Origin of the sequence: Pseudomonas sp. LH21 (genome assembly GCF_036549575.1) — a bacterium.
Taxonomy (GTDB): domain Bacteria; phylum Pseudomonadota; class Gammaproteobacteria; order Pseudomonadales; family Pseudomonadaceae; genus Aquipseudomonas; species Aquipseudomonas peradeniyensis.
Window position 1 is genome coordinate 4,354,974 of the sequence record NZ_CP144367.1, and the last position, 55,849, is coordinate 4,410,822.

The following is a 55,849-nucleotide window of genomic DNA, read 5'->3' on the forward strand; positions in this document are numbered from 1 at the left end:
TGCCCGGGCGGATCGCCAGCCCCTCGAGACGCGCCAGCGCTTCTTCGCTGACGGTGCTGCGCAGCACGTAGTACGGCTGGCCGCTGCGCTCGTCGATCAGTTGGTCGGCCGACACCAGTGCCACCTCCCCGGTCACCCGTGGCGTGCGGTTCTGGTTGAAGGCAGTGAACAGGATGTCCACCGGCAGCTGCGGCGCCACCTTGTCCACCAGGTTCACTGGCAGGCGCCCTTCCACTTCCAGCGCGGTGCCCTGGGGCACGATTTCCAGCAGGGTGTCGCCGGCCCGCACCACGGCGCCCTCGGTGTGCACGCCGAGGTTGACAGCCACGCCGTCGGCCGGCGCCAGGATCTCGCTGTGCTGCAACTCAAAGCTCGCGGAATTGAGCTGCTGCTCCAGGGTCGCGGCCTTGACCTGGGCGTCGGCCAGTTGCGTGCGCACTTCCTTCTGGTACTCCTCGCGGCGCTGCTGCAGGTTGAGTCGGGCTTCGACAATCACCTGCTCCAGGCGCGCGCTCTCGCCGGCGTTCTGCGCCAGGTCGCGCTGCACCTGCGACAGTTGGCGCTGGTACTCGAGGACACGGTTGCGCGGGATATAGCCGTCGCCGGCCAGCGGGCGCAGGCTGTCGAGCTGCTCGCGCAACGAATCGGCCTGGGCCTGCAGGTCGCTGCGCGCGCGGCGCATGCCGGTCAGCTGGGCCTGGGAGCCGTCGATGCTGGCGGCCAGGGCGCCCTGCTCGCGGGCCTGGGCCTGGCGGCGACTGTCGAACAGCTGGCGCTGGCCTTCGACAATCAGCGCCAGGCGGGCGTCGGAATCTTCCAGCAGCTCTGCGGGAAACTGCACCTGCCCCAGGTTGTCGCGCTCGCTCTGCCAGCGCGCCAGCGCGGCGCGAGTCATGCGGTACTGGGCCTGCAGCGCATCGACATCGGCCTGCACCTGGGTGCGGTCGAGGCGGAACAGCGGTTCGCCCTGGCGCACCAGCTGGCCTTCGCTAACCAGAATGCGGCTGACCACACCGGCGGCCATCGACTGCACGGCCTTGCGCTTGCCCGACACCACCACGGTGCCCTGCACCGGCACGCCCTGGTCGAGCGGGGCGAGGCTGGCCCAGGCCATGAAACCACCAAAACCGACCAGGGTCAGCAGCCACCCCAGGCGAACATGGAAACGTGCATCACGGGTGTGCTGGCTCATGCGCCACCTCCGGCTTGCAGCGGGCGTTGCGCCGGGGCCTGGCCCATGGCATGGAGGATGTCGCGGGCCGGGCCGAAGCCCTGCATACGCCCTTCGTTCATCACCAGCAGCTTGTCGGCCTGGGCCAGCGCCGCGCTGCGGTGGGTCACCAGGACCACGGTGCGACCCTGGGCCTTGAGCTGGACGATAGCGCTGGCCAGCGCGGCTTCGCCGTGGCTGTCGAGGTTGGAGTTGGGTTCGTCGAGCACGATCAGCCGGGCATCGCCGTACAGGGCGCGGGCCAGCGCGATACGCTGCTTCTGGCCACCGGAGAGGTCGACGCCCTCCTCGCCCAGGCGCGTGTCATAGCCCTGGGGCAGGCGCAGGATCAGTTCGTGCACGCCGGCCAAGCGGGCCGCCTCGACCACCTTGATGCCGTCCAGCTCGCCGAAGCGGGCGATGTTCTCGGCGATACTGCCGCGCAGCAGTTCGATGTTCTGCGGCAGGTAGCCGATGTGCGGGCCCAGGGCATCGCGGTCCCACTGACTGAGCTCGGCGCCGTCGAGGCGCACATGGCCGCTCATCGTCGGCCACACGCCGACCAGTACCTTGGCCAGGGTCGACTTGCCCGAGCCCGAGGCGCCCAGCACGCCGAGCAGTTCCCCCGGCGCCAGGGCGAAGTTCACCTGCTGCAGGGTGGCCAGGTTGCGCCCGGGCGGGCCGGCGCTGACCTGCTCCACCGCCAGTTGCCCGGTGGGCACCGGCAGGGGCATCGGCGTCGGCGGCTCGGGGTGCTCGCGCAGCAGGACGTCCAGGCGCTGGTAGGCCAGCTGCGCGCCGCTCCACTGCTTCCACACTGCGATCAGCTGGTCGATCGGGGCGAGTACCCGGCCCATCAGGATGGAACCGGCGATCATCATGCCCGGGGTCATCTGGCCCTCGATCACCAGCAGTGCGCCCAGCCCCAGCACCAGCGATTGCAGGCACAGGCGCAGGCCCTTGCTGGTGGCGGTGATTACCGCCGAGGTGTCGCTGGCCTTGTTCTGCAGGTCGAGGAAGCGTCCGTGCAGGGTGTACCAGCGCTGGCGCAGGGCGCCGAGCATGCCCATGGCCTGGATGCTCTCGGCACTCTGCAGCTGGCTACCGGCCAGTTGCGTCGACTGCTGCTGGAAGCCACTGGCCTCGGCCAGGGTGGCGTGGGTGAGGCGTTCGTTGAGGATCGCCAGGGCGATCAGCAGCAGCGCGCCGACCGTGGCCATCACCCCCAGCCAGACGTTGAAGGCGAAGATCACCGCCAGGTAGATGGGGAACCAGGGCGCATCGAAGAAGGCGAACAGCGCGGGGCCGGTGATGAACTGGCGCAGCTGGGTCAGATCACCCAGGGCCTGCCCGGCGGCGCCGTCACGCTGGCGCAAGTTGCGCTCGAAGGCGGCGCGGTAGACCTTCAAGTTGAAACTTTTCTCCAACTGGTTGCCCACGCGGATGACAATGAAACTGCGGACTGCTTCAAGCCCACCTATATAAACGAAGAAGCCGACCACCATCAGGGTAAGCACCCACAAAGTTGTGGTGCTCTGCGAACTCAGTACACGGTCGTACACTTGAAGCATATAAATCGACGGCACCAGCATGAGCAAGTTGATCAATGCCGTGAAACAGCCCACGCTGATCAAGGTCGACTTATGTTCGCCGAGTGCCGCCCACAAAGGCGCCCCGGGCTTTTTGCTCGGTAGTTTCATGTTTCGCCCTGGCTCGCCCGGAACTTTTTAGTTCCAGGTGGGAATTATTTGTCGAGGCGCTCGAGCACCAGTTGCTTGCCGTCCGGGGTGGTCCAGGCGTAGCGCTGGGCGCCTTCGCGGCTGAAATGCACCACGCTGCTGCCGTCACCGCCCACCAGGGCCAGGGTGTCGGGGGTCACCAGCCAGCTCCCGGGGCGCAGGCCTATCAGCCCTTTGGCACACTCCAGATCACCTTCGATTTCGCCTTCCGTGGCGCCAAGACGCAGGTCGCAGGCCTGCGCTTGCTGCTGTTCGGGGTAAAGCTGCCAACGGCCGGCCAGTTGCGCGGCGTTGGGGAGTAACAGGCTGCTCGCCATGACTACCTCGGTCATCGACATCATGGGGATCGCGGCCAGCGCGATCGTTCTCAGGATTGCTTTCATTGCTTCGCCTCACCGGCAAAAGGGGCGACGCGCGAGCGCCGCCCCCTGTTGCATCAGACCACGATGTCGGTGACAGCGGCCTGGCCAACGGTGGTCACCAGGAAGTCAGCCGAGCTGTTTCCGGTGAAGTCGATGGACAGGCTGCCCAGGTTGGTGGCCTGGTCGTAGGTCAGCAGCGCCTCGCCGGCATGACCGGTAAAGGCGTTGACGAACTGCAGCGGCAGCTTGTTCACGGCGAACGCGGAGATGGCCGACAGGTCGATCTTGTCCACGCCCGAAGTGAAGTCCATGATGCGATCCGGCGCCGCCTTGGTGGAATCGCTGACGGCCGCGAACACGAAGGTGTCCGAGCCGGTGCCGCCCCACAGCTGGTCGGCACCGCCACCACCGTAGATGATGTCGTTGCCGGCACCACCCTTGAGCACGTTGGCCAGCGCGTTGCCGATCAGCAGGTCGTTGCCCGAGCCGCCGAAGGCGTTTTCGATGGTCACGCCCTTGGCGATGGAAACGTTACCGACCATGCCGCCGACGTCGGAGAACGACGCTTCGTTGAGGTTGATCTTCTGGTTCTGGGTGAACCCGGAGAAGTCGAAGGTGTCGTTGCCGCCACCGTCCCACACCGAGAACACCAGCTTCGACGAGGCCGAGGTGGCCGAGTAGAAGTCGCGATCAGCGGTGGAGTTGAAGCCGTAGGTGGTGTCGTTGGCACGGGTGGCGTAGTTGGCGCCGTAGAGCTTCTGGATCGCCAGGATGTCGTCCATCAGCGGGGCCGAGGCGTAGTACTGACCGCCGCCCTTGACGAAGTTCTGCCCGTTGTTGCTCTCGCTCCAGTAGCTCATGACGCTGTAGCCACGGGTGTCCTGGGCGTAGTCGGCGTCTTTGTAGGTCGGGTTGCCCTCGCCGGCGTTGTAGTCGCCAGGGTGGGACAGGCCCAGTACGTGGCCGATCTCGTGGGTCAGGGTCTGACGACCGTAGTTACCGGTACCTGGGTTGATGTTGACCTGGTAGCCGCTGTTGATCAGGTACCAGGACTCCCCTTTGTGCGAGCCAGGCCCGTCGAACGGCAGGTAGGCGAATGCCGCGCCGCCGTTGCTGGCGCTGAAGTTGCCGAAGGTCATGTGACCGTCGCCGCCCGATGCCGCCTCGGTGAAGGTGACCTTGGCCACGTCAGCCCAGGACTGCATGGACAGCTTGGCTTGTTGCTTCTGCAGGTCGCTGAACTGGCTGAAAGTGCCCAGTCCGCGGCTGTAGAAGTCCGCCGGTGCCTTGGTCAGGAAGGTGTAGGTGAGGCTGATCGTGCCGTCCTTGTTCAGGTCTTTCCAGGAAGCGCCGTCACGCAGGATGTGATCGGCGGCCTGGTCGGCCGTGAAGGACTTCTTGCCATTGATGTTCGCGCCGCCGCGGTCGTACTGGTGGGCAAAGCTGTCGATCAGGCCGAAGGAAGAACTTGGGCCCTTCGGTTGCAGTGCGGAAACGGCGGAAACAATGGCGTTTTCTTTGACTTTCGACATGCAGATTACTTCCTTGTGTACAAAAAAGCAGTTGATGTCCGACAGGGTTCTCCCACCGGGCGAGAACTTCCTGTCACTCGCCTTTATGAGGCGCAAAAAAACTGACACACATTGAAACTTGATGTCCAGCGTTTTTTGACGCCATTTTTTCGTTTTCGAAAACTAAACTGCGCCGCACTAATTTGCGCAAACTGCGATGGATCAAAGGCGCCAGCGACAAGCATTAGTTACAGTCATGCCCCATGGCAGTTATAGACAACAGTTCGAAGTTTACTTTCGAAAATGCGACTTTCACTTGTTGAGCGCCGCCGCTCGCTCGTCTATGCGCTTTACTGCGCGACAACCCGCCACACGACCCTCCGTCGCCTGCTCGTTGACTTGCCAGCGTGGCAAGCGCTCAGTAGGCGTTGGTCAACGACCCCTTCCTGACAGGACGACACAATGACAAGACTCACGGTGCAATCCGGCGATTTCTTGCAAGGTGAAGGCGAGTATCGCAATGGAGCGCTCACACTCAAGACCCCGCGCAGCCCCTCGCCCGGCGAGCGCATTTCGCTGGCGCGGATCGAGGATCTGAAGCTGGCCAACCTCGAATCGACCCGCAGCCTCGGTAGCGCCCTTGGTTGGGGCGTGGCCGGTGCCCTGGTGGCCGGTCCGGTCGGCCTGCTGGCCGGTCTGCTGCTGGGCGGCAAGGAGGAGGAAGTCACCTTCCTCGCCACCTTCAAGGATGGCCGCAAGCTGCTGGCCATCACCGACGGCAAGACCTGGTCGAAGATCGACGACAACTGGCGCCGACACCAGAGGCCGGCCGCGGCCTGAATCCACGGCTGCTTCGTTCGTTCTGACATTACAGGCCTGATTGCCGGCAAGCCGGCTCCCACAGGGGCAGATGCATCTGTAGGAGCCGGCTTGCCCCACGAACCCCGGCGCAGCCGGTGCCATGCAACGCACCAAGGCAATCGCGGGGCAAGCCCGCTCCCACAGGGCATGCATCAGCCATACGAACGTTTCCCCTGAAACATCGAATCCCCCCTTGGCAGCCTGCTACCATGGCGCCCTTTTGCCTGCCCGACAGCTGCCGAGCGATAACGGCGCGTCCACTTTTCAAGGAGCCTTGCATGACCCCGCTTCGCCCCCGCCTGCCCCTTGGCCTGCTCGGCCTGGGCCTGGCCCTGCACAGTGGCCAGGGCCTGGCCGAGGACAGCGTGACCCTCGCCCCGGTGCGCATCTCCGAGGTTCAGGACAACAGCGGCTACCAGGCACGCGAAGCCCAGGTCGGCGGCCTGCACAGCGCGCCGCTGCTCGACACCCCGGCCTCGGTCAGCGTGTTCAGCCGCCAGCTGCTGGACGACCGCCAGGTGCGCAAGCTGAGCGAGGTGCTGCAAAGCGATGCCTCGGTGGGCGAAAGCTACGCGCCGATCGGCTACTACGAGAACTTCAACGTGCGCGGCTTCGAGCTCAATGCCGCCAGCAGCTACCGGATCAACGGCCAGACCATCGCCGGAGAACAGAACGTGGCGCTGGAAAACAAGCAGCAGGTGGAGCTGCTCAAGGGGCTGTCGGGGCTGCAGAGCGGCGTGTCGGAGCCCGGCGGGCTGGTCAACTACGTGACCAAGCGCGCCGAGGACGTGCGCTCGGTCACGGTCTCGACCAACGAACAGGGCGAACGCTACCTGGCCACCGACCTGGGTGGCTGGTTCGGCGCCGAGCGCCAGTTCGGCCTGCGGGTGAACCTGGCCCACGAGGACATCCGTTCCTATGTCGACCACGCTGACGGCAAGCGGGACTTCGCCTCCCTGGCGCTCGACTGGCAGATCAACCCGAATGCCGTGCTGGAACTGGACGCCGAGTACCAGCACCGCGAGCAATACTCGGTACCGGGCTATCAACTGCTCGGCGGCAAGCAGCTGCCCCACAGCGTCGACCCCAAGGACCATCTGGCCTGGCAGTCCTGGGCCAAGCCGGTGCAGAACGACTCGCTGAACCTGGGCGGGCGCTTCAAGTACCAGTTCAACGACAACTGGAACGGCACTTTGAGCGCTTCGCGCAGCAAGGTGGTGATCGATGACTACAGTGCGTTTGCCTGGGGCAGCAACGGGGGCTGGTCCTCGCATTTCAGCCCCGAAGGCAACTACGACATCTATGATTTCCGCAGCCCCGACGACACCCGCCGCATCGACGAGGCCCAAGCCATGCTCGACGGGCGCTTCGACGCCCTCGGTGTAGGTCACGAACTGACCCTGGGCAGCAGCGCCCAGCGCCGTACGCTCGACCAGCGCCCCAGCTTCAACGAGCTACTCGATCCGCTAAACCCCGGCAACATCTACACCGGCATCCCCACGCTGGATCCTTCCGACAAACCGCTCGGCCATAGCGAGCGCCGCCTCGACAGCCGCCAGTACGGCCTGTTCGTCAGCGACCGCATAACATTCAACGAACACTGGCAGACGGTGATCGGTGCCCGGGAAGTACGCCTGGATGAGAAAACCTGGGACCAGAACGGTGTCGCCACGCGACATACCCAGCAGTACCAATTACTGCCCAACGCCGCGTTGATCTATAAACCTCAACCGGACACCACACTCTACGCCAGCTATTCGAAGGGGCTTTCAGCAGGCGGCACGGCACCTTGGTTCGCCAGCAACCAGTTCGAAATCCTCGCCCCCACCCTGTCGCGCCAGCTCGAAGTCGGCATCAAGCGCGATTGGCAGGGCATGAGCTTCAGCGCGGCGCTGTTCCAGATCCGCCAGGCCTACCAATTTGCCCGCCCCGACGACACCCCGGCGCCGACCTACGTGCAGTCGGGCCAGCAGAAGAACACCGGTCTCGAACTCGGCGCCAGCGGCTGGGTGACCTCCAACCTGCAGATCCAGGCCAGCGCCGCGGCGATCCGCGCCCGCGTGCAGAACAGCGACACCGACGCCTACGAAGGCCACCAGGCGATCAACGTCCCGCGCCTGCGCGCGGCGCTGCAGGCCGACTACGCCCTGCCCGTGCCCGGCCTGGCCCTGCTCGGCGGCGCTCGCTACAGCGCCAGCAAATACGCCAGCCACACGGGCGACGCAGAAGTCGGCGGCTATACCGTGTTCGACGTCGGCAGCCGCTACCGCACGACCATCGGCGGCTACGACACGGTGCTGCGCCTGACCGTGGACAACGTCTTCGACAAGCGCTACTGGCGCGACGTGGGCGATTACTTGGGCGACAACTACCTGTTCCAGGGGGCGCCGCGCACGGCACGCCTGTCGGCTTCCGTCAGTTTCTGACAGCGCCATCGCGGGGCAAGCCCGCTCCCACGCCAAAGGGAGCGGACTTGCCCCGCGATCAGGGCCTCAACAAAAACGCGAGACAAACAAAAAGCCCCCGAACCTTTCGATTCGGGGGCTTTTCGTAGAATGTGGCGGTGAAGAAGGGATTTGAACCCTTGATACGATTTCTCGTATACACACTTTCCAGGCGTGCTCCTTCGACCACTCGGACACTTCACCGTTTTCTCTTCAAGCTATTCAGCCTGTCGAGGCGCGCTAATTTAGTAGAAGCCTTTTCCTTTGGCAAGCATTTTTTTCAGAATTTTCATGCGCTTAAGCCAATCGACCGAAAAACCGGGGCAATCAGGGCAATGCTGCCATTGTGCCCAGCGCTTTTCCCGCCCCTCGTGCCCCCGCCCCGGTGGAACAGGGCACAAGGACGCGACACTGACTGATCAGTCAGTCTTGGCGCTTTACCTGGCCGGTGCCGCTGGGTAACGTCATCGCCACGCCCTCCAAAGGACTCTGCCATGAGCGAGCTGATTACCTACCATGCCGAAGACGGCATCGCCACCCTGACCCTGAACAACGGCAAGGTCAACGCCATCTCCCCGGATGTCATCAAAGCCTTCAACGCCGCGCTCGACCGCGCCATCGAGGAGCGCGCGGTGGTGATCATCACCGGCCAGCCGGGCATTCTTTCCGGCGGCTACGACCTCAAGGTGATGACCGCCGGCCCCAAGGAGGCCGTCGGCCTGGTCACCGCCGGTTCCACCCTGGCCCGCCGCCTGCTGTCGCACCCGTTCCCGGTGATCGTCGCCTGCCCCGGCAATGCCGTGGCCAAGGGCGCCTTCCTGCTGCTGTCGGGTGACTACCGGATCGGGGTCGAAGGCCCCTTCAAGATTTGCCTGAACGAAGTGCAGATCGGCATGACCATGCACCACGCCGGTATCGAGCTGGCCCGCGACCGTTTGGGCCGCGCGGCGTTCCAGCGTTCGGTGAACAACGCCGAGGTGTTCGACCCCCAGGGCGCCCGTGAAGCCGGCTTCCTCGACAAGGTGGTGCCCGCCGAGCAGCTGCAGGAAACCGCCCTGGCTGCGGCCCGTGAATTCAAGAAACTGAACATGCTGGCGCACAAGAACACCAAGCTGAAGGTACGCAAGGCGCTGCTGGAGGCGCTGGACGAAGCGATCCTGGCGGATCAGAACCACCTGGGATGATCCCGTCCACAAGCGTTTCCCTACGAACTTTGTGGGAGCGGGCTTGCCCCGCGATGGCGTCCGCCCTGACGAGCGCATCGCGGGGCAAGCCCGCTCCCACGAGGCCCAAACCCCATTCGCTATAGCAACGTTTGCCCCTGACAGTGCACACCCGTACACTGCGCCGCGACTGTCCGGTGTGAGTCGTACCATGCTTTATATGCTTCGCATGCTCCTGTTGGCGCTGCACTTCCTGCTCGTGGGTGTCGTCGGTCTGGTGATCGGCCTGCTGCGCCCGTTCAATCCCGACAACAGCCGCCTGTTCGCCCGCCTGTACAGCGTGCCGGCCGCCTGGCTCATGCGCATCAAGGTCAAGGCCGAGGTCGGTCCGTTGTGGGACCAGCCCCCCGGCTGCGTGATCATCGCCAACCACCAGTCCAACTATGACCTGTTCATCCTCGGCCAGGTCGTGCCGCGCCGCACCGTGGCCATCGGCAAGAAGAGCCTGGGCTGGATTCCGCTGTTCGGCCAGCTGTTCTGGTTGGGCGGCAATGTGCTGGTCGACCGCAAGAACGCCTACCAGGCGCGCAAGGCCATGCAGACCACCACCCGGACCCTGCGCGACGACACCTCGATCTGGATCTTCCCGGAAGGCACGCGCAACCCCGGCGAGCAATTGCTGGCGTTCAAGAAGGGCGCTTTCCACATGGCCATCGAGGCCGGTGTGCCGATCGTGCCGGTGTGCGTCAGCCGCTACACCCAGCGCCTGGGCCTGAACAGCTGGCGCCAGCGCACCGTGATCATCCGCTCGCTGGCACCGATCGCCACCGCGGGCCTGACCCAGCAGGACTTGCCCGCACTGATCGAGCAATGCCGCAGCCAGATGCAACACTGCATCGACCATATGGAAAGCGAAGTCACCACGCCCTGACCTGCGTGCGGACTTGCCCCGCACCGCTACACAGCCCAAGCTGTGTAGCGTGTTCAATCGGATAAGCGGACAACCATGGGTCGAGTCGTCGCATCGGCGGTGTACAGCGCCGGCAGGAAGGTCACCAATATCAGCCTCGACGAGGGCGCTGAATGGGCGCGCAAGCCCGGGCACTTCGTCTGGATCGGCCTGGAAGAGCCCAACGCCGAGGAACTGGCCAACCTGCAGCGCCAGTTCGGCCTGCACGAGCTGGCCATCGAGGACGCCCTGGAAAAACACAGCCGGCCAAAGCTCGAGACCTTCGGCGACGCGCTGTTCATCGTCACCTACTCGCCGGTACGCCACGAGGGAAAGCTCGAGTTCATCGAGACCCATATCTTCGCCGGCAACGGCTACATCATCACCTGCCGCAACGGCCACTCGAAATCCTACGCCCTGGTGCGCCAGCGCTGCGAGGCGCGCCCGCTGCTGCTCGAGCATGGCGAGGACTTCGTGCTCTACGCCCTGCTGGATTTCGTCACCGAGAACTACCAGCCGGTGAGCGAGGCCATCCACGGCGAGATCGAAGAGCTGGAACAGAGCGTGCTGAGCAATTCGCTCAAGGAAGAAGACATCCAGCGCCTGCACAGCCTGCGCCGCGACATCCTGCGCCTGCGCCGCTACGTGGCGCCGATGGTGGAGATCAGCGAGGAGCTGCAGCGCCTGAGCTTCCCGTTCATCGACAAGAACATGCGCCCGTACTTTCGCGATGTGCAGATCCATGTCACGCGGCAGATGGAAGACCTGGCCGGGATCCGCGACATCGCCAGCCAGACCATCGAGATCGGCATGCTGCTTGAGTCGTCACGACAAAGCATCACCCAGCGCAAGTTCGCGGCCTGGGCGGCGATCCTGGCGTTTCCCACGGCAGTCGCCGGCATCTACGGGATGAACTTCGAGAACATGCCGGAGCTTGCATGGCGCTACGGTTACTTCGGCGTGCTGGGGGTGATCGCTCTGGGCTGTTCGGGGTTGTACTACAGCTTCAAGCGTTCGGGCTGGCTGTAACGCCAATCGCGGGCGAGCCCGCGATTGGCGTCGATGCGGATCTCAGGTCGCGCGAGTGCCGGACTGCTGGACGAAGCGCAGCATCCACTCGCCCACCAGATCCCCCTGGTGCTCGGTGGCAAGGCTGGCCACCGCCTTCTCATAGACTTCATTACCCAGCGACGCCTGTCGGGCGTCGAGCAATGCCCGAGAGTAGTCATGGACGAACTCCGGGTGCCCCTGGAAGCACAGCACCTGGTCACGGATGTGGTAGGCGGCGTTCGGACAGAAGTCACTGGAGGCGATCACCGTGGCCCCTTCGGGCAGCTCGGTGACCTGGTCCTGGTGGCTGATCAACAAGGTCAGCTCGGACACCTGCGGGTCCATCCACGGCGCATGGGCCGCCAGGCTGTAGCGGTGAACCCCCACGCCCCAGCCCTTGTCGGCGCGCTCGGCCTTGCCGCCGAGGGTCAGCGCCAGCAGCTGGTGACCGAAACACACGCCCAGCAGCTTCTCGCCACGTTCGTAGAGCTCGAGCAGGTAGGCCTTGAGCGTCTGGATCCACGGATCGTCGCCGAACGAGTCAGCCTTGCTGCCGGTCACCAGGTACGCATCGAAGCGTTCGCCGTCCGGGGGGTAGTCGCCGTTCATCACGTTGTACACATCGAATTCGGCCGCGATCGGCTGACGCGAGAACAGCTGCTCGAACATCCTGCCGTAGCCCTGGTACTGCGCGATCAACTCCGGTCGCAGGACATCGGTTTCAAGGATGCAGATGCGTAACGACATAGGGGTAGTCCTGAACGACATGTGGGTGGGATTTGCTGTAGAGACTGACGCGAAAGGGCCGTACAAGCAAGTAGGATGTCCGGACGAACGGTAGGCCCTGTAACCCTTGGTAACCCCTGCCGCGCACTCGTCTAGCCTGAGCGTGCCAGCGGGGTGGCCAGTGGCCTTAAAGCCATGAGGAATCGACATGATAAATCTTAGAACAAAGGGTTCTGAAACAGGGATGACGCGGGCCCTACTGTTGGTTGTATATCCAGATACACGCGGCAAGCAGGAACGGCGTGGCATCACGCCGCTGCGATCGACCCGACGCTAGACAAGGAAGCCAAGGGTTATTCAGGAATAACAACAAGAAGGCGGTCCGCCATGTTCAGACAATCCAAGGTACGCCAAGCCGGCCTCATACTCTTCGCCACGACGCTGCTACTGATCCTGCCGAACCTCACCCGGCTGTTCGGCTGAACGCGGCGGTGGCCTTTTCCAAGCACGCGTGGGTACTCTGCCGACCTTGATGGTTGGAGATCGCCCATGCGCCTGTGTCTTGCCCTGCTCTGCCTGCTGCTCGCTCCGACATTGTCGGCGGCGCAGCTGAACCTCGAACTGGGTGGCGACAGCCGGCCCTGGAGCAGTGAACAGCTACTTGCCCATCCGCAGGCGCGGAACATCACCATCGAACAGGACGTGGCCTACAAGCGCACCTTGCATTACCGCGCCGTGCCCCTGGCGGTGCTGCTGCAGGGCGTGAACCCGAGCGATCACCTGCAGGCCGTGGCCCTCGATGGCTTCGCCGCCGAGATGCCCGCCGGGCCGCTGTTGCAGGCGGGCCCCGCGCAGGCCTGGCTGGCCATCGAAGACCCCAGCCACCCTTGGCCCGCGCTGAGCAAAGGCAAGCCAGGCGCAGGGCCGTTCTACCTGGTATGGACCCAACCCCAGGCCAGCGGTATTCGCCCGGAACAATGGCCGTATCAGATCGCCAGCATCCGCCGCCTGCCCCCGGTCGAGACGCGCTTCCCCGCCCTGCTGCCCGACCCCGCCGTGGCCGAGAACGACCCGGTGCGCCAGGGTTTTGCCCTGTTCCAGCAGAACTGCCTGGCCTGTCATCGCCTCAATGGCGCCGGCGACGCGCACCTGGGCCCGGACCTGAACCTGCCGCACAACCCCACCGAGTATTTCCAGCCGGCCTTCCTACGCCAGTACATTCGCGACCCGCAGAGCCTGCGGCACTGGCCGCAGGCAAAGATGCCCGGGTTTCCCACCCAGGTGCTGGACGAGCCGGAACTCGATGCCGTGCTGGCGTACCTGAAGCATATGGCGGGGCGCAAAGCGCACTGACGCCCTGACAGGGCCTAGGCGATCGGCCTTTCCTGCTTGACGCCCCAGCCCTCGACTTCGCCGCCGTAGGGCGAGACGACCTGTTCAAAGGCCTGTTCGAAGGCGCCGATACCGCCATGGGTGGCGTACATCACCTTGCTCAACTCCAGGTGCCAGGCGCCGTCGTCGCGCTCGCTCACCTGGGCGTTGAGCGATTCGCCACGAAACTGCCCCGCCGCCCGGCGCGCACCAGCCTCGCTGGGAAACACGGCGTAGAACTCGATGGGGTGGATGCGGGTGAAATCAAAACCGCCAGCTTTCATCTGGCGCAGGACACTGCTGCTGATGTCGTCGTTCTGGCTGCTCATGAAACGTCCTCCTGCAAAGCAATGGATAGACTTTCCGTGCACAACGCACCTGCCTGGCACACAAGGAATGCCTGACAATACGAGCGGATTGCAAGACGCGATGAAAACGGCGGCGGCCCGCAGAGAAGGCCGGCGCCTGACTTGAGCGTAGCGCCTGGGTTGGCGCTACGCCAGAGACACCCGATTCAGGGCGCTTCGCGAATGGTGGTGATGGTCACGCCGCTCTGTTCCTTGAGCCAACGTGCCGTGGGGGAAAAGCTGCGGTCCTGGAAGTCGTTGAGGTCCAGTTCGTCCATGAGCGGAAACAGCCGCGAACGGATCGCGCGGGCGGCATCCTCCTCGCTGGGGCATTGCTCGGCATTGAGCAGCAGCGTCTGCGGCTCGCCCTTCTGGTCGGCAAAGCTGACTTCCCATGCTTTCATCGATCAACCCTCGCTGACGCAACGGTGAATGGAACGGCGTACTCACTTGACCATGGCCCAGGGATGAATGTTCAGCCATGCACATGAAACCGCATGAAAAAAGCCCGCCGGTTCGGGCGGGCTTCATGAGGCTGACGGCGGCCTTACTTCGGCGTGCCGTGGACGACACCGGCGGTGTTGTCCAGCAGGCTCTTGGTCGCGGTCTGGATATAGGCCTCGAGTTTCTTGAGCATTTCCGGCTGGTCCGGGCTTTCGATCAGCTCGGCCTTGAACTCGCGGCCCAGCTGGTAGCGGTACATCCGCGGGGTCATGTCCTTGGACTCGATGAGGATGCGGTCGCCCTGCACCAGGCCGACGATCTGCTCGCTGCCCGACGGTTTGATCATGCCCACGCCCTGGTCGCCCTCAGGCAGGTTGAGCAGGTCGCGGCCCCAGCACTGGTGACGGGCCTGGCCACCGAGACGGCCCATGATGGTCGGCACGATGTCGACCTGGGTACCCACGGTGTGGTTGACCGCGCCGAACTTCTCCTGGATGCCCGGGGCGATCAGCAGCAGCGGCACGTTGAAGCGGCCCAGGTCCAGCTCGGTGACCTGCTGGTGGTTGCCGAAGCCATGGTCGCCGACAATGACGAACAGGGTGTCCTTGAAGTACGGCTCCTTGCGGGCCTTCTCGAAGAACTGGCCCAGCGCCCAGTCGGAATAGCGCATGGCGGTCAGGTGCTCGTCCAGGCGGCCTTGCCCGGTGACCTTCTCCACCGGCAGGTCCTTGGGCAAGGCGTACGGCGTGTGGTTGGAGAGGGTCTGCAGCAGCGCGTAGATCGGCTTCTTGCCATCGTGCTTGGCCAGCTCTTCGTTGCCCCGGTTGAACATGTCCTGGTCGGACACGCCCCAGGTCGGGTCGGAGAACACCGGGTCGACGAAGTCGTTGCGGCCGATGAAGGTGGTCATGCCCTGGTTGCCGAAGAACCCGGACTGGTTGTCCCAGGCGAAGTCACCGTTGTAGACGTAGACATCGTCATAGTCGCGGGCACTGAGCAGCGCCGGCAGGCCGGACAGCTTGTGGCCGCCTTCCGGGGTCTGCATCAGGTACTCGAAGCCCGGCAGGTTGGGGAAGCAGGCCATGGTGGCGAACATGCCCTGGTGGGTATGGGTGCCGTTGGAGAAGAAGCGGTCGAACAGCAGACCCTCCTTGGCCAGCTTGTCGAAGTACGGGGTGATGTTGTTCGGGCTGCCCAGGGCGCCCACCGAGTGACCGGCGAAGCTTTCCATGAGGATGACCACGACGTTCTTGACCGGCAGCGTGTTCGCCACAGGCGGCACGAAGTCACGACGGATCGCCGCCTCGTCGGCATCGACCAGGGTGTCGTTGGCGGTCAGAAGCTGCTCGCGCACGGTCTGGGTGGCCAGCGGCTGCTCGAGTACCGGCTTCCAGATGTTGGCGCGGTCCTCGCCGAAGCGGCTCTTGGCGGCGTCGATCAGGGTCAGCGTGCCGTTCAGGCCCAGCTGGTTGACGAAGTTCGAGTCGGTGGTGAAGGCATCGCCCCAGCGCATCGGCGGGCCTTGGCGCAGGGTGCCGCGGGCGGCGACCACGGCCACCAGCAGCACGACCATGAACACTGCCAGGCGGCCATACCATGGCGCGAGTTTGCGGCTGCCGGCGGGCTGGAGGCGTTGCTCGCCACGGGTCAGGCGATCGATGCCCTTGAACAGCAGGCTCAGCAGCCAGGTGCCGACCAGCCAGGCCAGCAGGTAGCGGACCACCGGGAAGCCGTACCAGAGCATGCTCATGACGGTCTTGGGGTCTTCCTTGATGTACTGGAACACCAGGCCGTTCAGGCGCTGGTGGAACTCGCGGTAGAAGTCCATCTCCATCAGGCCGAGGAACATCACCACGCTCGAGGCGATGGTCAGCCAGAAGCGGAAGAAGCCACGGCGGGCCATCAGCCAGGGACTGAGCAACGCCAGCAGCAACGGGATGCTGATGTACACCACCACCCGCAGGTCGAAGCGCAGGCCGTTGAAGAAGCCTTCGGCGACGGTCGAGTTCGGCGTGTCGCCGATCATGTCGCTGTTGTAGACCAGCAGCGCCAGGCGCACCAGGCTGAGCATCAGCATGATCACCAGGCCACTGAGCAATGTGTAGGCCAGGTGGGATTTCAGGGTCGGCGAGAACGAGCCTCGCACGCCCTGTTGCTTCAAGGCGTCCGTGTTAGCCATGAATGGAGAGGTCCTAGGATTGCGGTTTGCGGGAAGGCGAAGTCGCCGACAGCCTGGTGGTCGGCCCTCGAACGCGAGGCGAGACCAAGGCCGCATTGTGCGGCGCGGATTTTCAAAAATCGAGTGTGAAAATTTTGTCGAGAGCAACTATCGCTTACATAACCTGTAGGAGATCGCGCAACCTTTCGGGCTGCGCTGTCGCGCAGGGAACTGGGTTGCCAGCATCACCAGCGTGGGAGCGGCGGTGCGCCGATGCGACTTGCCCCGCGATGCGGTGTATGGCACTGGCATAGCCGGTGATCGCGGGGCAAGCCCGCTCCCACGCTGCTCCAGTTAAATCAACAGGCAAAGCCGGTGCCATGCCCCAAATAGTCAGATCCGCACATTGCCCCGCGGCCCGGCGATTGCCCAGATGATCAGCCCCAGCACCGGCAGCAGCAGGATCAGCAGGATCCACAGCACCTTGATGCCGACCTGCGCGCCGCTCTTGAGCACATTGAGAATGGCCCAGATATCCAGGGCCAGGATGATCAGGCCGACCAGGCTGTTGAAGGTGGACCCCATGGTGGCGCTCCCGCACGGTAAATGTGTTCAAGAGCATAGCTGGCTATGGCCCCGATAGAAGGGAATCCTTGGCCTGGCGCACAGGTCAGTGGATAGACTGCTGTCATTCACTGCTCCGAGGTTCGCATGCCCCCTGCCCACACCCAAAACGCCGCCCCCGACTCACTGTTCAACGCCTGGCGGCAACAGGCCCAGGAAACGCCCTGGCTCAGCGCCGGCCTGGCCCTGAGCCTGCTGGCCGTCGCCGCGCTGTTGCTGGCGAGCCTGTGGAACGCGGTCAACGGCGACCACGCCGACAACCTGCACCTGGCCCTGCTCGGCGGGTTGTCGGGCTTCGGCGCCACCGCCCTGGGCGCCGTGCTGGCGGTGATCCTGCGCGACGTCAACGCCCGCACCCAGGACGTGATGCTGGGCTTTGCCGCCGGCATGATGCTCGCCGCCAGTTCGTTCTCGCTGATCCTGCCGGGCCTGGACGCCGCCCGCGAGATCACCGGCAACGGCCCGGCGGCGGCCTTCACCGTGGTCCTGGGCATGGGCCTCGGGGTGCTGCTGATGCTGGGCCTGGACCGCTTCACCCCGCACGAGCATGAAAGCACCGGGCCTTGTGGCCCGCAGGCCGAGCGGGTCAACCGGGTGTGGCTGTTCGTGCTGGCCATCACCCTGCACAACCTGCCCGAGGGCATGGCCATCGGCGTGAGCTTCGCCAACGGCGACATGAACATCGGCCTGCCGCTGACCAGCGCCATCGCCATCCAGGACATCCCCGAAGGCCTGGCCGTGGCCCTGGCCCTGCGCGCCACGGGGCTGTCGAACTTCAAGGCGATGATGGTGGCGATCGGCTCGGGCCTGATGGAGCCGCTGGGCGCGGTGATCGGCCTGGGCATTTCCACCGGTTTCGCCCTGGCCTATCCGATCAGCATGGGCCTGGCGGCGGGGGCGATGATCTTCGTGGTGTCCCACGAGGTGATCCCGGAGACCCACCGCAATGGGCACCAGACCGCGGCGACGCTGGGGCTGATGGGCGGCTTCGCGGTGATGATGTTTCTCGATACCGCGTTGGGTTGAGCGGCCAATGCGCAATCCCTGTAGGAGCGGCCTTGTGCCGCGAAAGGGGTGCGAAGCGCCCCAGGATTCGTGTATCAAGCTGATATCGCCGGGGCCGCTTTGCAGCCCTTTCGCGGCACAAGGCCGCTCCTACAAGGGAATCGTTGCTTAGACGTGCACCGCCACCTTCAGCGCCTCCAGCGCCGGCTCCACCTTGATCCCAACGGCCTCGCCCAACTCCAGCACACGGGCCAGGTCGTTCTGCCCCACCATCACCATCTGCAGCTCGTCATCGAGCAGCTGGCTGAAGTTCAGCAGCACGTAGCCACCGGCTTCCTTGTTCAGCGCGCCCATCTGCACCTGGATGCGGTTGAGCGCGGTCAGCGCCTCGGTGCGCGCCAGCTGCTTGGGCTTGAGGGTGAACGGCACGCTCTTGTCGAACGAGTCGCTGATCCGCTGGAACAGGTCCTGGTAGCTGTCGGCCTGGAACAGCACGGTATCGGGCAGGCTGCCGACCACCACCCATTCGCCCAGCGGGAACGGGAAGGTGTCGTCGTAGTTGATGTCCGGGTTGGCGGCGAGGAAGGCGGCGGGGTCGGCGTAGGCCTGGGCGGCCTCGTCGGCGATGCGCTCGATATCCTCATCGCGCATGCAGCCGGCGCCGATGAGGCTGATGAATTCGAGCAACTGGTCTTTCATGGGGGGCCCTGCGGGTTGGCGTGAAAGGCGCCAAGGATAGCCGCAAACGCCCCCGAAGGGTTAGCCGGCCTTCGCCTCCAGGCGTGCGGCGGCATCCACCGCGCCCATGGTGCGCGCAGCCGTCAGCGCGGTGGCGCCGGCCGCGTCACGCCGTGCCGGATCGGCCCCCTGGGCCAGCAGGTAGTCGATGATCTCCAGGCGGTTGAACATCGCCGCCAGCATCAGCGCGGTGCGACCGTCCGCAGCGGTGGCATCCACCGGCACGCCGTGCTCGAGCAGCAGGCGGATCATCGCCAGATCGCCCTTGAAGGCAGCGCCGGCAATCGGCAACTGGCCGTTGTCATTGGCAATCAACGGATCGGCGCCATGGGCCAGCAGCACCCGCACGGCGTCGTGGTGGCCGTGGTAGCTGGCCAGCATCAGCAAGGTGTCGCCCTTGTGGTTGCGCAGGTCGGCGGGCAGGCCACCGTCGAGCAGGCGACCGAGCATGGTCGCGTCGCCGCGGCGGGCGCGCTCGAAGACCTCCTCGGCGAAGGCCGCGGTTTCTTCGGCGGTCATGGTGGCGGGCTGGTGATCGGACATCGGGAACCTCCTGGCATCTGGCAATAGGCCAAGTGTCCATCAGGCAGCGGCGAGCGGTCCAAGGTTCAGATTCTATCGGCGGCAGAGAGCCAGGCTATGACCGTGCAAAATGCACTGTGCAAAATGCACGGGCGTGCAGATTGCAATGCACGACCTTATAAAATCAAATTTAAGCCATTGAATTTAAAGGATTTTCTTAAAATCAAAGGCTGGCACGGTCGCTGCAATCATCAACTCAAGTCTGCCAGTACAACAGTCAGGAGTTGATATGGACCTCATCCAGGAAAAATTCGCCTCGGTCTTCGCCGCCTACCAGGTCACCACCCAACCGCGTCCGGACGGTGGTGTCCTGCTGACCCTGCGCGCCAGCGACGGCGTGGTGACCCGCCGCGTGCTGACCTATGCGCAGCTGCACAGTGCCGAGCAACTGTCCTGGGCGATCAGCGCCATCCGCCGCGACCTGGCCGGGCAACCGAGCGAGCTGCCGGTGATTTCGATGCTGCAGAGCCAGCAACGCTTCGCCCTGCCGACCTACCGCTGATTGCGCAACCCTCTTCGCGGGGCACGCCTGCGCTCACCCACGGACGGCGTGAGCAGAGGCGGCCCCGCGAGCCAATTTCCTCAGAGTTCGTCGAGTCCGGCAAATTGCCGGGCCGTGGCATCGCCGGTGAACCGCGGCTGCACCGCCTGCTCGCTGGCGAACAGGCGCAGGGCCAGGCAGAACGGCGTGTCGCCCAGGTCCAGCCAGCGGCGCATGCCGGCCGGCACCACCAGCACATCGTCCTTCTCGCACAACACGGCGTACACCGCGCCCTCCATACGCAGGCTGACCTGACCGCGTCCGCTGATCAGCGCGAACACTTCCTCGCCGTCATGCACATGCTCGTCGCGCAGGTCAGCCTGGCTCGGGTCGACGCCATCGCGGCTGAGCACGCCGAACACCTGGCTGCCATGGGCAGTCATCAACTGGTCGAGCGGCCCACGGCACGCGGCGACCACCTCATCCTGGCTGCTGCCGGGGCGCAGGCGCGCGCCGGACTGCCAGCGGCCGAAGCGCACGCCCTGCTCGGCCAGGGTCGCGGCGATGTCGTCGTGGTGGGTCAGCACCTTGTGCGGCAGTTCCGGGCTGGACGGGTCGAAAACGCTGAGGATGCTCATCAGGGGTGGTTCCTGCTGTCTTTGAGTCGGAAGGCAATGATAACGGCTGCCGCGAGCGCCGCGACGCTGGCCATACCAAAGGTGAAGTGCGGGCCCAGCAGTTTCCAGCTGTAGCCCGAGTACAAGGCGCCCAGCGCGCCGCCGGTGCCCGAGAGCGCCGCATACAGCGCCTGGCCCTGGCCCTGCTGGCGGGCGCCGAAACTGGCCTGGACGAAGGCGATGGCTGCGGCGTGGAAGCAGCCGAACGTGGCCGCGTGCAGCACCTGGGCGAACACCAGCACTGCAGGAATATCAGCCAGGTTGCCCAGCAGCAGCCAGCGCACGGCGGCCAGCAGGAAGCTCGCCAGCAGCACCTTGCGCACGGAAAAACGGCCGAAGATCCGGCTCATGCCCATGAACACCAGCACCTCGGCCACCACCCCGAGCGCCCACAGCAGGCCGATGGCGCCGCGGCTGTAGCCCAGGTGCTCCAGGTGCAGGGTGAGGAAGGTGTAATACGGCCCGTGGCTGAGCTGCATGAGGGCCACGCACACGTAGAAGGCCAGCACGCCCGGCGCCCGTACCTGCGCGAGGAAGCCCCCTGGCCCGCGTCGTTCGGTCTGCTCCACGGGTTGCGCGTTGGGCACCCAGAGGCTGGCGGCGACGATCCCGGCCATGATCGCCACCAGCGCCACAGGATAAATGTCCAGGCTCAGCCATTCGAACAGGCGCCCGAGCCCGACCACGGCGAGGATGAAACCGATCGAGCCCCACAGCCGCACCTGGCTGTAGCGCGCGGTCTGGCCATGCAGGTGGGCCAGGGTGATCACCTCGAACTGCGGCAGCACCGCGTGCCAGAAGAACGCGTGCAGGGCCATGACCATCGCCAGCCAGGCATAGCTCTTGCCGAAGAAGATCAGCGAGAAGGTCGCCAGGGTCGACAGCGCGCCCAGGCGCACGATCAGCAGGCGCTGGCCGCTGCGGTCGCCCAGCCAGCCCCACAGGTTGGGGGCGACGCAGCGCATCAGCATGGGGATGGCCACCAGCTCGCCGATGCGCGCCGGGGAGAAGCCCAGGTGATCAAAATACAGGGCCAGGAACGGCGCGGTGGAGCCGAGCAGGGCGAAGTAGAAGAGGTAGAAGCTGGAGAGGCGCCAGTAGGGGACCGGGGGCATAGGAAGTCCGTTCAGAAGCTTGCGGCCCTATCGCGGGGCAAGTCCGCTCCCACGCTGGAATTCGTGGGAGCGGGCTTGCCCCGCGATAGGGCCGGGACTGTCAGAGCTGGTCCAGCACCGGGGTGTTGACCCTCACGTCGGCATTCTGCGCCCGGTGGCGCAGCAGGTGGTCCATCAAGGCGATGGCCATCATCGCCTCGGCGATCGGCGTGGCGCGGATGCCGACACACGGGTCGTGACGGCCCTTGGTGATGACCTCGACCGGATTGCCGTCGACGTCGATCGAACGGCCCGGGGTGGTGATGCTCGAGGTCGGCTTGAGCGCCAGGTGGGCGACGATCGGCTGGCCCGAGGAGATACCGCCGAGGATGCCGCCGGCATTGTTGCCGAGGAAGCCCTCGGGGGTCAGTTCGTCACGGTGCTCGGTGCCACGCTGGGCAACGCTGGCAAAGCCGGCGCCGATTTCCACGCCCTTGACCGCGTTGATGCTCATCAGCGCATGGGCAAGCTCGGCGTCGAGACGATCGAAGATCGGCTCGCCCAGGCCCGGCATCACGCCTTCGGCGACCACGGTGATCTTCGCCCCCACCGAGTCCTGATCGCGGCGCAGCTGGTCCATGTAGGCCTCGAGCTCCGGCACCTTGTCCGGGTCGGGGCTGAAGAAGGCGTTCTGCTCGACCGAGTCCCAGGTCTTGAACGGGATCTCGATCGGGCCGAGCTGGCTCATGTAGCCGCGCACGCGAATACCCTGGGTGGCCAGGTACTTCTTGGCGATGGCGCCGGCCGCCACGCGCATGGCGGTCTCGCGTGCCGAGCTGCGGCCACCGCCACGGTAGTCGCGGATGCCGTACTTGTGGTGGTAGGTGTAGTCGGCGTGGGCCGGGCGGAACAGGTCCTTGATCGCCGAGTAGTCCTTGGACTTCTGGTCGGTGTTGCGGATCAAGAGGCCAATCGAGCAACCGGTGGTACGCCCTTCGAACACACCGGAGAGGATCTCCACTTCATCCGGCTCCTGGCGCTGGGTGGTATGCCGGCTGGTGCCGGGCTTGCGCCGGTCGAGGTCGTGCTGCAGGTCGGCGAGGGAGATTTCCAGGCCTGGCGGGCAGCCGTCGACAATGGCGACCAACGCCGGGCCATGGCTCTCGCCAGCGGTGGTGACAGTGAACAGCTTGCCGTAGGTATTGCCGGACATGGACGCTCCGCGAATCTGCCTGAGGTGATCGAAAGCGGCAGTATACGGAAAACGCTACAGGATGGGTTGCCCATGCCGGCCTCTTCGCGGGTAAACCCGCTCCCACAGGGATCGCGCCAGATTCTAAAAATTGAGCAAGACAGTTGCTCCCACAGGCCGGCCCATCTCACTGTGGGAGCGGGTTTACCCGCGAAGAGGCCGGCACGGCAAGCGAGCCATGCGAACCTTCATCGCCCTGCAATGTCTCAATGACACCTAGCCATGTAGTACCCCTCCATGAAGTCGCGCCTCGCCGCCCTGCTCCTGCTGTTCTGCGCCAGCCTCGCCCAGGCTGCCCCCACCGTGCTGCAGCGCCCCATCGACCTGGACACCGGCCAAGGCGTGCTGCATGGCAGCCTGCTGCTGCCGCAACAAGCCACCCCGCCGCCGGTGGTGTTGATCATTGCCGGCTCCGGCCCTACCGACCGCGATGGCAACAATCCCGCCTCCGGACGCATCGACAACCTCAAGCGCCTGGCCCTGCTGCTGGCCGGCGAGCACATCGCCAGCGTGCGCTTCGACAAGCGCGGCGTGGCCGCCAGCCAGCCGGCCACTCCCGACGAACGCGACCTCAGCGTCGAACGCTATGTCGCCGATGTGGTGGCCTGGGGCCGCGCGCTACGCCAGGACCCGCGCTTCGGCCCGCTGATTCTGGTCGGCCACAGCGAAGGCGCGCTGATTGCCAGCCTCGCCGCCGAACAGGCCGGCGCCAGCGCAGTGATCACCTTGGCCGGCAGCGGCCGGCCGGTGGCCGACGTGCTGCGCGAACAACTGGCCCAGCGCCTGCCCCCGGCGCAACTGGCCGGTGGCATGGCGCTGATCGACCGTTTGCAGGCCGGGCAGACCAGCCTCGACGTGCCCGCCCCGCTGCGCCAGGTGTTTCGCCCCAGCGTGCAGCCGTACCTGATCACCCTGCTGCATCAGGACCCGGCGGCCGCATTCGCCCGGCTCACGGTGCCCGCGCTGATCGTCCAGGGCCGCAACGATATCCAGGTGGAGGTGGCCGACGCCGAGCGCCTCAAGGCCGCCAAGCCCGACGCCCAGCTGGCGCTGATCGACGGCATGAACCACATGCTGCGCATCAGCCCGCGGGAGATGGACCTGCAGCGGGACAGCTACCGCAATCCCGAGCTGCCGTTGGCCCGTGAGCTGGGGGAGCGCATCGTCCTGTTCATCCACGGGCTGCCGCAGGCCTGAAAGTGCCCTCAGGTATTGGCCAGGCCTGCCGATAACGCGGCTAAGAAGGCAGTGATCCGGGGGCATGCGCGCCCTGATCGCGGGCTAGCCCACATCTGCGATGTCCTTGCAGGTACCGGCACCCGGCCGCCGTGCACCTGAGGATTCCCTGATGACCGATGCCCCCGCCGCCGAGGCGACCGAAGAACAAGCCCCGGACAGCGCCCCGCTGCCCTGGGCGGACCTTGCCGCCGAGCACTTCCAGTTGCTGCGCCTGGCGCCGCTGCCGACCGACCGCAACAGCGGCGCCCGCCCGCTGCGTTTCGTCCAGTTCGGCTACGCCGAGCGCCACGACAAGGCCCACAGCCTGCTGCGCATGGAAATCCGCCTGCCGGGGCAGAAGGTGCGCAAGGAACAGAACCAGCTGGATATCCGCGTCGACCACGAAGCGCGCACGGTACGTATCGGCGACGCGGCTGGCCTGCAGCTGGAGCCGCTGAACCGTGGCCTTGGCCGCTACCTGCTGGCGCAGGCGGTGCAGTGGCTGCAGCAGCGTTGCTCGCACTACCGGGTCGAGGGCATGAGCCTGCCGAACAAGGACGCCCTGAACGAAGACACCCGCCTGCGCCGCGACCATGTGCTGGGCAGTGTCGGCCTGGCGGTGGAGTACACCGACGGCCAGTTGCTCAAAGGCCGCGTGGTGGAAACCCCGGTGGGCCAGCTCAAGGGCGGCTGGAACACCGAGAAGGTGCAGCGCGTGGACAACCTCGAGGCCGCCGGCATGCTGCAGCAGGCCGAGCAGAACCTGATGGAGAAGGAAGCCCAGCTGCGCGAGCGTGACGAGCGGGTGGCCAAGTACCGCCGCGAAGACAGCGGCCTGCGCTTCACCATCACCTGCCTGGTGGCGTTCGCGGTGTTCCAGGCCGGGCTGCTGATCTGGATCGCCACCCGCTGACCTGCCCTACGCGATCCCTGTAGGAGCGGCCTTGTGCCGCGAAAGGGCTGCGCAGCAGCCCCAGATGCAAAGATCACTGGGGCCGCTTTGCGGCCCTTTCGCGGCACGAGGCCGCTCCTACAGGGGCGCGGTGTGAATCCTTCAGACCCGCGCCTTGAACAGCTCCTGATGCTGCCGGCACTGCTCGGCGGTCAGCATGAATACCCCGTGGCCACCGCGCTCGAATTCCAGCCAGGCGAAGTCCACCTCGGGATAGAGCGACTCGACGTGCACCTGGCTGTTGCCCACCTCGACGATCATCAGGCCCTTGTCGGTCAAGTGGTCGGCCGCCTCGGCCAGCATGCGCCGCACCAGGTCCAGGCCATCGTTGCCGCAGGCCAGGCCCAGCTCGGGCTCGTGGTGGTACTCGGCCGGCATGTCGCCGAAGTCCTCGGCATCGACGTACGGCGGGTTGGACAGGATCAGGTCGAAGCGCTGCCCCGGCAGGCCAGCGAAACCATCGCCCTGCACGGTGTACACCCGCTCATCCAGGCCATGGCGCTCGATGTTCTGGTTGGCCACCTCCAGCGCGTCGAAGGACAGGTCGGCCAGCACCACCTCGGCGTCCTGGAACACCTCGGCGGCGACGATGCCGATGCAGCCTGAGCCGGTGCACAGGTCGAGGATGCGCGCAGGCTCCGCGGCCAGCCACGGCTCGAAGCGTTTCTCGATCAGTTCGCCAATGGGCGAGCGCGGCACCAGCACCCGCTCGTCGACGATGAACGACATGCCGCAGAACCAGGCCTCGCCCAGCAGGTAGGCGGTAGGCACGCGCTCTTCGATGCGGCGCTTGAGCAGGTGCTGCAGGCGTACCGTTTCGTCATCCTCCAGCGCGCAGTCCAGGTAGCTGTCGGCCACCTCCCAGGGCAGGTGCACCGCGCCGAGCACCAGCAGGCGGGCTTCGTCCCAGGCGTTGTCGGCACCGTGGCCGAAGAACAGCTCGTGTTCATGGAAGCGGCTGACCGCCCAGCGGATATGGTCGCGCAGGGTGCGCAGGCGGGATGTGATCACGGGGTACTCCTTTTCAGACAGGACAAAAGTCTAACAGCCCACACCGCACATTTGTTTCCTCCGATAGCCAAACCGATAGCCACAAGCCAGCAACCACGCTGTCTGCGCTGTCAACCATTCACATTGACGTCAAGGCAAGGGAGAATAGGTATACAAAAGCCCTACCCAAGGAGCCCTTGATGTCCGTTCCAACCACGATGTTCCGCCTCACTGGCCGCGACTACCCGCCGGCCAAGCTGGGCCAAGCCAGCCTGATCGTCATCGACGCGCAGAAGGAGTACCTGAGCGGTCCGCTGGCGCTGTCGGGCATGGACGAGGCCGTGGCGAACATTGCCAGGTTGCTCGATGCCGCCCGCAAGGCCGGCCGCCCGATCATCCACGTGCGCCACCTCGGCACCGTCGGCGGTCGCTTCGACCCCCAGGGCCCGGCGGGCGAGTTCATCCCTGGCCTGGAGCCACTGGCCGGTGAAACCATCATCGACAAGCGCATGCCCAACGCCTTCAAGAACACCAAGCTGCACGAGACGCTGCAGGCCTTCGGCCCGCTGGACCTGATCGTCTGCGGTTTCATGAGCCACTCCAGCGTCAGCACCACCGTGCGCCGCGCCAAGGACTATGGTTATCGCTGCACCTTGGTGGAGGACGCCTCGGCGACCCGTGACCTGGCCCTGAAGGACACCGTGATCCCTGCCGCGCAGATCCACCAGTGCGAAATGGCCGTGATGGCCGACAACTTCGCCTGCGTCGCCCCCACCGCCAGCCTGGTCTGAGCCACGACCGCCCGGCGGACGGGCGGAACCCCAAGGTGACCCGCAGGTCGAAATCCGGATCAGCTCCACCAGATCCTGAGGAATTCGAATGAAGCTCAAAGGCAGTTTCGATGCCAAGCGCCTGCGCCAGCGCGAGCCGAGCAACTGGGGCGCGCGGGTTGCCGCCGCCCTTTCCGTGCTGCTGGCCACCCTGGGCATACTGCTCGCCATGGCCGGATTCGCTGGCCTGCTGGGCAATTACGCCGCGCTGGCCGAGCTCAATGCCAACCGCCCGCTGGCGGCGATTCTCGTCGTGGTCGGATTGTTGCTGCTGTGGATCGGCGTGCGCGTCTGGCGACGCAGCCGCATCCGCCTGCGCCGTGGCCGCGAACTGAACCTGTCGCCGCACCTGATGAAGAAGCACGACTGACAGACTTACACGTCCCCGTGTAGGAGCGGCCTTGTGCCGCGAAAGGGGTGCGAAGCAGCCCCAGGATTTGCGCTTCGATGCATAGATCGCCGGGGCCGCGTTGCGGCCCTTTCGCGGCACGAGGCCGCTCCTACACAAAACCGCGCGCAGCTCAGGGCTTCACTCCGACGCACAGTCGCGTAAACTACGCCGCCCACGTGGAGGCACCATGCAAGACGACGACTTTTCCCTCTTCCGCAGCCAAGTGCAGGGCGTCAAGCCGATCAAGCACGACCGCGCCGAAGTCGGCAAACCCAAGGCCGACCGCAAGCAACTGGCCGGCCTGCGCCAGGCGGCGACCGTCCGCAGCGACCAGCCGCTGGTGATCGACGGCCTGTCCGACCAGTTCGTCCTCGACGTCGGCGCCGAGGACGAACTGATGTGGCGCCGTGACGGCGTCCAGGAAACCCAGATCCGCAAGCTCAAGCTCGGCCAGATCGCCTTCGAGGGCAGCCTCGACCTGCACGGCATGAGCGTCGAGAAGGCCCGCGAGACACTGTGGGCCTTCATCGCCGAAGCGACCAAGCTCGAAGTACGCTGCGTGCGCGTCACTCACGGCAAGGCCGCGCGCCTGGACGGCAAGCGCCCGATGATCAAGAGCCACGTCAACACCTGGCTGCGCCAGCACCCGCAGGTGCTCGGTTTCGCCTCGTGCCAGGCCCGCCACGGCGGTACCGGCGCGGTGTACGTGATGCTCAAGCGAACCATGCTCGAAGGCCGCGACGAGTGACATCGCGCTTGCAGCGCCGCCGTCGTCGCCGTACCCTTCGTCTTTGCGAAATTTTCCACAGGTAGATCCATGTCCCTGGAACAGAACTACACCGCGATCCTCAGCCAGATCGGCGAGGACGTCTCCCGCGAGGGCCTGCTCGACACGCCCAAGCGGGCCGCAAAGGCCATGAAGTACCTTTGCCGCGGTTATGAGCAAACCCTGGAAGAAGTGACCAACGGCGCGTTGTTCACCTCCGACAACAGCGAAATGGTGCTGGTCCGGGATATCGAGCTGTACTCGATGTGCGAACACCACATGCTGCCGTTCATCGGCAAGGCCCATGTGGCCTACCTGCCCAAGGGCAAGGTGCTGGGCCTGTCCAAGGTGGCGCGGATCGTCGACATGTACGCCCGTCGCCTGCAGATCCAGGAAAACCTCAGCCGCCAGATCGCCGAGGCCGTGCAGCAGGTCACCGGCGCCGCGGGCGTGGCGGTGGTCATCGAGGCCAAGCACATGTGCATGATGATGCGCGGTGTCGAAAAGCAGAACTCGACCATGCTCACCTCGGTGATGCTCGGCGAGTTCCGCGACAACGCCGCCACCCGCAGCGAGTTCCTCAGCCTGATCAAGTGATCGGCCTGTGTCCCGAGCCGACCCCATGGGGTCGGCTTTTTCATTTCAGGAGTTGCCCATGATCGTCAAAGCCCTGCGGGTCGGCCTCGGCCAGCTAATCGTGTTCGGCGACTGGATCAGCCGCCCGGCGAAAAAGCAGCGCGATGCCGCGGCCCAGGCCCAGGTCGAGCAGCAGGCCAAGGGCCTGGCGCTGTACCAGTTCCACGCCTGCCCGTTCTGCGTGAAGACCCGTCGTACCCTGCACCGCCTGAACGTGCCGGTGGCACTGCGCGATGCCAAGAACGATGCCCAGCACCGCCAGGCGCTGCTCGAAGGCGGCGGCCGGGTGAAGGTGCCGTGCCTGCGGATCGAGGAGGACGGCAAGGTGAGCTGGATGTACGAGTCCAAGGACATCATTGCCTATCTGGACAAGCGCTTCGCGGCGGTCTGACAACACGTACGCCCCACACTGCAGGAGCGGCCTTGTGCCGCGAAAGGGTTGCAAAGCAGCCCCAGGATCTTCGCGTTGACGCATGGGCCGCCGGGGCCGCTTTGCGGCCCTTTCGCGGCACAAGGCCGCTCCTACAGGGGTGGGGCAGCAGCGAGTCAATCCACCATCGGCACATGCCGTGGATGACTGGCCACCCGCGCCAGCCAGGCTTTCACCGCCGGATATTCAGTCAGGTCAAAGCCGCCCTGATGCGCCACATGGGTATAGGCATACAACGCCACATCGGCAATCGAATATTGCTCACCGACCAGGTAGGGCGTCATTTCCAGCTGCTTGTTCATCACCTTGAGCGCCTTGTAGCCGCCCTTGTGCAGCCCCTTGTATTCCTCCAGCCGGTCCTGCGGCAACCCCAGGTAGAACTGGATGAAGCGCGCCACCGCAATGTACGGCTCGTGGCTGTACTGCTCGAAGAACTGCCACTGCAGCACCTGGGTGCGCAGGCGTGGTTCGCTGGGCAGGAACTCGCTGCCATCGGCCAGGTAGTTGAGAATCGCGTTGGACTCCCACAGGCAGGTGCCGTCCTCGAGCTTGAGCACCGGCACCTTGCCGTTGGGGTTCATGGCCAGGAACTCGGGGGTTTCGGTCTCGCCCTTGAGAATATCCACCGGGTGCCACTCATACGGACGGTCGAGCAGGCTCAGCATCAGCTTGACCTTGTAGCAGTTGCCCGACTGGTAATCCCCATACACCTTGTACATCGCCCCTCCCCTTTTTACGCAGTTGCGCAGTAATACCCCATAGTTGGCGACTGTACGGCTAAATGCAATGCCTGCTGTATGGCAAGGATCACGCCATTGCACGGTAGCCTGAAAAAACTGCTTACACCTGTACAAGGAATTCCCCATGACCGATGCCACCTCCGCGCGCCTGCGGCCGCTGGCGGACAGCTCCCCGTCGGCGGTCGTCGCCGGCTTCATCGCCATGCTCACCGGCTATACCAGCTCACTGGTGCTGATGTTCCAGGCCGGCCAGGCCGCCGGCCTCACCAGCGCGCAGATCTCGTCGTGGATCTGGGCCCTGTCGATCGGCATGGCGGTGTGCAGCATCGGCCTGTCGCTGCGCTACCGTACCCCGGTCACCGTGGCCTGGTCGACACCCGGCGCGGCACTGCTGATCACCAGCCTCGGCGGCGTCACCTACGGCGAGGCCATCGGTGCCTATATCACCTGCGCCGTGCTGGTGCTGATATGCGGCCTGACCGGCAGCTTCGAGCGCCTGGTGCGGCGCATCCCCGCCTCGCTCGCCTCGGCCCTGCTGGCCGGCATCCTTTTCAAGATCGGCAGCGAGATCTTCGTCGCCGCCCAGCATCGCACGGTGCTGGTGCTGGGCATGTTCTTCAGCTACCTGCTGGTCAAGCGCCTGTCACCGCGCTACTGCGTGCTGGCTGCGCTGCTGGTCGGCACGGCGCTGTCCGGCGCCTTGGGGCTGCTGGACTTCAGCGGCTTCCAGCTGGAGATCGCCACCCCGGTGTGGACCATGCCGAGCTTCTCGCTGGCGGCGACGATCAGCATCGGCATCCCGCTGTTCGTGGTGGCCATGACCTCGCAGAACATGCCCGGCGTCGCCGTGCTGCGCGCCGACGGCTACCAGGTGCCGGCCTCGCCGCTGATCTCGGCCACCGGGTTCGCCTCGCTGCTGCTGGCGCCGTTCGGCTCCCACGGCATCAACCTGGCGGCGATCAGCGCGGCGATCTGCACCGGGCCGCATGCCCATGAAGACCCGGCCAAGCGCTACACGGCGGCGGTCTGGTGCGGGATCTTCTACGGTATCGCCGGCACCTTCGGCGCGACCCTGGCGGCGCTGTTCGGCGCCCTGCCCAAGGAACTGGTGCTGTCGATCGCCGCCCTGGCGCTGTTCGGCTCGATCATGAACGGCCTGAGCGTGGCCATGGGCGAGGCGCGCGAGCGCGAGGCGGCGCTGATCACCTTCATGGTCACGGCGTCGGGGTTCACCCTGTTCTCGATCGGTTCGGCGTTCTGGGGGATCGTGGCGGGAGTGCTGACCTTGCTGATCCTGAAGCCCACCGCACGTCCGTTGTAGGAGCGGCCTTGTGCCGCGAAAGGGCCGTGCAACGGCCCCGGGGATTCAGTATTGACGCAAAGATCGCCGGGGCTGCTGCGCAGCCCTTTCGCGGCACAAGGCCGCTCCTACAGGGTCCTTCACAGCCTGAAGTGGCCAACCATGCTCTTGAGGTCGATCCCCAACTGCGCCAACTCGACGCTTGAGCGGGCATTGTCCTGCATCGCCAGCGCCGCCTGGTCGGCACTGCCGCGAATCTGCGTGACGCTACGGCTGATCTCCTCGGCCACCGAGCTCTGCTGCTCGGCCGCCGCGGCGATCTGCTGGTTCATCTGCTGGATCAACGACACCGCCGCGGCGATGCTGCCCAGGGCGCTCTCGGTCTGCAGCGTGTCGGCCACCGCAAGGCGCACCAGCTCGGTGCTGCCGCGAATCTGCGTCACCGACTGCTGGGCGTTGCCGCGCAGGCTGGCGACCAGGCGCTCGATCTCCTCGGTGGACTGCCGGGTGCGCCGGGCCAGGGCGCGCACCTCGTCGGCCACCACGGCGAAGCCACGGCCCTGCTCGCCGGCGCGGGCCGCCTCGATCGCCGCGTTGAGCGCCAGCAGGTTGGTCTGTTCGGCCACGCTCTTGATCACCTCGAGCACGTCACCGATGGTATGGATCTCGGCGCTGAGGCTGTCGATACCGCTGCTGGCGGTCTCGGCCGCCACCGCCAGCTGCTCGATGCGCTGCATGCTCTGGCGTACCACCTGCTGCCCCGACTCGACCTTGTCATCGGCATCCTGGGCCGCCTGGGCCGCCTGCTCGGCGTTGCGCGCCACATCGTGAACCGTCGCGGTCATCTGCTGCATGGCGGTGGCCACCTGCTCGGTCTCGTCCTTCTGGCTACCGACTTCGCGGTTGGTCTGCTCGGTGACTGCCGACAAGGCCTGGGCGCTGCCGGCCAGCTGATCGATGCCCTGTTGCAGGCCACTGACGATACCGGACAGCCCCTCGGCCATCTGCTGCATGGCCTGCAGCAGCTGACCGACCTCGTCGGCACGCGGCGGCTCGGCCTCGATACCCAGTTCACCCGCGGCAATACGCCGGGCACGGCTGATCACCCGCTTGAGCGGCGCGACCACGGCATGGGTGATCAACCAGGCCGCCAGCACGCCCACCAGCAGTGCCAGGGCCGTGGCCACGGCGATGGCCACAGTGTTGCGCGCAAGCTCCGCCTGCATGGCCTGCTCCTGGACGACGTAGGCCTGGTCGACCCGCGTGGTGACTTGCTCGGCCCGGGCCTGCAGCTGGTCCTTGATCCCCCGTTCCTGGCCCAGCAGGTCGGTGTATTCGTTGAGCTTCTCGGAGAAACTGGCGATATGCCCGGCCACTTCGCCCAGCACGCTCTGGTAGCCGGCGTCGGTCACCGCCGACTTGAGCTGCTCCACCAGGCTGGCCGCCTCCACTGTCTGGGCGATGCGCCCCTCGGCAACGGCCTCGCCGCCCTTGCGGCTCTGCTCCAGGCGCACCCGGGCCTCGTCCATCGCCTGCAGCATCAGCCGCGACACCTGCGCCACCTGCCCGGCCTGCTCGAGGAACTCGCTGCCTTGCTGGCCCTGGGACTGCTTGAGGGTATAGGTGCCGTCATCGGTCAGGCCGGCCTGCAGCACATCGAGGTTGTTGGCCACGCTCGACACCGACCAACTGGCCATGTCCAGCGCCAGCTCCTTGGCCTGCACCGCCTGGACGAACTGGTCGAAAGCCTGCCCGTAGGCGTTAAGGTCGGCCTCGGCCCAAGACAGCGCCGGCACCGCGCGGGCCCGCTCCACCAGCCCCTGCAGGCCAGTACGCAGGGCATCGGCCTCCTTGACGTCCGAACGCAGGGCGAAGGCCTGCTCGTGCTGGCGCAGCTTCAACAGGTCGGTATTGAACTGAGCCATCTGCCGCAACCCCTCGAAGCGCTGGCCGACGTTGGCCAGGGCGTACACACCGATGGCGGCCACCACCAGGGTGAGCAGCAACACCAGGGCAAAACCCAGGCCCAGCTTGCGCGCCATGCCCAGGTTGGCCAATACACCGTGCTTGGTCGCCGTCATCACCGCCCTCCTCGCCTTTGGCCCTCTGCCAACGGCAAGAGTGACAATGGCGCCGACCTCGTCACAAGGGCCGCGTGCGCGAATGGTGTCATTTAGCTATGAGCGTGTCGCTTTCAGACCGCCAAAGGTCGCCCCGCATGCCGAAAGAACGCCTGGGCCCGGGAATCCTGCCCATAGGCGACATTGATGCGCAGCCAGTCACTGGCCCGCCCCTGAGGATCGAAGGCGCTGCCCGGGGTAAGCAGCACCGCATGATCCAGCGCCAACCGCTCCAGCTCGGTAAAGTCGCGCCCGGGCACCCGGGCCCAGACGAACATGCCGCCGACCGGCTCGCAGAACACCTCCCAGCCGCAGGCCTCCAATTGCCCCAGCGTCCTGGCCCGGTGCTGCCCCAGGCGCAGCCGCAGGCGCTGCACACTCTTGCGGTAGCCGCCATTGGCGAGCATCTGCCCGACCACCTGCTCGGCGAAGCGCGAGGTGCCGATGCCGGCCACCATCTTCAGTTCGGCCAGGCGGGCGATCAACGGCGGGTCGGCCACCAGGTAGCCGACGCGCAACGAACTGCTGAGGGTCTTGGAGAAGCTGCCCAGGTAGATCACCCGCTGCTCGCTGTCGAGGGTCGCCAGGCGCGTGGCCGGGCCGTCCTGGAAGTCCGCGTAGAGATCGTCCTCGACGATCCGCAGGTCATGCTCGCGGGCCAGTTCCAGCAGGCGGTAGGCGACCTTCGGCGTCAGGCAGGTGCCGGTCGGGTTCTGGTACAGGCTGTTGATGAACAGGCAACGGGGCTGGTGCTCGGCCAGCAACTGCTCGAGCACCACCAGGTCCGGGCCAGTGGCGGTGCGCGGCACCTCGAGCATGCGCACACCGTGCAGGCGCAACAAGTTGTACAGGTTGTAGTAGCCGGGGCGCTCCACCAGCACCGTGTCGCCCGGTTTCAGCAAGGTCCGCACCAGCAGGTCGAGGGCATGGCTGGCGCCCTGGGTGGTGAGGATCCTCTCCGGCTCGGCGGCGATGTCCAGCCGCGCCAGCCCCTTGTGCAGTTGCAGGCGCAGGCTGGCCAGGCCCTGGGGCGGGCAGTAGTCGAACAGCGCCTCGGGCACGCCGCGGCTGACCTGGCGGATGGCCTGGGCCAGCTCGGCTTCGGCGCGCCAGGCCACCGGCAGCCAACCGCAGCCGAGCTTGAGCAATTGTTCATGCCCTTCGCGAAACTGCCGCCAACTGCCGTCGATCGCCTCGCCCCAGGGCTCGCCGGGGTCGGGCCGCAGGCCCGGCTTGCGCTCGGCGACGAAGAAACCCGCACCATGTCGCGCCTCCAGCCAGCCGTTGGCCGCCAGGCGGTCGTAGGCCTCGATCACGCAGGAGGCGCTTACCGACTGGGCCTTGGCCAGCGCGCGGATCGACGGCAGGCGTGCACCGGGACGCAGGCGCTGCTGTTCGATCCAGGCCTGCAGGTGCTCGGTCAGTTGCTGGACCAAGGGGATGGGAAGATCGCGATCAAGATGAAAATGCATGGCAAGTGTTCGCTGTTTTCAGGCAAACAGTTAAGCATAAATGCCCCGCGAGTGTGCCTTGGCGAGCACCGCTGCCAAGGCCGATGCTGCCAGTCACTGTCACTGCCTTGCGGATCCGTCCCGATGCCCACTCGTAATGCCCCTGCCCTGCTGGCTTTCGCCCTGTGCCTGATCACCCTCGCGGTGAACCTGCAGGCCCCGCTGTACATCACCTACGCCGACCTGTCCGGGCAAGGCGCGGCGGCGACCGCCGTGGCCTTCTCCGGCTATGTGCTCGGCGTGCTGCCGGTGCTGCTGGCCCTCGGCGGCCTGGCCGACCGGGTAGGTCGGCGCCCGCTGATCCTGGTCGCGCTAGCCCTGTCGATGGCCGCCACGCTGCTCATGCTGCTGGCGCCGAGCCTGCAGATGCTGGGCCTGGCGCGCCTGTTCCTGGGGCTGGGCACAGGCCTTGCCTCGGCCACCGCCACCGCCTACATGAGCGAACTGATGGCGCCGGATGCCGGTGGCCGCGCCGCCACCTGGGTCACCGCCAGCACGTCGCTCGGTTTCGGCCTGGGCGCGGCACTGACCAGCCTGTTCCTGCTGAGCGGGCCGACCCTCACCCCCGGCAGCTTCCACCTGCAGCTGGCGCTGGCCGCCGTGGCCCTGCTGCTGGTCTGGCGCCTGCCCGACCCTCGCCCGGCGCAGCGCAGCGCCATGCTGCGCCTGCCCTGCTACCCCGCCGGCAGCCTGGCCTATGGCCTGGCGATCCTGCTGGCCTGGGCCTGTGTCGGGCTGGTGATCGCCCTGCTGCCAGGGATCCTGCGCCAGCACGGGCTGAGCGCCTGGTCGGGGTTCTCGACCTTCTGCGTGATCAGCTGCGGCTTGCTGTTCCAGCCACTGGTCCGGCGCATGGCCAGTGCCCGGGCGACCTTGCTGGGGTTGCTGATCCTGCCGTGCAGTTACGCGCTGCTGGCCTGGGGGGCTGACAGCGGCAATCTGCTGGGTGTGCTGTTGGGCGCCATGGCCGCGAGCAGCGCCTGCTATGGCTTCATCTACCTGGGCGGCTTGGCGGCGGTGAATCAGTTGGCCGGGAGCGAGAAGACCCGGGCCAGTGCCGGGTTCTTCCTACTCGCCTACCTGGGGTTCAGCCTGCCGGTGATCTTTACCGGGCTGCTCAGTGATCGGCTTGGCTCGCGCACGGCGCTGGAAGTGTTCGGCGGCGTCCTGCTGGTGGGCTGTGCCGCCGTGGCATTGGGCCTGTGGAAAACCTCGCGGGCCTCTTCGCGGGTGAACCCGCTCCCACAGGGACCGCGCTGATGCCAAAAATACTGCTCAAATCGCCAACGCGCCGCCATCGACGGTCAGGCTGTGCCCCGTCGTGAACGCTGCGCCATCGCTGCACAGGTACAGCACCGCACTGGCGATCTCCTCGACCTTGCCGATGCGCCCGACCGGATGCATCGCCGCGGCGAACTCGGCCTTGCGCGGATCGGCCTCGTAGGCGCGGCGGAACATGTCGGTGTCGATCACCGCCGGGCACACCGCGTTGACCCGGATGCCCTTCTTCGCATACTCGATGGCCGCCGACTTGGTCAGGCCGATCACCGCATGCTTGGACGCCGCATAGATGCTCATCTTTGGCGCCGCCGACAGGCCGGCTACCGAGGCGGTGTTGACGATGGCGCCGCCGCCCTGGGCCAACAGCAGGGGCAGTTGGTACTTCATGCACAGCCACACACCCTTGACGTTGACCCCCATGATCGCGTCGAACTCCGCCTCGCTACCCTCCGCCAGGCGCCCCTTCTCGATCTCGATACCGGCGTTGTTGAAGGCATAGTCGAGCCGGCCATAGGCCGTGATGACCTGCTCATGCAGCTGACGCACGTCGTCGTCGCGGGTGACATCGCAGGCGACGAACAGCACCTCGCCGCCAGCCTGGCGAATCAGCGCCACGGTGGCTTCACCGCCGGTCGCGTCACGGTCGGCCACCACCACCTTGAGCCCTTCGGCGGCGAATGCCTGGGCCGTCGCCCGGCCGATACCCGCCGCGCCACCGGTGACCAGGGCAACCTGGCCGGAGAAAGTCATGCTCATCACTGGCTCCTGCAAAAGGATGGGAAGTCGTGGCTGAGTCTAGTCAGGGCACCGCCGGGCTGGGCAGCATCATCAAGGGCACGGTTGGACTACTATCGTTCGCGGTGATCTTGCGTGACGCGGCCCATTCAACCCGCCGATCATCACCCCTCACACTCGTTCAGGAGAACTCGCCATGCCCCACACCAACCGCCGCTTCCTGCTGACCCGCCGCCCGGTCGGCGCCGTGCGTCGTGACGACTTCACCTACGAGCAGGTGCCCGCCAGCGAGCCGGGCGAAGGCCAGGTGCTGGTGAAAAACCTCTACCTGTCGCTGGACCCGGCCATGCGCGGCTGGATGAACGAAGGCAAGTCGTATATCCCTCCCGTGGGCCTGGGCCAGGTCATGCGCGCCCTCGGCGTCGGCGAGGTGGTCAGCTCCAATCACCCGGACTACAAGCCCGGCGACCATGTCAGCGGTGCCCTTGGCGTGCAGGACTACTTCACCGGCGAACCCCAGGGCCTGCATCGGATCGATCCACGCCTGGCGCCCCTGCCCCGCTACCTGTCGGCACTGGGCATGACCGGCATGACCGCCTACTTCGCCCTGCTCGATGTCGGCCAGCCCAAGGCCGGCGAAACCGTGGTGATCTCGGGTGCCGCCGGCGCGGTCGGCAGCATTGCCGGGCAGATCGCCAAGCTCAAGGGCTGCCGCGTGGTGGGCATCGCCGGTGGCGCGCAGAAGTGCCAGTACCTGCTGGATGAGCTGGGCTTCGACGGGGTCATCGACTACAAGGCCGAGGACGTGCTGGCCGGTCTCAAGCGTGAATGCCCCAATGGCGTGGATGTGTACTTCGACAACGTCGGCGGCGACATCCTCGATGCCGTGCTATCGCGCCTGAACTTCAAGGCCCGGGTGGTGATCTGCGGCGCCATCAGCCAGTACAACAACAAGGAGGCGGTCAAGGGCCCGGCCAACTATCTGTCGCTGCTGGTCAACCGTGCGCGCATGGAAGGCTTCGTGGTGATGGACTACGTCAAGGAGTACGGCAAGGCCGCGCAGGAAATGGCCGGCTGGCTGGCCAGCGGCAAGGTGAAGAGCAAGGAGGATGTGGTGGAGGGCCTGGAGACCTTCCCCGAGACGCTGCTCAAGCTGTTCAGCGGGGAGAACTTCGGCAAGCTGGTGTTGAAGGTCTGAGATCAGCAGCCAGGCGCTTTGTGGGAGCGGGCTTGCCCCGCGATGGCGATTGCCTGGGCTGATGCCATCGCGGGGCAAGCCCGCTCCCACAGTCCCTGATTCAACCGCGGATTTCAGCCACCACGGCAGCCAGCGCCTGGGCCGGATCTGCCGCCTGGCTGATCGGACGCCCGATCACCAGGTAGTCGGAACCGGCGTCCAGCGCCTGGCGCGGAGTCAGGATCCGGCGCTGGTCATCCTGGGCGCTGCCCGCCGGGCGAATACCCGGGGTCACCAGCTGCAGCGACGGGTGCGCCGCCTTCAGTGCCGGCGCTTCCAGCGCCGAGCACACCAGGCCGTCCATGCCGGCTTTTTGCGCCAGCGCCGCCAGGCGCAGCACCTGCTCCTGCGGATCGACATCCAGGCCGATGCCGGCCAGGTCCTCGCGCTCCATGCTGGTCAGCACGGTCACGCCGATCAGCAGCGGCTGCGGGCCGCTGCGCTTGGCCAGCTCTTCACGGCAGGCCGACATCATGCGCAGGCCACCGGAGCAGTGCACGTTGACCATCCACACACCCATCTCGGCTGCGGCCTTGACCGCCATGGCGGTGGTGTTGGGGATGTCGTGGAACTTGAGGTCGAGGAACACTTCGAAGCCCTTGCTGCAAAGGGTTTCAACGATACCTGAAGCGCTGCTGGTGAACAGTTCCTTGCCCACCTTGACCCGGCACAGGGCGGGGTCGAGCTGGTCGGCCAGCTTCAGGGCGGCGTCACGGGTGGGGAAATCCAGGGCGACGATCAGGGGCGTCTGGCAGGCGGACATGGGCAGGGTCTCTTGGCAAGTCGTAAACGGCGCGCATTGTAAACGAAGTGACGCGGGGTTTGGGGGCCGTGGGTCATGAGATTTGGCCCGGGCGGGGGCGGCTCCTATAATTGAACCAACGGCTGCGGCAATGGCTCGAATGCCATGTAAGCGGTGCCCTGTACGCTTTCAGGAGAATCTCGATGCCTTGGTATGCCTGGTTGATACTGCTTGTTGCTCTCGGGTCGATTGTCGGCGGGTTGATGCTGCTACGGGATACGGCGAAGAAGTTGCCGTTGACGGAGGAGCAACTCAAGAAAGTGCATGAGCGCAATGCTGAGGCCGATGCAAAGGACGCGGCAGATCGTTGATAACGATGACAACCTGTAAAATCCGGCCGACGCTTGATCGGCCGGATACGCCCGTGCCTACTCGACCGTCAATTTCTCACGATTGCGTTCAAGCAATGCTTTGCCGATCCCTTGGATCTCCAGCAGCTCATCTACAGTCTCAAACGGACCATGAGCCTCACGATAGGCCACTATAGCTTCAGCCTTGGCTTTGCCGATGCCGTTCAGTTCCTTTTGCAGCGTCGGGGCGTCCGCAGCATTGAGATCCACTCTCTGGGACTTCAAGCTACCCTCCGACTCTGCCGCGACTACCACTGGCGTAGAGTTGACGGCGGATGTGGGTGCAGCGGAAGCAGAAACGGAGAAACCCGCAAAAAGCGGTAGGAAGAGGTAAGAAAGGATGGTATTGCGCATGATGCTCACTCCTGTGGCGGGATGGGGCAGCATTTCCGTGGCTGCCCCGAAAACCTAGCGCATCCGGAGAAACACTGGCGCAATCAAAGTTTTCAAGATTTGACCTGCACAAGCAGGGCAATCCCCCCATCCCAACCGTCCCTATTGGAAGAGACGGCGCCACGATCCTTTCATGCGGGTTGTGGCGCTATTGCCGACCCAGCCCTTCCCTGCTTCCTACAAAGCTGGCAAGCATTTCCACAGGACACTAGACCCGTCGCTGTTGATAAATCCAGTCGACGATTTCGCCATCAGGCGCGTATCCGCTGACCGTTTCGCGAAGCAACTGTCGAACCCGCGGATAATCGTCTTTCTCGATGGCAGCGATCAGGTCGGCAATCTTCACCTTGAGCACGTCCCAAGACAGGTAGTCTTCATTGGCGCTCATGATCATCGAGTGCGTCGTCGGAATCACGTTCTCACCGATCAGCAGTTCCTCGTAGAGTTTTTCGCCTGGACGCAGGCCTGTGAACTCGATGGCAATCTCCCCAAGGGGGTTCTTCTCCGAGCGCACGCTCAGGCCGGACAAGTGGATCATCTTTTCTGCAAGCTCGACTATACGGACCGGCTCCCCCATATCCAGCACGAAAACATCCCCGCCGACCCCCATGGAACCGGCCTGGATAACCAGCTGAGCGGCTTCGGGAATGGTCATGAAGTAACGCGTGATCTTCGGATGGGTCACCGTCAATGGCCCCCCCGCTTTGATCTGCCGATAGAACAGAGGAATGACCGAGCCAGACGAGCCGAGTACATTGCCGAAACGAACCATGGTGAAACGCGTCTTGTTCACCTGGGCAACATTCGTGCTGTCCGAAAACAACACCGGTGCAGGCTCCTTGCTCAATGCCTGCAACACCATTTCAGCCAAGCGCTTGGTGCTACCCATGACATTGGTGGGACGCACTGCCTTGTCGGTCGAGATAAGCACGAAATTGGCGACCCTGGCCTGCAAGGCAGCCTGGGCGGTGTTCAAGGTGCCTATCACATTGTTCAGCACGCCCTCGGCAATGTTGTGCTCCACCATGGGTACGTGCTTGTAAGCCGCAGCGTGATAGACCGTGTCGACGCGCCAGCTCTGCATGACGTCCAGCAACAGGGAAGGGTTTCGAATCGATCCTAGAATTGGCACCAGTCGCACGGACAGGGATTCTCGAGCGATACGGCGCTCAAGTTCGCCCAAAATACAATACAGGTTGTACTCGCTGTGCTCGAATAACAAGAGCGTGGTCGGTCCGCATGAAAGAATCTGTCGGCACAATTCAGAACCAATCGAGCCGCCAGCACCCGTGACGAGCACCGCCTTGCCGCTGATACAACGCTCCAGCAGTGCCTCCTGAGCCGGAACCGCATCTCGCCCCAGCAGGTCGGCAATATCCACTTCCTGGATGTCATCGACCTGGACACGACCGCTGGCCAGGTCCATGAAGCCAGGAACGCTGCGCACGTGCAGCGGAAAGCCCTCGAGGTAATCCAGTATTTCCCGGCGCCGGGCGCGCGTGGCGGACGGTACCGCCAACAGCACTTCCTGGATGCCACAGACATCTATGAGCTTGTTGATATCACCGGGGCTGTATACCTGCAGGCCGGAAATGATCCGATCCGTGATCGCGGGATCGTCGTCGATAAACGCCGCCGGCCGCATCACCCGCCCCATGCGCAATGCCGCAACCAGCTGGTTACCGGCCGCGCCCGCTCCGTAAATAGCTACCTTGGGCAAGCCATCTTCGCGATTGGAAAAAGGCACATGGCGCGCGGCGGCGAACCAGTCCCCCAGGAAGTACTGGCGCATCGCCAGACGCAGCCCACCGATCATGATGAGGCTGAGCCACCAGTAGTTGAAGATAATGGAGCGCGGCACCACCGCATTACGGTTGCTGTACCAGTAAAGGGCCAGCGTCAAAAACAGCGATGCCAGGCTTACCGCCTTCATGATGACCACGAGCGCGTCATTGCCGAAATAACGCATTACCGCGCGGTACATGCCGAAGCGAATGAACAGCGGGATGGCGAGGGCAGGCGCCGCGATGAACAACCAGGGATGCGTGGTGATCGGATTGCCCATCTCGTCCAGCCCCAGACGTAAGGCGAATGCCAACCAGAGGGCCAGCCAAACCAGCACGATATCGGCTGCTACCTGAATCAGGCGCTTACTGCCACGGGGCAAATCCAGAAGATAGGATCTAAGCTTGCCCATCGCTCCGTCAAACATCACTTTTTATCCTTTGAAGCGGCCTTGTCAGCCGCATGGCGGCAATACCGCGCCCGTTGAAGAGAGAGACCGTCGCTCACCGCACTTCGGGTTTCCCGGCATCGAATCGAAGTGCGAGCAGCACCAGGGGCACATAGGCCAACAGCACCCCGACCAAACCGTCGAGCCCCAGGCAAGCCACGGCCCATGCGATCGGCATCAACCATACCGCGTTGATAACCAGTACCGAGAGCGTGATCGGCAGATGCCGGCCGAAACGACGACTGGCGTACTGGTAGGCATGAGTACGGTGCGCTTCGTAAACCTTCTGTCCACGCAATAGACGCCTGATCAGCGTCAGCGTCGCGTCCACGATGAACACTCCCAGGATGATGAGCCAGGCCCAGAACAGGCGACTATCGACCCATGCTGCCTGCAGCGACAGCGCTCCCAGCGTGATACCCAGGAAACCGCTCCCGGCATCACCCATGAAGATCCGCGCTGGAGGAAAGTTCCAGTACAGGAATCCGGCAACAGCCAAGCCCAGCGCCAGTGCAGGCCAGACCAACTGCACATGGCCTGCCGCTACATAGATAATACACATGACAAGCGTCGCACTACAGGCTTCCACGCTTGCGAGTCCATCGATGCCATCCATGAAGTTGTAGAGGTTGAGCATCCATACAAGGTACAGCGCGGCGAATACGATACCGGCCCACCCCAGGTCCAGCTCCATGCCCAACAGGCTGACCGGAGGAAAACCATTCAACCAGTAGAGCGCCCAAAGAGCAGCGATGAAGTGACCGAGCAGCCGCCAACGGGCCGCGATATGTCCATGATCATCCATGAACCCGATGATCGCCACCAATGCCCCACTGCCTAGCAAGGCTATGCCTGCATCGAAGCCAAGCAGCCCTAGCATCATGGCAACGGGTAGCGCCAGCAGGAAACTGACGACGATCGCGACACCTCCGCCACGCGGTGTGGGTTGGGTGTGCGAGCTCCGGGCGTTAGGTACGTCGATCAAACTGTGCGAAAGCGCATAACGGCGCAGCAGCCCAGTGACAATCAGGGAGACGCCTGCAATCAACGGTAGGGTAAATAGCCAAACATCCATTAGAAACACCTGGTCGATACAATGATCACTTCGCAAATCTCAATCACGCTGATAGTCCTGCCCGGTGGCAACCAACGCCTGGCGTGCCGATGTCCGCGGCACCCACCCCAGACTGCGGGCCTTGCGGTTGTCGATTTCCAGCGATCCGCACAACTGGGTGCGCAGCGATGCCTTGCCAACCAAAGACAACAGGCCGCCAAGCAGCGCTTCGGGCACAGGCAGGTTCACGACTCGTCGCTGCATCCCCTCGCCAAGCCAAGCAGCAATGTCACGCGTGCTCACTGCCTCGTCATCGGCGACCAGGAAACACTCGTTTGCCGCATCGGGCCGCTCGGTAGAGAGCAGAATGAAATCCACGAGGCTGGCCAGCGACACCATGTTTCGCCGATTGCGTACAAGGCCGAACGGCAGAGGCATACCGCTTGCCACCAGTTTCAGCAAGCGCTGGAAATTCCCTGGGGCGTGAGCGGCATAAACCAGCGGTGGACGAACAATCACATAGTCGGTGGCAGAGCCCGCCAGGCAGTCCGCCAGTTCCTGTTCCGCTTCCAACTTGGAGATTGCATACGGCGCGTGAGGCCGAACATCACTGCGTTCATCGAAAGGTCGGCCTTCAGTATGTGAGCCATTGACCCCGATGGAGCTCAGGAACACGAATCGCCTGACACCCGCGTCACGCGCATATTGCGCAAGCCGAACCGTGGCGTCACGGTTGACCCGGCGAAACTCAGCCAACGGGTCGGCCGCCGAATCGTTGAGCAAATGAGCACGACCAGCCAGGTGAACCACACAATCAACCCCAGCCAGCGCCTTCCTGAGAGCAGGCTCGTCGTCCAGATCACCCCGCACCACCTCCACGCCAGGAAGAGTCCAATCAGAACGCACCAAGGCAATGACCTGGTCTGCCCGATCGAGCAACGCACGGCATACCGCCTGACCGATGAAACCGCTTGCTCCGGTCACCAGAACTTTCATGAACACTCCTTTTCAAGGATTTCATCCAACCAGCCTTCAAGCCGATAGCGCTGATAGATCGCTGCATCCACATCCGTATAGGCGGCTTCGAGGAAACCTGCGGGCACGATCGGGGCGTTTCGATCGATGACACATATGTTGTCTTCGTTGAAAAAATCGTAAGCCCGCACACTGGCATTGGTGGTGATCAGTTTCTTGCGCGCACCGAGTGTTTCCAACGTACGCATGGTCAGCCCCGTCTGCTGGGGATGCTCAATGTCAAGGACAGCCGTGGAACCGAAGAATACCGATTGCACATCGGCCTTTGTCAGCGGATCGAAGCGGAACGACGACTTTTCAGCAGACCTGAAGCCAGGATTGATCAGTCGGTAAAGCCAGAAAACCCAAGGCGCCTGCAGGTAGAGATACCAGTAGCGACGAACTGATGGCGCCAGCCCCGCTGACACCTTCGAGACGATGGAATAGCGATCGGTATGCGCCGTGCCGATAAAGCTGATGTCCCATTGCTTTTCGGCCACGCGAGGGTTCTCGAAGCCGCTGGAGAAGAACAACGGCCGGAAGTGAATGCCATGGTCGAGCGCATCCTGACGGTCAAACGTGAACGCATGATCGAAATAACGCAAGTTGGCGACTACATCCTTGCGATTGCCGAACGAATCCCACATGTAGAGGAAGAAACGGGCGTTCGGAAATTGTTCCCGCCATTGCTCCAGAACATGACTGGACAGGGTCTGCCCATTGACCACGAATACATAATCGTAATCCGCGTTCACGTCTGTGTGGCGTTGGTAATAACGCTGCGCGGCTCCGATAACCCACTGCCGACGCCAACGTGTCAACGCTTTGAGAAACGCCGACGCAAAAGGACGGTCGAGCAGAAAATCAACCTTGGCCCCCCGCCGCTCCAATTCGCTGCGGATGTCTTGCTCGTACCCGAAGAACTGCGGTGCCACCAGCAGGACTTTCTTGTCTGACAGAGATAATTTCACGCCTGCTATCCCGCTGCTTCAAGATCTTTGCCGGAATTCCTCCGGCTACCGCGTTGTCCGGTACCGACATGAGCAAGACTGCATTGGCGGCCACCGTTACTCCATCACCCAGGCGAATCCCCCCCAGAACCTTGGCCCCCGCACCCAGCATCACATCATTGCCGATGACGGGTCGATGAGCTTCGTCGTAGGTAAAGTCCAGGTCCCGGGCGCCAACGGTCACACCCTGATAAATAACGGCATTGCTGCCGATACTCACCGCGCCAATCACGGTGCCTTGGGTGTGCGGGAAAAACAGTCCAGGGCCGATCCGGCACGACACCGCGATCTCGATACCGAAGACCATGAAATTCAACAGCGAGAACACCTTGGCCAATGGCGACAGGTGGACACGCTGGCAGGCGTGAGCCAGCCGATACAGCAAGACAGGCGCGAACCTTGGGGACAGCATGCCCAGGCTCAACCGAAGCCGCGATACATTGGGTTCGGCGCCAAACAGGGCGCGGTGTCTTCTTGCATCGGCCAACAGAAGTGAGGCCAATCCGATATCATCCAATTTCACGGTGCGCCTCAGTTCATGAGCTTGCGTTCACGAAGTTCCCGATTGGCTTTCTCCAGTTGATCTTCGGGAAGCGGCTGACTGCTGACCCACTTGGCAAAGCGCTGCAGGCCTTCCTTGAGGGATACTTTGGGAGTGAGACCAAGCAGCGTGCGCAGGCGCTCGATGTCGGCATAGTTATGGCGAATATCGCCGACGCGGAACTGCCCGGTCACCGCGACATTCGGCGTTTTACCGAAAGCGCGAGACAGCTCTGAAGCGACTTCCTTCACCGATGTGGCCAAGCCACTGCCCACGTTGATCGCGGTATCAGGCGCCTTCTCGACCGTCACCGAAGCCAGCAGCGCGTCGGTAACATCATCCACATGAACAAAATCGCGGCTCTCTTCACCGTCTTCGAACAGAGGCAACTGTGTATCGCGACGGATCTTGGTAGAGAAGATGGACAGAATGCCGGTGTAAGGATTGTTCAGGGATTGACGCTCGCCATAGACGTTCTGCAGGCGCAGAATCGCGTAGCCCAGGCCCATGGCCTGACAACCGATACGCACCAGGTCTTCCTGGGCGTACTTGGTTGCCGCGTAGATGGAGGCTGGCGAAATCAGATCGTCCTCACGCGTGGCGACCAACTGCAATGCCGCTCCGGTCTCGCTGCACACCGGATCCCAACGCTGTTCGCGCAACTGCTCCGCGCTCCGTGCACCTGGATACGCGCGCGCACCAGTGGTCGGGTGAAGATAGGCGCCTTCACCATAGATCGAACGACTCGAGGACAGGACGACGCGTTTGACCTGGTGCTCGCCAAGCTTGCCGAGTACATCAAACATGAGCGCCGTGCCCTGGCTGTTGACCTCGTTGTAGCGAGCGATCTCGTACATTGACTGCCCAGTTCCGGTCTCCGCAGCCAGGTGCACGATCGCATCGATACCTTGCAGGGCACGCTGCCAATCCTCGCGAACAGTGACGTCACCGCGAATGAATTCGATGCCCGGCCCTTGCAACCACTCAAGGTCACGCGGGACCGTACCGTGAATCTGCGCCGAGAGAGAGTCCAGCACCCGAACACGATGGCCACATGCCACTAATTTCGGAATGAGATGGGACCCGATGAAACCTGCACCACCAGTGACCAGAACGTGTTGCGACATGTATATCTCCTGAAACTCAGTACGTCCGCGGACTATCAGCGCGCTCGGCCAGTTGCTTCGCCGCTGGCGTTATTAGTAGGCGCTTGAGTCGACAAGCGCTAAAGAAAAGGATTGCCAGAACGAACTGGAAAAGTACCGGCAAAATAAAAAACATATCATAAAAAATGGAGAATATTAAGATCTGGAATGCCACGGCGTAGGCAAAGACCCCCCATGGACGCCTCTTTCGCGCTACCGCATAGGCCAAGCAGCAACAGAACTGCACGAAGGCCGCGAGAAAGAACGCACCGACCGCACCGAAGTCGGAAATATAGCCTGAATAAAAGGTTGCCGCATTCAGGTTGTTATCAACAAAGACAAACAGGTCATTACGCCCATCAAAGCCGAGCCAAAGTTTGATAGCGCTAGGCAGCAGATTATACAGCGAATACCCAAAACCGTAGGCAGGCTGCACGGTTTCAATATTGAAAAACATGTTACTCATACCCGAGGTCATGTAAACATAGAACCACAGGAAACCGCTGGGCAGCGCAGAAAAGAAGTCGACGTAGGGCGGCTCAACCAAGTAGAAAAACGGATTCACCACTTGACGCAAATCCCCGACATAACCAAAAAGGAAAACAGCGGCGAGTGCACTCAATAGCAAAACAAAGATAACTTTAAGGTTTAGCCTGCGCATCAGGAAGAATACCGCGGTGATCTGCACGACGACACTGAGCAGAATACCCCGCCCGAGCATCAGTACAGGCCAGCACGCCAGCAACAGCAGCATGAAGATAATCACTCGACGTGGCCGCACGAAATACAGGTAGGCCAGCGCCGTCACCAACTGCAGGTACATGGCATTCATGATCCCGTGGAACGAAGGAATGCCGAAATCCGTGTACAGTCGGCCATCGCCGACCCAGTTCCAGTACAGCGGAAAACCCCGTTGCACGTAAATCTCGAAACAGGTGCCTAAAAACCAGAGAACGAACAGGATCTTCGCGTAGGTCTTTGCAGCCTGCCGATAGTCCAATGCTTGAGTGGGGCTGATGCGAGGAATCGGACGACCTGCCACCATCAGCAAATAGAACAGGCCCATGCTCAGCATATTGAGCAGCACCAGACTCAGGCCCAGCACATTGAATGGCACAAGATTGGAGGTAGCGCCCAAGGAATAGAGCAATAACACTCCACCCCAAACCGATCCGAAGATGACGACAGGATTACCCATGTTCTCAGCCCGCCATCCGCTTGAGCACATATTTCAAGCGCTTGGTCGCCGCTCCCATGAGCCATCGACCATCCGGCACGTAACGGTTGAAGCAGGCTGCCGCAACCCCTACGTTCTGCGCATCGAAAATTGCCTTGACCCTGTCAGGATAGCGCTCAGCGTAATCGCGAATGATCGGCGCTGTGCTGTCAGTGGATGCATCATCGGCCACAACGATGTTAACGTGCGGAAGAAGCGAATGAAGAGCCGCAGCGATATATTTTTCTACTTTACAAACCGGCATCATGACACTGATCATTGCCATTACGCGGGGTACTCCTTAGCTAGTATGACGCCGTTTGCCGGTTTACATCTTTTTAATGTAACGAGCAGCCACAAAGGCGCAGAAGAAAGAATAAATCGTATAGCTCACCACCAGCAGCAGCCAATACTCTTGAATGATCGGGGCAAGCGCCCCGATCATTGCGCAAAGCGCTCAAACGAATGCGTTCACCGCTCGCACAACTGCCTGGACCTCATCCTCACTCATGACAGGACTGATCGGAAGGCTGAGCACTTCCCGGTGAATGGCCTCGGTCAACGGCAGGGACAAGTTTCCAAACGCGCTATACGCTTGCTGTTTGTGCGGCGGGATCGGGTAGTGAATCAATGTCTGCACACCACTGTCGTGCAGGTGACGCTGGAGTTCCTCGCGGCGCTCGCAACGGACCACGAACAAGTGCCAGACATGCTGCTCCGGGGCATTCAGATGAGGCAAGCGTACGCCTGGGTTGTCTATGCCCTCCAGGTAGGCCGTGGCCACCTTGCGCCGCGCCACGATCTCCCGATCCAGATGTACGAGCTTGACGGAAAGCATGGCCGCCTGGATCTCGTCCAGGCGGCTATTGACGCCTTGGAACTCGTTCTCGTACTTGCGATAACTACCGTAGTTACCCAGACCACGCACCATCTTCGCCAACGCCTCATCATGAGTCGCCAACGCACCTGCGTCGCCCAGGGCGCCTAGATTCTTCCCCGGGTAGAAGCTGAAGCCGGCCGCATGACCCCAGCTTCCTGCCCGCCGACCATCGATACTTGCACCGTGCGACTGCGCAGCATCTTCCAACACGAGCAGGTCGTGTTGATCGGCCAGGGCCATGATGCCCTTCATGTCAGCCATCTGACCGTACAAATGCACGGCGACAACCGCCCGAGTCTTGTCGGTCAGCGCCGCCTGTACGCCCTCGGCGCTCAGATTGAACGTTTGAGGATCTGGCTCCACCAGCACTGGCTTGAGCCGGTTCTCGGTGATTGCGAGGACGCTTGCGATGTAGGTATTGGCCGGGACGATGACCTCGTCACCCTCTTCGAGCCTACCCATTTCCTTCCAGGCGCGAAGCGTGAGCGTCAGCGCATCGAGGCCATTGGCGACACCGACACAGTGTTCCACCCCACAATATTCAGCGAAGCTTCGTTCAAAGTTCGCCAGTTCCTGTCCACCGATGAACCAGCCCGAATCGATCACCCGGGCGCAGGCTTCACGCAACTGCTCGGCATACACGCTATTGAGCTTTTTCAAATCAAGGAAGCTGATCACTTTAGGTCGACCTCGTAGAAATCCAGAACCATGCCACGGGCGCCAAAATTTTCTTTCTGATTGATCAGACCGGAATTGAGGACCTTACCGCCCATTTCAGTGGAAATGCCAAAACTGAAAAATTTTTCTCCCCGTGCTGCGCTGTCCTGGATGCACTTTTCGATCAGTGCATCCAGAGCGCCCGCTTCCTTGCCCTCGTCGTTGGTCGCAAGGTATTGGGTGTGGGTCACTCGTCCAAAGCGGAACAACAATGCCGCAGCAATCATGCGCCCCTCATGGAGCACAGACTTCAGTACTATATTTTCGGGGAATCGCTCATGCAGCAGTCGCAACTCGGCCACGCTGTGGACAGGCTCGGCGCCATGGCGCTCAAGGGCCTCGCTGAGCAGATCATGGAATGCCTGCCAGTCGTCAGAGTCCGAGCTCTCCAGGCCGAACTTGGCCGCACGCGCGATCAGCCACTTGCGCCCCTTGGACAGCTTGGGCCGGTTCTCCAGGTGGATGACGCTCGACAGGTCTCGGCGCACCAGCTGCGCCCCCTGCTGGGTGAGCGCAAACAGATCTTCCTGTGCGCCTTGATCGGCGAAGATGTGCGGGATGGATTTATAGAGCAACTTCGTGCATCCATCTTCCCTCAGGCGGTCCAGCAATACCTGGAACGAAGTGATGACGGTGTCGGCACGCACCTTGGCGTTATACAACATGCCACCAAAGGTCAAACCACCATGACTGACTACTTCTCCATCACGGCGCGACGCGGGGAACACCGCAACCAGTTTATCCTCGTCATAGAACATGAACGAGGCATCCTGGAAACGGTCTGCATGATATTCCATGAAGTCACGCTTGAAGAAGAACAGCGGGGTCCGCGATGACGCGACCCACTCATCCCAAGCCTGTCGATACTCACTGCTGTAGGCAACACACTTCATGACTGCAGCAACTCCACTACACCGAAGCCTTCAGCGTCCATGTTATTGCCGTTACAGAAGCAATAGATGTGATCTTTCACAGTGGACCGTCGTGGGTAGCACAGAATGGCTTGATCATCGCGCCCGAGTTTCTTCCAATTCATGAGACGTCCTAAAACTTGACTTTGAGCGCGCTTTTCTTGGGAAGCTCTTGGGCGGGAGCTCCGTAGTAGATGCGCTCCGGGGTCTGTAGATGCTTATTCACCAGCGAGCCGGAAGCGATCACGCAATCAGAGGCGATTTCAATACGATCATTGATGGTCGCATTGACCCCGATAAAAGTGGAACTTCCAACACGGCAATAACCCGACACCACCACATGGGATGACAAGAAGCAATGATCTTCGATAACACTACGGTGACCGATATGATTACCACTCCAGAGAATTACGTTATTGCCAATTTCAACGAACGGCTGAACAGTGTTGTGCTCGAAAATAAAGCAGTTCTCACCGATCTTGGCATTACGCCACACAAATGCACGGGAGCTGATATAAGTGGCACAGGTATAGCCCAACTCTTTTACCACATGGTAAAGCCTGGTTCTCAGGCGATTGAGCCCGCTGGCAGGGATCGCCACGAACGCCTCGTGCTCCGCTGGCGGAAAGTGCGTGACGACCTCCTCGAGCGCGATGATAGGCAAATCATACAGGGTGCTTTCATCGAGATATTCACGCTCGACGGCAAAGCCGACAACCTCGTAGGTTGAATCATAGGTGAAGTACTCGTAGGCAATCATCGCCAACTCACCTGCACCCACAATCACTAATTTCTTATTCTTTTCCACGCTGCACCTCTTTGAGGAAGGTTGGATAATCACGAATATAATCAGACTCGTCGTAGCAACCACTGGCCAGGACCATCAAGACGCAATCATCACTGAAATCATGCATCTCGCGCCAGATTAGATTCTTGATCAACAGTCCCTTGTTTGGAGCGTCCAACCAGACATCACGTCGTGTGACACCATCATCCAGGCTCATGCGACACTTTCCGGACACGCAAATGGCCATCTGCTGGAGGTCCCGATGGGCGTGAAAACCTCGACTGACATCCGGCTGGGTCTTGAAGATGTAGTAAACGCGCTTCACATCGAATGGTACGTTACCCGCCCCCTCCAACGAGACCAGACTCCCGCGCTCATCCCCTATGACCCTGAAATCGTGCTCGGAGATCCCCGATTGGGCATCCGGTACGTCAACCCCTTCGAAATCTCGCAGAGACGGCAGTTCCTGGTCCTTGGCACTGACTATCAGCCCGCCCGCCTGGGGCCATTGAATCGCCAGGTCGGCGTCGTCCCATGCCAAGCCACCCTCACTTGCCTTGTGGTAGACATCGGTGGTCTTGTAGAGGAAATGGGTATCGTCCTCCAAGGCGATGAAACCGTGGGCAAAGCCTTCAGGAATCCACAGCATCTTGCGGTTGTCTGCACTCAGCTCGACGCCCACCCACTGACCATAGGTCGGTGAATCTTTGCGAACATCCACCGCAACATCCCACGCAGCCCCCCGCACAACCCGCACCAACTTGCCCTGGGCATGAGGGGGACGCTGGAAATGCAACCCCCGCACGACCCCCTTCTTCGAGACGGAGTGGTTGTCCTGAATGAAGGCACGAGGAACCGGCAAGCCCATCCCGCGCAATGCCTTGTGAAAGAGAGGTTCGTTGAAGCTCTCCATGAACCAGCCACGGTCATCATCGAAAACTGTCGGCTCGATCACCACTACTTCTGGAATGCTGGTTTGCGTAAATCTCAAGACGTTTTCACTCCATCTCTTTCAATCGCGGTGGGCCACGCTCGAACCCGATGCATTACCAAATAAGTAACTGCACCGTCCCTGTTCGACGGCGAGCAATGCTTGAATATGGGAAGGCCATTATAGGTCGCGCGCCCTGCGAAGCCTACACTCATAGCGCAGGCCACGCAGCGAGCGCCCATCAGGTCAATCACGCAACAGAGCTGCCCCTGATGTGGCCTGAACCAAAGGCGCAGCAGGCGCGCGCAGCAAGCCGGATTGTCCAACGCGCGAGGCCTGCATCATGAAGAACCGTACCAAGGCCACCAACAGCCCGATGACGACTCCGAAGATCACCCCCATCGTAATGATCGCGAAACGATTCGGCTTGACTGGCTCGTCCGAAACGAACGCGGGCCTGTCGACCTTGGCGATCACACCGATTTCAATGGATTTTTCCAGCGCCTGAAGGCGCGCCAACTCGCGACGGGATGCCTCGGCATCAGCAATGAACAGATCTGCATCAACACGCTCTGCAATGGCTTGAGCTTCACGGTTGGAGCTCAGCATGGCGAGCTCCTTTACAATTTGTGCAATGCGCGGCTCGGTGAAATCATCCGACTTGCGAGACGCCAGCGCATTGCGCTCCGCCTGCAGCGCCTCGACACCCATGAAGTAAAGCGGGTTCTGATTGTAGTTCAGCTCGGCACGAATAACGTTGCCGCTACCCGACAATTGCGCCAGGGAGGACGGCGTGACCAACTTCTGGATCCCGAGACTACGAGCGATCCCTTCTGCCTCGGCCAGCAAGGCAATACGATCCTGACGAGCAATTTTCAATTGCTGACGCAACGCTTTGAGTTCGTCATTCAGCTGAGCCCTGCGAATATCATCATTTTCACGAAGCTGCGCGATACGCGAAGCCTTGGAGACCTGGTAGGCGGCCCTCGCCGTGCCCAGCGCCAACTCGGCCTCCTTTACCCGCTCTGCGATGATCGACTTGATTTCACGATTGATCGCTGCAGCTTCGCGATCTAGAACGTAATTGACATAACCATTGAGATAATCAGCACCTGCTACCCCGTTCGCGTAATCGAACGCCACCACTACCTGAGGGCGAGGCGACTTGGCCACATCACTGACGGTAACATCCAAAGCCTTGTCGTACTTGAGAAACATCTTGTCGATATCTTGGTTATCCGCACTGGAGGGGTGGCTAGCGACCCACTCCTTGAAATAACCCGAACGCGCTTCGTATGAGTCCAGGGCCGAGGCAATACGACTCAAAGCGGAAGAGGGAGTCAAGTCGTACAGCCCGGAACGACCTAATGCTTCAAGCTGGGCAATTGAAACAGGCTGAAGCACGGTTGTAGCACGGAAGACGGGCTGTACGAGCATCGCATATGCCAATGCCAGTCCGGCAATGGCGACCGCAACAAAGGCCACCAGAATCCGTTGCCCCCACAGCGCCCGGATAATCTGGGCCGTGCCCACCCCATCCGCCAAAGGAGAGGGAGTGTAATGCTCCATGTTACTCACGCTGAACCTGCCTTGGATTAAAGTATTGAATGGCACGCACCAGAAAGGTGCGCGCAAAGTGCGCTCGGCGACTTCCGCTTGAAAAAGCGTTGTACTCTAGCACCAACCAAGGCCATTGCAAGATCAATTATGACTTGACAGACACCCCTCCCTTGGTGAGTCGAGCAAAGACCCGCAGCAAGGCAACAATCATCCCCACCAGCAACCCACCGATGAGAGACAACACAATAATCAGCGCCTTACGCGGTTTGAGCGGCGTGACAGGCTCTTCTACAAGACCATCGAGTCGATAGATCTGAAACGCAGATGGATCGACCTCCAATCCCTGATAGAACGCCATACCAGCCTGCATCTGGCGTAGTTTGGGCACGAAGGGATCATCAGACTTACGACTGCGCAGATTTTCCAACTCCGCTCTGAGTGCCGTCACTCCACGGAGATAGGACAGCGTGCCTGTCATTCCCGACGATACCTCGGCAGAAAGACCCGTACCGATCATGGGCGGCTTCTGCAGACCAACGCTTTCGGCCACTTTCAACGCTTCACCCAGCCGTGCAATTTCATCCTCCCGTTCCTTGCGGGCATTCTCACGCCCCTCCGAGATACTACGGGCGAGCGAGGCCGCCATCGCCGCAGCCCCTGAACGCACATCCTCAAGAATCTCTTTCTTGGCCTGTTTCTGCGCCTGCGCCAGATAATCCGTTAGCCACTGCACCGCCTTTTGCGGCTCATCAGCCTGCACAGTCATCAACAACCGACCCGCGTCCTGCCTGTCAACGACAAACACGAACTGCCGGACAAACTGCGCATAAAGCTCTTCGCGACCCTCTTGGCGCTCTTGCTCAGCAAGACGCGGCAGATACCCATGAACGAAAAAATCTCGACGTAACTGCTCGGACTGGAGAGTGCCAAGAAAAGCATCGTAGACGTTTTTGGCCGTCAGCCTGGGCACCAAGTCACTGGCTCCACGCCCCTGATTCAACGCGGCAACGTCTGCGATGCTTGGCTTCTGAAGGTAGGCCTTAGCTTCGTAGACCGGGGCAGCCAACAATGCATAGGCAGCCCCCGCCAGCACAAACAATCCGGTGACGAGCAATACAAGCATTTTTTGCTCCCACACCCTCTCCACCAACACCCCGAAGTACAACCCGGCCTCACTACGAAGTTGATGCTCTTCTGCCATTATCATTTTCCTGAATAGCCATCGACCCACCCCTTCAGCACAAAGCTTAATCTTGCCCACACCCGCTCAAAATAATTCGAAACAGGCTCGTACAGAAGGATTCTAACAACTCACCTTGCTCAGTTAAGACTAAATCTCACTGAATAGTTCCTAAATTTCTGTAGGAACATTCTTCAACTGATAACGTGCAGGCATAAGCAGGCCAGTGGCCATCTACCCGATAGATAGCACAAGATTCAGGGGTAATCTGTAGAGGGAGCGGCGCCTTACGCAAGTCAACGGAGTTATAACGAATCCACAGCAGATCACGCTAAAACCAAAATGGGCCAGGATCGCTCAACGAACGCGAGCAGCCCTCTTCCTCTGTGTAGCCAAAGAATGAAGGGCGAATAGAACCATTCCCAGCAAAAGCCCAAGCACTACACCACTTAATGCGACCAACGCAACCGGAATACTCGCCATCGACCACCCTAGAATCGATATTGTTACTTGCTGTTGATTCTCAAGAACAAATGCAACAACACTCAATACCAAGAGCAACAATAGAAGCACTGAAAACAAACGCCTGAACTTAAGCATCCATTAGCCCTCACTTGGCATATCGTCTTCATTGACCCGATCACGCAGCTCCTTGCCGGGCTTGAAGTGCGGCACGTACTTGCCTTCGAGGCTGACCGACTGGCCAGTCTTGGGATTACGCCCTACCCGCGGTGCGCGGTAGTGCAGGGAAAAACTGCCAAAGCCACGGATCTCGATACGATCCCCTGTCGCCAGGCACTGCGACATCTGCTCGAGCATGGTCTTGATGGCCAGCTCGACGTCCTTGGACGAGAGCAGCCCCTGATGGGTGACAATACGTTCGATCAGCTCCGACTTCGTCATATTTTTCCCTTCGTTATCAAGCAGCTAGATCATTGCTTAATCAGTTTGTAGCACGCTCCGGCGGATTTGAACAGGGTGGTTCTTGACTAAACAAAAAAATTCAAGATAAGGCGCAGCGCGGGCGATCGCCACCCCACATGAGCGCGAGCGCACTGCGGCGCGACTATGCAGGCGAGCGGGAAAGCCTACCGCCCACACACCGCGCACGACCTCAGAAATAGCTAAAAACCCTGTAGGAACAAGCTGCATTGACCCAAACAAGCAAATCGCAGGCAAAAAAAGGGCGACCCGAGGGTC

At 62.8% G+C, this 55,849-nt stretch carries 56 protein-coding genes, 1 tRNA gene and 1 pseudogene (1 of these 58 running past the window's edge); 19 read left to right on the forward strand and 39 right to left on the reverse strand.

The window, feature by feature from the left end; translation table 11 throughout:
* The 4 genes in view from VUG52_RS19880 to VUG52_RS19895 are tightly spaced (at most 53 nt apart) and all read right to left on the reverse strand, a layout consistent with a single transcriptional unit that may run on beyond the window.
* On the reverse strand, positions 1–1,192 hold the 5' portion of the coding sequence (locus VUG52_RS19880) for an HlyD family type I secretion periplasmic adaptor subunit (RefSeq protein ID WP_331831986.1). The gene continues 101 nt to the left of window position 1, outside the view; 1,192 of the gene's 1,293 nt are visible here — the first part of the coding sequence; its start codon is at positions 1,190–1,192; its stop codon lies off the left edge, out of view.
* Complete coding sequence (locus tag VUG52_RS19885; RefSeq protein ID WP_186712842.1) at positions 1,189–2,910, reverse strand: type I secretion system permease/ATPase; 1,722 nt, start codon at positions 2,908–2,910, stop codon at positions 1,189–1,191. The genes VUG52_RS19880 and VUG52_RS19885 overlap by 4 nt, the downstream gene beginning before the upstream one ends.
* A 44-nt stretch (positions 2,911–2,954) precedes the next feature.
* Positions 2,955–3,332, reverse strand: coding sequence for an AprI/Inh family metalloprotease inhibitor (locus VUG52_RS19890; RefSeq protein ID WP_331831987.1), 378 nt, complete (start codon positions 3,330–3,332; stop codon positions 2,955–2,957).
* Positions 3,333–3,385: 53 nt separating this feature from the next.
* The gene (locus tag VUG52_RS19895) at positions 3,386–4,843 is read right to left on the reverse strand and encodes a serralysin family metalloprotease (protein WP_331831988.1); all 1,458 of its coding nucleotides are present in this window, start codon (positions 4,841–4,843) and stop codon (positions 3,386–3,388) included.
* 441 nt (positions 4,844–5,284) lie between these two features.
* Here VUG52_RS19895 and VUG52_RS19900 point away from each other — a divergent pair, with 441 nt between their 5' ends.
* Both VUG52_RS19900 and VUG52_RS19905 read left to right on the forward strand, forming a co-directional pair.
* Positions 5,285–5,662 carry a hypothetical protein gene (locus VUG52_RS19900; RefSeq protein WP_050704653.1) on the forward strand — a complete coding sequence of 126 codons (378 nt, stop codon included), beginning with the start codon at positions 5,285–5,287 and terminating at the stop codon, positions 5,660–5,662.
* 299 nt (positions 5,663–5,961) lie between these two features.
* Positions 5,962–8,109, forward strand: a complete 2,148-nt coding sequence (locus tag VUG52_RS19905; RefSeq protein WP_331831989.1) for a TonB-dependent siderophore receptor — start codon at positions 5,962–5,964, stop codon at positions 8,107–8,109.
* A 132-nt stretch (positions 8,110–8,241) separates the two neighbouring features.
* Here the strand turns inward: VUG52_RS19905 and VUG52_RS19910 are convergent.
* Positions 8,242–8,331 (reverse strand) — tRNA-Ser (locus VUG52_RS19910).
* Positions 8,332–8,621: 290 nt separating this feature from the next.
* Between VUG52_RS19910 and VUG52_RS19915 the strand changes: the two genes are divergently transcribed.
* The 3 genes from VUG52_RS19915 (at position 8,622) to VUG52_RS19925 (ending at position 11,268) form a co-directional block, all read left to right on the forward strand.
* Positions 8,622–9,311, forward strand: coding sequence for a crotonase/enoyl-CoA hydratase family protein (locus VUG52_RS19915; protein WP_050704651.1), 690 nt, complete (start codon positions 8,622–8,624; stop codon positions 9,309–9,311).
* 190 nt (positions 9,312–9,501) lie between these two features.
* Positions 9,502–10,221, forward strand: coding sequence for a lysophospholipid acyltransferase family protein (locus tag VUG52_RS19920; RefSeq protein ID WP_331831990.1), 720 nt, complete (start codon positions 9,502–9,504; stop codon positions 10,219–10,221).
* 75 nt (positions 10,222–10,296) lie between these two features.
* Positions 10,297–11,268 carry a magnesium and cobalt transport protein CorA gene (locus VUG52_RS19925; protein ID WP_050704649.1) on the forward strand — a complete coding sequence of 324 codons (972 nt, stop codon included), beginning with the start codon at positions 10,297–10,299 and terminating at the stop codon, positions 11,266–11,268.
* A gap of 42 nt (positions 11,269–11,310) precedes the next feature.
* Here VUG52_RS19925 and VUG52_RS19930 read toward each other — a convergent pair whose 3' ends face one another.
* A complete protein-coding gene (locus VUG52_RS19930; protein WP_050704648.1) occupies positions 11,311–12,036 on the reverse strand; it encodes an amidotransferase in 726 nt (241 codons plus the stop codon).
* A 528-nt stretch (positions 12,037–12,564) separates the two neighbouring features.
* Here VUG52_RS19930 and VUG52_RS19935 point away from each other — a divergent pair.
* Positions 12,565–13,368 (forward strand): cytochrome c, encoded by an 804-nt coding sequence (locus VUG52_RS19935; protein WP_331831993.1) that lies wholly within the window; start codon positions 12,565–12,567, stop codon positions 13,366–13,368.
* A 14-nt stretch (positions 13,369–13,382) separates the two neighbouring features.
* On the opposite strand, the gene VUG52_RS19940 is transcribed toward VUG52_RS19935, so the two are convergent.
* From VUG52_RS19940 to VUG52_RS19955, 4 genes are all read right to left on the reverse strand, one after another.
* Positions 13,383–13,715, reverse strand: a complete 333-nt coding sequence (locus VUG52_RS19940; RefSeq protein WP_186712832.1) for a ribonuclease E inhibitor RraB — start codon at positions 13,713–13,715, stop codon at positions 13,383–13,385.
* 185 nt (positions 13,716–13,900) lie between these two features.
* Positions 13,901–14,137: a hypothetical protein gene (locus VUG52_RS19945; RefSeq protein WP_028691758.1), complete on the reverse strand. Its 237-nt coding sequence runs from the start codon at positions 14,135–14,137 to the stop codon at positions 13,901–13,903.
* Positions 14,138–14,280: 143 nt separating this feature from the next.
* The gene (locus VUG52_RS19950) at positions 14,281–16,356 is read right to left on the reverse strand and encodes an LTA synthase family protein (protein ID WP_331831996.1); all 2,076 of its coding nucleotides are present in this window, start codon (positions 16,354–16,356) and stop codon (positions 14,281–14,283) included.
* 372 nt (positions 16,357–16,728) lie between these two features.
* Positions 16,729–16,920: a PLDc N-terminal domain-containing protein gene (locus VUG52_RS19955; protein ID WP_262950962.1), complete on the reverse strand. Its 192-nt coding sequence runs from the start codon at positions 16,918–16,920 to the stop codon at positions 16,729–16,731.
* A 126-nt stretch (positions 16,921–17,046) separates the two neighbouring features.
* On the opposite strand from VUG52_RS19955, the gene VUG52_RS19960 reads away from it, so the two are divergent.
* Positions 17,047–17,985: a ZIP family metal transporter gene (locus tag VUG52_RS19960; RefSeq protein ID WP_050704645.1), complete on the forward strand. Its 939-nt coding sequence runs from the start codon at positions 17,047–17,049 to the stop codon at positions 17,983–17,985.
* Between the two features lie 147 nt (positions 17,986–18,132).
* Here the strand turns inward: VUG52_RS19960 and VUG52_RS19965 are convergent, their stop codons facing one another.
* Positions 18,133–18,663: a hypothetical protein gene (locus VUG52_RS19965; RefSeq protein ID WP_331831997.1), complete on the reverse strand. Its 531-nt coding sequence runs from the start codon at positions 18,661–18,663 to the stop codon at positions 18,133–18,135.
* 60 nt (positions 18,664–18,723) lie between these two features.
* Positions 18,724–19,245 (reverse strand): ankyrin repeat domain-containing protein, encoded by a 522-nt coding sequence (locus tag VUG52_RS19970; RefSeq protein ID WP_331831998.1) that lies wholly within the window; start codon positions 19,243–19,245, stop codon positions 18,724–18,726.
* 268 nt (positions 19,246–19,513) lie between these two features.
* Here VUG52_RS19970 and VUG52_RS19975 point away from each other — a divergent pair, with 268 nt between their 5' ends.
* Positions 19,514–19,786, forward strand: coding sequence for a DUF3509 domain-containing protein (locus VUG52_RS19975; protein WP_028691763.1), 273 nt, complete (start codon positions 19,514–19,516; stop codon positions 19,784–19,786).
* An 80-nt stretch (positions 19,787–19,866) separates the two neighbouring features.
* On the opposite strand, the gene VUG52_RS19980 is transcribed toward VUG52_RS19975, so the two are convergent.
* From VUG52_RS19980 to aroC, 3 genes are all read right to left on the reverse strand, one after another.
* The gene (locus VUG52_RS19980) at positions 19,867–20,403 is read right to left on the reverse strand and encodes an oxidase (protein WP_331831999.1); all 537 of its coding nucleotides are present in this window, start codon (positions 20,401–20,403) and stop codon (positions 19,867–19,869) included.
* The gene (locus tag VUG52_RS19985) at positions 20,403–21,557 is read right to left on the reverse strand and encodes an MFS transporter (protein WP_331832000.1); all 1,155 of its coding nucleotides are present in this window, start codon (positions 21,555–21,557) and stop codon (positions 20,403–20,405) included. The genes VUG52_RS19980 and VUG52_RS19985 overlap by 1 nt, the downstream gene beginning before the upstream one ends.
* A 100-nt stretch (positions 21,558–21,657) precedes the next feature.
* Entirely contained in the window at positions 21,658–22,749 is a 1,092-nt protein-coding gene (gene aroC, locus VUG52_RS19990) for a chorismate synthase (protein WP_331832001.1), read from the reverse strand.
* A 276-nt stretch (positions 22,750–23,025) separates the two neighbouring features.
* Here aroC and VUG52_RS19995 point away from each other — a divergent pair, with 276 nt between their 5' ends.
* Positions 23,026–23,985: an alpha/beta hydrolase gene (locus tag VUG52_RS19995; RefSeq protein ID WP_050704639.1), complete on the forward strand. Its 960-nt coding sequence runs from the start codon at positions 23,026–23,028 to the stop codon at positions 23,983–23,985.
* A gap of 151 nt (positions 23,986–24,136) precedes the next feature.
* Positions 24,137–24,919 (forward strand): hypothetical protein, encoded by a 783-nt coding sequence (locus tag VUG52_RS20000; RefSeq protein ID WP_050704638.1) that lies wholly within the window; start codon positions 24,137–24,139, stop codon positions 24,917–24,919.
* Positions 24,920–25,060: 141 nt separating this feature from the next.
* Here the strand turns inward: VUG52_RS20000 and prmB are convergent, their stop codons facing one another.
* Positions 25,061–25,969 (reverse strand): 50S ribosomal protein L3 N(5)-glutamine methyltransferase, encoded by a 909-nt coding sequence (gene prmB, locus VUG52_RS20005; protein WP_028691769.1) that lies wholly within the window; start codon positions 25,967–25,969, stop codon positions 25,061–25,063.
* A 179-nt stretch (positions 25,970–26,148) separates the two neighbouring features.
* Here prmB and VUG52_RS20010 point away from each other — a divergent pair, with 179 nt between their 5' ends.
* The 5 genes from VUG52_RS20010 to VUG52_RS20030 all read left to right on the forward strand — a co-directional run bounded on the left by VUG52_RS20010 (position 26,149) and on the right by VUG52_RS20030 (position 28,962).
* Positions 26,149–26,739, forward strand: a complete 591-nt coding sequence (locus tag VUG52_RS20010) for a cysteine hydrolase family protein (RefSeq protein ID WP_050704637.1) — start codon at positions 26,149–26,151, stop codon at positions 26,737–26,739.
* An 88-nt stretch (positions 26,740–26,827) separates the two neighbouring features.
* The gene (locus VUG52_RS20015) at positions 26,828–27,148 is read left to right on the forward strand and encodes a hypothetical protein (protein ID WP_050704636.1); all 321 of its coding nucleotides are present in this window, start codon (positions 26,828–26,830) and stop codon (positions 27,146–27,148) included.
* 208 nt (positions 27,149–27,356) lie between these two features.
* Complete coding sequence (locus VUG52_RS20020; RefSeq protein ID WP_331832002.1) at positions 27,357–27,917, forward strand: Smr/MutS family protein; 561 nt, start codon at positions 27,357–27,359, stop codon at positions 27,915–27,917.
* Positions 27,918–27,986: 69 nt separating this feature from the next.
* Complete coding sequence (folE, locus tag VUG52_RS20025) at positions 27,987–28,532, forward strand: GTP cyclohydrolase I FolE (RefSeq protein WP_050704634.1); 546 nt, start codon at positions 27,987–27,989, stop codon at positions 28,530–28,532.
* 58 nt (positions 28,533–28,590) lie between these two features.
* On the forward strand, positions 28,591–28,962 hold the full coding sequence (locus VUG52_RS20030; protein WP_280081784.1) for a glutathione S-transferase N-terminal domain-containing protein: 372 nt from the start codon (positions 28,591–28,593) through the stop codon (positions 28,960–28,962).
* A gap of 155 nt (positions 28,963–29,117) precedes the next feature.
* Here VUG52_RS20030 and VUG52_RS20035 read toward each other — a convergent pair whose 3' ends face one another.
* Positions 29,118–29,720: a glutathione S-transferase family protein gene (locus VUG52_RS20035; protein ID WP_050704632.1), complete on the reverse strand. Its 603-nt coding sequence runs from the start codon at positions 29,718–29,720 to the stop codon at positions 29,118–29,120.
* Between the two features lie 145 nt (positions 29,721–29,865).
* Between VUG52_RS20035 and VUG52_RS20040 the strand changes: the two genes are divergently transcribed.
* Positions 29,866–31,062 (forward strand): benzoate/H(+) symporter BenE family transporter, encoded by a 1,197-nt coding sequence (locus tag VUG52_RS20040; protein ID WP_331832003.1) that lies wholly within the window; start codon positions 29,866–29,868, stop codon positions 31,060–31,062.
* Between the two features lie 119 nt (positions 31,063–31,181).
* Here the strand turns inward: VUG52_RS20040 and VUG52_RS27320 are convergent, their stop codons facing one another.
* The 3 genes and pseudogenes from VUG52_RS27320 to VUG52_RS20050 all read right to left on the reverse strand — a co-directional run bounded on the left by VUG52_RS27320 (position 31,182) and on the right by VUG52_RS20050 (position 34,633).
* Entirely contained in the window at positions 31,182–32,054 is an 873-nt protein-coding gene (locus tag VUG52_RS27320) for a methyl-accepting chemotaxis protein (protein ID WP_423812666.1), read from the reverse strand.
* A pseudogene (locus VUG52_RS27325) lies at positions 32,040–33,122 on the reverse strand (HAMP domain-containing protein); the annotation flags it as partial. The pseudogene VUG52_RS27325 and the gene VUG52_RS27320, both read right to left, overlap by 15 nt.
* 113 nt (positions 33,123–33,235) lie before the next feature.
* On the reverse strand, positions 33,236–34,633 hold the full coding sequence (locus VUG52_RS20050; protein ID WP_331832004.1) for an aminotransferase-like domain-containing protein: 1,398 nt from the start codon (positions 34,631–34,633) through the stop codon (positions 33,236–33,238).
* Between the two features lie 123 nt (positions 34,634–34,756).
* On the opposite strand from VUG52_RS20050, the gene VUG52_RS20055 reads away from it, so the two are divergent.
* Positions 34,757–35,932 (forward strand): MFS transporter, encoded by a 1,176-nt coding sequence (locus VUG52_RS20055; RefSeq protein WP_331832005.1) that lies wholly within the window; start codon positions 34,757–34,759, stop codon positions 35,930–35,932.
* Positions 35,933–35,947: 15 nt separating this feature from the next.
* Here VUG52_RS20055 and VUG52_RS20060 read toward each other — a convergent pair whose 3' ends face one another.
* Positions 35,948–36,709, reverse strand: coding sequence for an SDR family oxidoreductase (locus VUG52_RS20060; RefSeq protein ID WP_262974195.1), 762 nt, complete (start codon positions 36,707–36,709; stop codon positions 35,948–35,950).
* Positions 36,710–36,884: 175 nt separating this feature from the next.
* Here VUG52_RS20060 and VUG52_RS20065 point away from each other — a divergent pair, with 175 nt between their 5' ends.
* Entirely contained in the window at positions 36,885–37,886 is a 1,002-nt protein-coding gene (locus tag VUG52_RS20065) for an NADP-dependent oxidoreductase (protein ID WP_050704626.1), read from the forward strand.
* 100 nt (positions 37,887–37,986) lie between these two features.
* On the opposite strand, the gene pyrF is transcribed toward VUG52_RS20065, so the two are convergent.
* Positions 37,987–38,688, reverse strand: coding sequence for an orotidine-5'-phosphate decarboxylase (pyrF, locus tag VUG52_RS20070; protein ID WP_046856603.1), 702 nt, complete (start codon positions 38,686–38,688; stop codon positions 37,987–37,989).
* Between the two features lie 182 nt (positions 38,689–38,870).
* Between pyrF and VUG52_RS20075 the strand changes: the two genes are divergently transcribed.
* On the forward strand, positions 38,871–39,038 hold the full coding sequence (locus tag VUG52_RS20075) for a DUF2897 family protein (RefSeq protein ID WP_082337674.1): 168 nt from the start codon (positions 38,871–38,873) through the stop codon (positions 39,036–39,038).
* A 57-nt stretch (positions 39,039–39,095) separates the two neighbouring features.
* On the opposite strand, the gene VUG52_RS20080 is transcribed toward VUG52_RS20075, so the two are convergent.
* The 17 genes from VUG52_RS20080 to ihfB form a co-directional block, all read right to left on the reverse strand.
* Positions 39,096–39,431, reverse strand: a complete 336-nt coding sequence (locus VUG52_RS20080; protein WP_050704625.1) for a ComEA family DNA-binding protein — start codon at positions 39,429–39,431, stop codon at positions 39,096–39,098.
* Between the two features lie 247 nt (positions 39,432–39,678).
* Entirely contained in the window at positions 39,679–41,667 is a 1,989-nt protein-coding gene (locus VUG52_RS20085) for a polysaccharide biosynthesis protein (RefSeq protein WP_050704667.1), read from the reverse strand.
* 91 nt (positions 41,668–41,758) lie between these two features.
* Positions 41,759–42,778, reverse strand: a complete 1,020-nt coding sequence (locus VUG52_RS20090; protein ID WP_050704624.1) for an MraY family glycosyltransferase — start codon at positions 42,776–42,778, stop codon at positions 41,759–41,761.
* 39 nt (positions 42,779–42,817) lie between these two features.
* On the reverse strand, positions 42,818–43,753 hold the full coding sequence (locus tag VUG52_RS20095; protein ID WP_050704623.1) for an NAD-dependent epimerase/dehydratase family protein: 936 nt from the start codon (positions 43,751–43,753) through the stop codon (positions 42,818–42,820).
* Positions 43,750–44,742 (reverse strand): hypothetical protein, encoded by a 993-nt coding sequence (locus VUG52_RS20100; protein WP_050704622.1) that lies wholly within the window; start codon positions 44,740–44,742, stop codon positions 43,750–43,752. Before VUG52_RS20100 ends, VUG52_RS20095 begins: the two co-directional genes overlap by 4 nt.
* On the reverse strand, positions 44,636–45,304 hold the full coding sequence (locus VUG52_RS20105) for a serine O-acetyltransferase (protein WP_331832007.1): 669 nt from the start codon (positions 45,302–45,304) through the stop codon (positions 44,636–44,638). Before VUG52_RS20105 ends, VUG52_RS20100 begins: the two co-directional genes overlap by 107 nt.
* An 8-nt stretch (positions 45,305–45,312) precedes the next feature.
* On the reverse strand, positions 45,313–46,449 hold the full coding sequence (locus VUG52_RS20110; RefSeq protein WP_050704621.1) for an NAD-dependent epimerase/dehydratase family protein: 1,137 nt from the start codon (positions 46,447–46,449) through the stop codon (positions 45,313–45,315).
* 16 nt (positions 46,450–46,465) lie between these two features.
* A complete protein-coding gene (locus VUG52_RS20115) occupies positions 46,466–47,665 on the reverse strand; it encodes an O-antigen polymerase (protein WP_162232954.1) in 1,200 nt (399 codons plus the stop codon).
* 4 nt (positions 47,666–47,669) lie between these two features.
* Positions 47,670–47,969, reverse strand: a complete 300-nt coding sequence (locus VUG52_RS20120) for a glycosyltransferase family 2 protein (protein WP_050704619.1) — start codon at positions 47,967–47,969, stop codon at positions 47,670–47,672.
* A 171-nt stretch (positions 47,970–48,140) separates the two neighbouring features.
* Positions 48,141–49,241, reverse strand: coding sequence for a DegT/DnrJ/EryC1/StrS family aminotransferase (locus VUG52_RS20125; RefSeq protein WP_050704618.1), 1,101 nt, complete (start codon positions 49,239–49,241; stop codon positions 48,141–48,143).
* Positions 49,238–50,173, reverse strand: a complete 936-nt coding sequence (locus VUG52_RS20130) for a GNAT family N-acetyltransferase (RefSeq protein WP_050704617.1) — start codon at positions 50,171–50,173, stop codon at positions 49,238–49,240. The genes VUG52_RS20125 and VUG52_RS20130 overlap by 4 nt, the downstream gene beginning before the upstream one ends.
* Before the next feature lie 151 nt (positions 50,174–50,324).
* A complete protein-coding gene (locus VUG52_RS20135; protein ID WP_052896356.1) occupies positions 50,325–50,999 on the reverse strand; it encodes an acetyltransferase in 675 nt (224 codons plus the stop codon).
* A complete protein-coding gene (gene rfbC, locus VUG52_RS20140) occupies positions 50,986–51,969 on the reverse strand; it encodes a dTDP-4-dehydrorhamnose 3,5-epimerase (protein ID WP_050704615.1) in 984 nt (327 codons plus the stop codon). The genes VUG52_RS20135 and rfbC overlap by 14 nt, the downstream gene beginning before the upstream one ends.
* Before the next feature lie 186 nt (positions 51,970–52,155).
* Positions 52,156–53,478 (reverse strand): Wzz/FepE/Etk N-terminal domain-containing protein, encoded by a 1,323-nt coding sequence (locus VUG52_RS20145; protein WP_082337671.1) that lies wholly within the window; start codon positions 53,476–53,478, stop codon positions 52,156–52,158.
* 136 nt (positions 53,479–53,614) lie between these two features.
* Positions 53,615–54,670 carry a Wzz/FepE/Etk N-terminal domain-containing protein gene (locus VUG52_RS20150; RefSeq protein WP_050704613.1) on the reverse strand — a complete coding sequence of 352 codons (1,056 nt, stop codon included), beginning with the start codon at positions 54,668–54,670 and terminating at the stop codon, positions 53,615–53,617.
* 336 nt (positions 54,671–55,006) lie between these two features.
* Positions 55,007–55,249, reverse strand: coding sequence for a lipopolysaccharide assembly protein LapA domain-containing protein (locus VUG52_RS20155; RefSeq protein WP_082337670.1), 243 nt, complete (start codon positions 55,247–55,249; stop codon positions 55,007–55,009).
* A gap of 3 nt (positions 55,250–55,252) precedes the next feature.
* On the reverse strand, positions 55,253–55,552 hold the full coding sequence (gene ihfB, locus VUG52_RS20160) for an integration host factor subunit beta (RefSeq protein WP_050704612.1): 300 nt from the start codon (positions 55,550–55,552) through the stop codon (positions 55,253–55,255).
* Positions 55,553–55,849: the final 297 nt, after the last annotated feature.

Coding starts and splice junctions, on each gene's coding strand:
- pyrF (WP_046856603.1), bottom strand. CDS start 38,688: ATGTCCGCCTGCCAGACGCCCCTGATCGTCGCCCTGGATTTCCCCACC.
- VUG52_RS20020 (WP_331832002.1), top strand. CDS start 27,357: ATGCAAGACGACGACTTTTCCCTCTTCCGCAGCCAAGTGCAGGGCGTC.
- VUG52_RS19955 (WP_262950962.1), bottom strand. CDS start 16,920: ATGGGGTCCACCTTCAACAGCCTGGTCGGCCTGATCATCCTGGCCCTG.
- VUG52_RS20095 (WP_050704623.1), bottom strand. CDS start 43,753: ATGAAAGTTCTGGTGACCGGAGCAAGCGGTTTCATCGGTCAGGCGGTA.
- aroC (WP_331832001.1), bottom strand. CDS start 22,749: ATGTCCGGCAATACCTACGGCAAGCTGTTCACTGTCACCACCGCTGGC.
- VUG52_RS20115 (WP_162232954.1), bottom strand. CDS start 47,665: ATGGGTAATCCTGTCGTCATCTTCGGATCGGTTTGGGGTGGAGTGTTA.
- VUG52_RS20120 (WP_050704619.1), bottom strand. CDS start 47,969: ATGGCAATGATCAGTGTCATGATGCCGGTTTGTAAAGTAGAAAAATAT.
- VUG52_RS20155 (WP_082337670.1), bottom strand. CDS start 55,249: ATGCTTAAGTTCAGGCGTTTGTTTTCAGTGCTTCTATTGTTGCTCTTG.
- VUG52_RS20110 (WP_050704621.1), bottom strand. CDS start 46,449: ATGTCGCAACACGTTCTGGTCACTGGTGGTGCAGGTTTCATCGGGTCC.
- VUG52_RS20040 (WP_331832003.1), top strand. CDS start 29,866: ATGACCGATGCCACCTCCGCGCGCCTGCGGCCGCTGGCGGACAGCTCC.
- VUG52_RS19975 (WP_028691763.1), top strand. CDS start 19,514: ATGGACCTCATCCAGGAAAAATTCGCCTCGGTCTTCGCCGCCTACCAG.
- VUG52_RS19930 (WP_050704648.1), bottom strand. CDS start 12,036: ATGTCGTTACGCATCTGCATCCTTGAAACCGATGTCCTGCGACCGGAG.
- VUG52_RS19980 (WP_331831999.1), bottom strand. CDS start 20,403: ATGAGCATCCTCAGCGTTTTCGACCCGTCCAGCCCGGAACTGCCGCAC.
- VUG52_RS20145 (WP_082337671.1), bottom strand. CDS start 53,478: ATGGAGCATTACACTCCCTCTCCTTTGGCGGATGGGGTGGGCACGGCC.
- VUG52_RS19985 (WP_331832000.1), bottom strand. CDS start 21,557: ATGCCCCCGGTCCCCTACTGGCGCCTCTCCAGCTTCTACCTCTTCTAC.
- VUG52_RS19890 (WP_331831987.1), bottom strand. CDS start 3,332: ATGAAAGCAATCCTGAGAACGATCGCGCTGGCCGCGATCCCCATGATG.
- VUG52_RS20150 (WP_050704613.1), bottom strand. CDS start 54,670: ATGGCAGAAGAGCATCAACTTCGTAGTGAGGCCGGGTTGTACTTCGGG.
- ihfB (WP_050704612.1), bottom strand. CDS start 55,552: ATGACGAAGTCGGAGCTGATCGAACGTATTGTCACCCATCAGGGGCTG.
- VUG52_RS20075 (WP_082337674.1), top strand. CDS start 38,871: ATGCCTTGGTATGCCTGGTTGATACTGCTTGTTGCTCTCGGGTCGATT.
- VUG52_RS19905 (WP_331831989.1), top strand. CDS start 5,962: ATGACCCCGCTTCGCCCCCGCCTGCCCCTTGGCCTGCTCGGCCTGGGC.
- VUG52_RS20085 (WP_050704667.1), bottom strand. CDS start 41,667: ATGGGCAAGCTTAGATCCTATCTTCTGGATTTGCCCCGTGGCAGTAAG.
- VUG52_RS19960 (WP_050704645.1), top strand. CDS start 17,047: ATGCCCCCTGCCCACACCCAAAACGCCGCCCCCGACTCACTGTTCAAC.
- VUG52_RS20050 (WP_331832004.1), bottom strand. CDS start 34,633: ATGCATTTTCATCTTGATCGCGATCTTCCCATCCCCTTGGTCCAGCAA.
- VUG52_RS19935 (WP_331831993.1), top strand. CDS start 12,565: ATGCGCCTGTGTCTTGCCCTGCTCTGCCTGCTGCTCGCTCCGACATTG.
- VUG52_RS20035 (WP_050704632.1), bottom strand. CDS start 29,720: ATGTACAAGGTGTATGGGGATTACCAGTCGGGCAACTGCTACAAGGTC.
- VUG52_RS20130 (WP_050704617.1), bottom strand. CDS start 50,173: ATGAAGTGTGTTGCCTACAGCAGTGAGTATCGACAGGCTTGGGATGAG.
- VUG52_RS20015 (WP_050704636.1), top strand. CDS start 26,828: ATGAAGCTCAAAGGCAGTTTCGATGCCAAGCGCCTGCGCCAGCGCGAG.
- VUG52_RS19965 (WP_331831997.1), bottom strand. CDS start 18,663: ATGAAAGACCAGTTGCTCGAATTCATCAGCCTCATCGGCGCCGGCTGC.
- VUG52_RS19995 (WP_050704639.1), top strand. CDS start 23,026: ATGAAGTCGCGCCTCGCCGCCCTGCTCCTGCTGTTCTGCGCCAGCCTC.
- VUG52_RS19945 (WP_028691758.1), bottom strand. CDS start 14,137: ATGAAAGCATGGGAAGTCAGCTTTGCCGACCAGAAGGGCGAGCCGCAG.
- VUG52_RS19970 (WP_331831998.1), bottom strand. CDS start 19,245: ATGTCCGATCACCAGCCCGCCACCATGACCGCCGAAGAAACCGCGGCC.
- VUG52_RS19920 (WP_331831990.1), top strand. CDS start 9,502: ATGCTTTATATGCTTCGCATGCTCCTGTTGGCGCTGCACTTCCTGCTC.
- VUG52_RS20080 (WP_050704625.1), bottom strand. CDS start 39,431: ATGCGCAATACCATCCTTTCTTACCTCTTCCTACCGCTTTTTGCGGGT.
- VUG52_RS20000 (WP_050704638.1), top strand. CDS start 24,137: ATGACCGATGCCCCCGCCGCCGAGGCGACCGAAGAACAAGCCCCGGAC.
- VUG52_RS19940 (WP_186712832.1), bottom strand. CDS start 13,715: ATGAGCAGCCAGAACGACGACATCAGCAGCAGTGTCCTGCGCCAGATG.
- VUG52_RS19915 (WP_050704651.1), top strand. CDS start 8,622: ATGAGCGAGCTGATTACCTACCATGCCGAAGACGGCATCGCCACCCTG.
- VUG52_RS20030 (WP_280081784.1), top strand. CDS start 28,591: ATGATCGTCAAAGCCCTGCGGGTCGGCCTCGGCCAGCTAATCGTGTTC.
- VUG52_RS19885 (WP_186712842.1), bottom strand. CDS start 2,910: ATGAAACTACCGAGCAAAAAGCCCGGGGCGCCTTTGTGGGCGGCACTC.
- VUG52_RS19900 (WP_050704653.1), top strand. CDS start 5,285: ATGACAAGACTCACGGTGCAATCCGGCGATTTCTTGCAAGGTGAAGGC.
- folE (WP_050704634.1), top strand. CDS start 27,987: ATGTCCCTGGAACAGAACTACACCGCGATCCTCAGCCAGATCGGCGAG.
- VUG52_RS19925 (WP_050704649.1), top strand. CDS start 10,297: ATGGGTCGAGTCGTCGCATCGGCGGTGTACAGCGCCGGCAGGAAGGTC.
- VUG52_RS20090 (WP_050704624.1), bottom strand. CDS start 42,778: ATGGATGTTTGGCTATTTACCCTACCGTTGATTGCAGGCGTCTCCCTG.
- VUG52_RS20055 (WP_331832005.1), top strand. CDS start 34,757: ATGCCCACTCGTAATGCCCCTGCCCTGCTGGCTTTCGCCCTGTGCCTG.
- VUG52_RS20010 (WP_050704637.1), top strand. CDS start 26,149: ATGTCCGTTCCAACCACGATGTTCCGCCTCACTGGCCGCGACTACCCG.
- VUG52_RS20065 (WP_050704626.1), top strand. CDS start 36,885: ATGCCCCACACCAACCGCCGCTTCCTGCTGACCCGCCGCCCGGTCGGC.
- VUG52_RS19895 (WP_331831988.1), bottom strand. CDS start 4,843: ATGTCGAAAGTCAAAGAAAACGCCATTGTTTCCGCCGTTTCCGCACTG.
- VUG52_RS27320 (WP_423812666.1), bottom strand. CDS start 32,054: ATGCAGCAGATGGCCGAGGGGCTGTCCGGTATCGTCAGTGGCCTGCAA.
- VUG52_RS19950 (WP_331831996.1), bottom strand. CDS start 16,356: ATGGCTAACACGGACGCCTTGAAGCAACAGGGCGTGCGAGGCTCGTTC.
- VUG52_RS20060 (WP_262974195.1), bottom strand. CDS start 36,709: ATGAGCATGACTTTCTCCGGCCAGGTTGCCCTGGTCACCGGTGGCGCG.